Source organism: Saezia sanguinis (assembly GCF_003991585.1).
GTDB lineage: Bacteria > Pseudomonadota > Gammaproteobacteria > Burkholderiales > Burkholderiaceae_C > Saezia > Saezia sanguinis.
The window spans coordinates 1-57,671 of record NZ_PQSP01000013.1; the positions used below are offsets into that span (position 1 = coordinate 1).

The window sequence follows — 57,671 nt, forward strand, 5'->3', positions numbered from 1 at the left end:
GAGTTGCAGGACAACATGCATCTGAGCGTGGGGTATGAGGGAGAGTTCGGCAACAGGAGCCGGGACAATGCACTCAAAGTCCTGTGGAGGCTGAACTTCTGAGCTTAGAGACAAGCACCCTGGTGATGCAGGAATATCTAGAAATACCTGCTGCCAGGGTGATGGAGCCGGCTTCATACTAAACTTGACATTCTCAATAACCGAAAACATCTATTTTTTTAATGACCGAATGGTACAAGAAATATATGGGCAAGCTCTATAGTTATAAACAATTACCGGTGTGGGATGCACAGACAATACCCGCAGCTTTTCAGGAAAAACACAATACCCAAAAAGGAGTCTGGGCCAAACTAACGGTGCTGAAAGGAGAGATTCATTTTGCCTTTTTGACGCCAGCCGGTGAAACAATTTCAACACATACCTTTTCACCAGAAAAACAGCCGCCTTTCATAGAGCCCCAATGCTGGCACAAAATTGTTTCATTTTCTGATGATGTGCAGTGCCAGCTTGTATTTTATTGTGAAGCGCAGGAGTACTACACCAGAAAATATGGATTGACAGCTACCCACTCCGAAGTTCTTGAAGCCGCCCAGACGATCAAGCCCGGACAGGTGCTGGATTTGGGATGTGGTTCTGGCCGCAATGCTTTATATCTGAATTTATTAGGGTTTGATGTTACAGCTTACGATCATAACGAAAGCAGCATTGCCAGGCTTAACCAGATTATGGAGGCAGAGCAGCTTCAACATTTGCAAGCCAGGGTGTATGACATCAACCAGGCAGCGATTGAGCAAAACTATGACTGGATCATCTCAACGGTGGTACTCATGTTTTTGCAGGCACAGCAAATACCATCCATTCTGAAAAACATGCAGGAACACACCAAGCCCGGCGGTTATAACCTGATTGTTTCAGCAATGGATACGCCGGATTATCCATGCACTGTCCCATTTTCATTTACCCTGAAGCCCGGAGAACTCCAGTCGTATTACGCAGACTGGGACCTGATTAAATACAACGAAAATCCGGGTGAATTGCACCGTACAGATGAGCAGGGTAACCGTATTAAACTGCGGTTTGCCACTTTACTCGCACGGAAACAGTCTGCCTGAAAAAGTTTTTCGAAGGCTTTTGGAAGAATGTAGCTAACCAGGCGTTTAGTCCGGTATTTGGCAGTTGCCCATAAGCATGTATTTTTAAGCGGTATCTTTGAATTGCAATTGAAGTTGTGTAACAAACAAACCTGCAAATATGTTTTAGCGGGCAAGCGTAATGATTTTGCCCGTGTAATGCCGATGCAGCAGATTCATAATGAATTGAAGTTGGTCTGCGGAGCAGTTTGATTTTTTGATGAAATGACCGTGAGCGGCGCTTACAAAAAGGATCAGAAACTGTGGCGTATCCATCACCTTGACAATGGCGGGCCACTGGTAATATCCCTTCACATATTCTTTTTCTGTATAAAGCCCTTCGTCGCTGAACGTGATGGTTGCAGGGCTGAAGTACGTACTATTGTCTGGATTTTTCAGGGTCATCCGCGTGACGGATTGAGGATAGGTTTTTATTCTGATGAAAAAAATGACAAGGATTGCCAGAAATATGATCGGCCAAAACATATGTTTCAGAAAATACGGCAACGAGGAATGTGTTGAAAAGTAGGATTCATATGTTTGATGGTATTCAAGCCATGTATAGCTGAACCATGCGGTGGCAAGAATGAACAGGGCAAATATGATCCCAATGGTATTACGGTATTTTTTACCAACGGTGTGATTGATAACGGTGCGGTTAATCGCAAGCCAGTCCTGCTCATTGAGCTGATTGTTGATGGTAACGCTGGATTGGCTGTTGTCCACAAAGATTCCTTGCCTACTGATCAAAATAGAAATTTGAAGCTGTATTTTATATGAATTATTTTTTGATCAATTCTGAAACGCAGTATCCAGTGTTTCGCTACGCTGAATGTGGCTTTTGTTCGGAATGGGGTTGAGCAAGAACATATTGAATTCGTTATGCTTGCCCATCAAATGCAACAAAGAAACGCAACAGAGAGCAACCGTGGCCGGCCCCAAGGTAGCGCATGGACGTATCAAAACATCTTCATGCGCTTTTGGGGCTGTTATGGCTAAGTTAACGAATACAGTTCATGCTGAATTCCCCGTGTAGCCTCAAATCAGGCCGGATTGGGCCCCGGAAGCACGGTTGGTTGCTTAAAGGCTGCCATGTGAGAGGTATCTTCGCACAATCCACTTTTCAGCTTCCACCACACAGAATATGGCAACTCCGATAGCCAGCGTTATGCCCCAGTAATACAGTGAAATGGGGGTTGTGCCAAACACATGGTTGAGTACCGGCACATAGATAATCGCCAGTTGCAGCAGCAGTAAGATGCCTGAAACAATCCACAGCCCTTTGTTTTGCAGCATGCTTTTATCGAGAGAGAAGCTGGTTTGCGTACGGCAGTTGAACATATATGCCCATTGCGCAGTGACCAGTGTTTGCAGCAGCACAGTGCGAATATATTCAACGGAATAGTTTTTATTCACCAGATAGGCTTCTAATAAAAATGCTGCAACCGCTACCAACAAGCCTACAAATGCAATGCGCCATACGGCATACAAGTCGAGCAGCGGCTTTTGTGGATTGCGCGGTGGCCGGTCCATGATGTTTTTTTCAGCCAGTTCCGATGCCAGGCCGAACGACAAGGTGGTCGATGTCGCCATGTTCATCCACAGGATTTGCAGGGGCGTCAGCGGTATGGCCAGCCCAAGCAGAATGGCAATGACAATCAACAGCCCTTGCGCAAGGTTGGTGGGCAGCACAAACAGAATGGTTTTTTTCAGATTGTCGTAGACGCGGCGTCCTTCCCTGACCGCATTGGCAATTGTTGCAAAATTGTCGTCCACCAGCACCATGTCTGCGGCTTCTTTGGTCACCTCGGTGCCTTTGATGCCCATTGCAATGCCTACCTCTGCCTGTTTGAGCGCGGGAGCATCGTTAACACCGTCACCCGTCATTGCCACAATGGCGCCTGTGCTTTGCAGCGCTTTGACCAGACGCAGCTTATGCTCAGGGCTGGTCCGGGCAAAAATATCATATCGCTGTGCAATTGCCGGCAATTCATCATCGCTGACATGCTCCAATTCACTGCCGGTAATGGCGTCTTTACCATTGCCGATATTCAGTCTTGCGCCTATTGCCATGGCGGTTTGCTGGTGGTCTCCGGTAATCATTTTGACCCGGATGCCAGCAGCCTGGCATTGTGCAATGGCTTCAATGGCTTCAGGACGGGGTGGGTCCATAATGCCTGCCAGTCCCAGAAAAACCAGTCCGGATTCCACATCCGTATGGTCCAGCGCTTGCTGGTTGCTGCGCGAATCGGGTTTGTAGGCCGCTGCAAGCATGCGCAACCCCTGGCTGGCGTATGCTTCAATCTGCTGTTCCCAGTAGCTCTGATCGAATGCCTGCGCTCCCTGTGCCGTCAATTGCTGATGGCAGAGTTTAAAAAGCACGTCAGGTGCGCCTGTGACAAATATATAGCGTTGGTCGGCCACCTGGTTTGACGTTGCCATGTACTTGTAGCGGGAGTCAAACGGGATTTTTCCTGTTCTTTGTGCATGTGCGGTCTGTATGCCTGATTTGGTCGCCAGCACTTTCAGTGCACCTTCCGTTGGCCCGCCGGTCACTTGCCAATACCCCATGTCATTTTGGGTCAATTGACTGTCATTACATAACATCACGGCTGTCAGAAACTGGGAGAGTGTGGGCAAAGTGGCCAGGTCCACAGGCTGTCTGTCAGTTTCAGCAATAATTTGCCCTACAGGTGTGTAGCCATCGCCTGTCACATCATAAGCAGTGCCTGCCAGAATGACTTTCTGCGCAACCATTTCGTTCATGGTCAATGTGCCTGTTTTATCAGAGCAGATGACTGTGAGTGCGCCTAACGTTTCCACGGTGGGGAGCTTGCGGATAATCGCCTGTTTACGGGCAATGGTCTGCACGCCCAGAGATAAAATGATGGATATGATTGCGGGCAGGCCTTCGGGCACCGAAGCCACTGCCAGGCTGATGAGGGCAAGGGCCAGCTCGCCCATTGGCATATGCCGGATAAAAAAGCCGATGACAAACAGCACGGCCATCATGACCAGGAGCACGATGAAGATGTTTTTGCCCAGCTTGTCAATCTGTTCCAGCAGGGGTGTTCTGTGCCCCTGTATGTCATTCATCATCTGGTTGATGTGACCCAACTGTGAGTTGGCGCCTGTGGCCACAACTATGCCATAGGCCGTGCCGGCACTGACCGTGGTGCCTGAGAATGCCATGTTGATCTGGTCGCCCAGCAAGGCTTCCTGTTCCAGACGGTGGGTCTGTTTTTCGATGACGGTGGATTCCCCCGTCAGGATGGCTTCTTCAACCTGTAGCGCATGTACTTCAAACAGGCGTATGTCAGCAGGTATTTTGGCGCCCGGCTTTAAGAAGACGATGTCTCCGGGCACAATGGCCGATGCATCAATGTCCTGCTTGCTACCACCCCGGATGACCGTGGCGGTGCTGGACAGCATGCCCTGAATGCCTTTGAGTGATTTCTCTGCGCTGTTTTCCTGAATAAAGCCAATCAGCGCATTGACGACTGTCACGCCGAGAATGACAAAGGTATCGACCCAATGCCCCATGAAGGCGGTTATAAGAGCTGCGGCAAGCAGGATATAAATCAGGACATCATTGAAATGCGCGATGAACCGCAGCCAAGCAGGCTTTTGTTTGGTCTGGGGCAGCGTATTGGGCCCGTACTCTGCCAGCCTTTGTTCACATTGCGCCTGGGTCAGGCCGTCTTTGGTGGAGCTGTCGAGCTGCTTGATAACCTCTTGACTATCCAGCAGGTACCAGTTGTGTTCAGATTTTTTTTCAGTCATTTGGCTCACCGTTTCACCTTTGTAAGGAACTCGGATGGCATCTTGTAAAAACCGGCATCTGTTTGATGCCCAGATGAATATATAGATATAGAGCTACTTAACTGAACAGTGTATGGGAAGCATATTACCCATACTTGCAAAATTCCTTTAATGCGCTTTTGCAGTGAGCTGTCTGCTTAATAAAGAATGACTAAAAGCGATTCATGGCGACACAGGTAATCATTGAGGAATAGGGGAGGTATTCAGATCAATGAAAATAGGGTGTGAATTTATGAATCTGACTCATAAGTTTATGCATTAATCCCCCTCTAATCAGCACATTGTTTATCTGGTACATTCGCAGATGAAGTGCATAATGCCGTGGATATATGTTGTGCCTTTAGGTTTGTACTTGTGTTCCTAAAGTGTTCCTAAAATTGTATCTGTGGTTAATGGCATTGTGGTTCGGGTACAGTGGCCTGGGCCCTGCCGGCAGTTTCTGTTGAGTTTTTTGAGCGAAAAGCCTGTATCGAGAGATATGGCAGAAATTGCGCGAAAAGGGTTGAAGTGCCAACTGAGATACCCATTGATATGAATGGAGAAAAATCAATGACAATGAATGTACTTGGATATGCGGCAAAAAGTGCCAAAGCGCATCTGGAACCATACCGTTTTGAACGGCGTGATGCACGCCCTGATGATGTTGTGATTGAGATCCTTTACTGCGGCGTGTGCCATTCTGACCTGCATCATGTGAATGGCGACTGGAAAACGAATTACCCCGTTGTGCCTGGGCACGAGATTATCGGCCGTGTCATCAGTGTCGGTCAGAATGTCACCCGTTTTAAAGCGGGGGATCGTGTCGGCGTTGGTTGTATGGTGGATTCGTGCCAGCACTGCAAGCCATGCAAACTCGGGCTTGAGCAATACTGCGAAGAGGGCAATACGCTGACTTACAACGATAAGGATCGTCATGACCAGCGGCCCACCTTCGGTGGTTATTCTGAAAAGATTGTGGTGTCAGACAAGTTTGTGCTCAGAATTCCGGACGGGCTGGATTTGAAAGGTGCTGCCCCCCTGCTGTGTGCAGGTATTACCACCTGGTCTCCGCTGAAGCATTGGCAAGTCAAGGAGGGCAGCCATGTGGCGGTTGTCGGGCTTGGCGGGCTTGGTCATATGGCGATCAAGCTGGCCAAAGGGCTTGGTGCCCGTGTGACGCTGTTCACACGCTCCCCAGGGAAAGAGGCCGATGCTCGCCGTTTGGGGGCAGATGAGGTGATCATCTCGACTGACAAAGACCAGATGGCTGCGGTTAAAGGCCGGTTTGACCTGATTGTGGATACAGTGCCTTACGCACATGATCTGAACCCCTACATCCCGACGTTGTCTTTGAGCGGTACTTTGGTGCTGGTCGGTTTTCTGGGGGAATTGCAACCGGCGGTGGATTCATCGGCTTTGGTTACGGGGCGAAAATCTGTAGCAGGCTCGATGATCGGCGGCATTGCCGAAACACAGGAGATGCTCGATTTCTGCGGTAAGCATGGCATCACGTCCGATGTGGAAATGATCAACATGCAGGATATTGATAAAGCCTATGCGCGCATGCTAAAGAGCGATGTGAAATACCGCTTTGTTATTGACATGGCCTCATTGCAGAAAAAATAAACTGTTTCTATAGGTCCCTGTCCTGACTGCTGATGAGTAAGCAGTATCAGGACAGGGGCCGCCCTGTATCAGCAAATTGGATATTTATTTCACCAGATCAATGGTGACATTGATGTTGCCGGGCGCACGCAGCGCTTCCATCTGCCCCTCTATTTTTCCCAGAATGATCAGCCCACTGGCGTATCTGTCGCCTTTGTAAAAGATCGCCAGATTTCCCCACGGGGCGTAGTAAGCGATGTCTCCCGCTGCGGGGGTACTGCCTGATGGAGCGCCTGCCGTGGAGAGTTGATGAGGCAGGTCGCTTATTTTTTCTGTTCCGGCATAGTCCTGCAGTGTCAGTGTCAAAGGCAACAGGGAAATGAAATCCTGGCTTGCTTGGTTGTTGTTGAGCGTGGCTGTCAGCACCGTATTGCCGATGGTCAGGTTGATTTCCATGGTTTCTGTCCTTTCAGGGGTGAATTGTGCGGGTTGCCGGGTGTTTTCGGCATAGCCTGGCGAATATAAAAGCATGCCGGTCAGCATCAAAATGGCAATCCTGTTCATCTGATTCTCCTGTTTGATTCATGCATGCCGTACCATGGCAAAACCGACCATAACCAACCAGAGCTGACCAAAGTTGGTTATGACCGATGGCCCTGATTATTTTCGGCCTGCCAGTACGGTGTCAAGTACACCGGCACCGGCCGCAGCCTCTTGCTGGCCGACTGAGGACTCGATGATCGACAAAACCTGCCTGAGCTGGGGCTCTGTCAGACCAACATGCATACCGATGTTCATGTGGGACTGCATCATTGGTTCAACACCACCCAGGCTGACCAGTGCGGCAATGGTTGCAAGCTCCCTGTCCTGGTAGTTCAGGATATCACGCTCAAAAATATCTGCAAACAGGTGCTCTTTGAGAAAAACATCAATTTCAGGGCTGAATGCACCAAAACCACTTGTCTGGCCTGTGTCTGTGCGGCCGGTCAGGGTTTCCAGTATTTCTTTGCCTCTGGTGTATTTATCGCGTGTGTCGGTAATCGGGGATGCCTGCGGTCCCTGATGGTCATGGATGTTTTGTGCTTTCCGTTCATCCAGTACAGCGATCAGTGTGTTGATGCCCATCAGGCTTCGTGGAAAGCCGCAATAAGCATACATCTGCACCAGCACCTCTTTGGTTTCGCCGACGGTTAACCCGGCATCCAGCCCTTCATTCAGGGCTGTTTTCAGGTTTGGTATATCTCCTTTGGCCGTCAGCGCGGCAATGCGCACAATGTGCTGCTGTCTGGTACTGAGGCCTGATTCTTCATGCTGCATGTTCTGCGCTCCTGAAACGTGGATGAAACCAAACATGAAAATGCTGATGGCTGAAAAAATGGAAATGAATTGTTTTTTCATGCGCCTTACTTTCTGTATTGTTCGTCACTGACTTTTTCCATCCATTCAACATTTTTGCCATCAAGGTCGCCCGTGATGGCCAGGTGCGTCATGGCCGTGGTGGGGCTTGCGCCGTGCCAGTGCTTTACGCCCGGCGGGCATGTAACGACATCGCCCGGGTGAATTTCTTTGATGGGGCCACCCCATTCCTGCGTCCATCCCGTGCCGGCCGTCACAACCAGTGTTTGTCCTGCAGGATGGGTATGCCATGCAGAGCGGGCACCTGGTTCAAATGTGACATAAGCGCCGGATACATTGGTTGCTGGGTTCACTGCAAAAAGAGGGTCGACGCGCACGTTGCCGGTGAAATAGTCTGCCGGCCCTTTGGCCGATGGACGCGAGCCATTCTGGCTGATTGATGTCTGCAAATGATCTCTGGCCGTTGTATCCGAGCCTGAAGCCGGGTCTGCAATGGCATTGGCTGAGGCCAGTAATGAGATGGATGTTGCGGCGGTGATGAAGGGGTTCATTTTTATTCCTTTCGGCAAAGGGTGGATTTAACACAGATCACATGAATCGACGCCTGACGCTCTATCGGATAGGTTTCGGGTAGCCTTTGTTTTAAGATGACGGCCGGGTATGGATTCCAGCTTGTGGTGCTGCCAGATTAAAGTACGGGTTCGCTGCGAACTGCTTTTGACGCTTTCATTTTATCTGCTGCGATACAGATGATTAGATGGTATATTTCGTATAGATATATGAACTAAATTCATGAATGGCACACGAAAACTTCAATGACCTGCTTGCTTTTTTAACGGTGGCAAAGGAGCGGAGTTTTACCAAAGCGGCTTCGCAACTGGGGGTTTCCCAGTCGGCATTGAGCCATACCGTCCGCTCGCTTGAGGAGCGGCTGGGTATCCGGCTGCTGACCCGTACCACACGCAGCGTTGCGCCTACGCAAGCCGGGGAGCGCCTCTTTTTAAACATAGGCCCCCGCTTTGAAGAGATTGAGGCCGAGTTGTCCGCCTTGAGTGAGCTGCGTGAAAAGCCTGCGGGTAACATCCGCATTACGGCAGTGGAATACGCGGTGGACACTATTTTATGGCCGGTGCTGATGGATTTTTTACCGGCTTATCCCGATGTCAAGGTGGAAGTCAATATCGACTATGGAATGACCGATATTGTGGCCGAACGCTATGATGCAGGCATTCGCCTGGGTGAACAGGTGGCCAGCGGCATGATTGCCGTGCGCATTGGCCCGGATACGCGTATGGCCGTTGTGGGGGCGCCATCGTATTTTCGCAGCCAGTCTCCGCCAGTTGTGCCACAGGACCTGACCCGGCATGAATGCATCAATCTGCGCTTGCCGACCTATGGCGGCCTGTATGCATGGGAGTTTGGGAAAAACGGCCATGAACTCCGGGTGCGTGTTGAAGGGCGACTGGTTTTCAATAAAACAGCGCATATGCTGAACGCTGCACTGGCCGGATTCGGGCTGGCCTATGTGCCTGAGGGGTTGGTACAAACCTATGTAGAAAAAGGGCAGCTCAACCGCGTTCTTGAGGATTGGTGCGAGCCATTTTCCGGGTATCATCTTTATTACCCCAACCGCCGCCAGACGTCACCGGCGTTTGCCTTGCTGGTGGATGCACTGCGCTATCAGGGGTGATATAACGGGCGTGCCGCAGGTTCATGCGGATGGCTGCCATGCATATACATGAACCTGCCCAGTTCAGTTGTTTTTAAAAAATGCCAGTAAGTCAGGGTACAACATATCCTGGTTCACAATATAACTGTCGTGCTCATGGCCCTGCATGATTTTCAGTTGCGCATCAGGCAGCGTGTTGACAAGGTCGCGGTACAGGTCAGGGCGGTAGATATCGTTTTCCGCCGCAATCAGCAGTGTCGGGGTGTTGACGTTTCTGACATCATCCAGTTCGATATTGGGTTGCTCCAGCATCAGCCTGAACAGCGGGTCTTTTGTTTTTTCATAAGTGTCTTTAACGTACTGGTAGCTTTCCGGCGTAAAGTCATTCGGTTTCAGGTTCACGCCCAGAAGCGCCATTTTGTGAATGCTCTCGGGGTGTTTCATCGCCAGCATCAGGCTGATGATGGCGCCGTCACTGAACCCGATGATGTTGGCCGGCCCTAAATCAAATACCTGGATAAAGGCGTCAATGTCTTCAGCCATGGTGTCATACGCGTAGGTGTCGGTGCTAGCGCTTTGGCCGTGATTGCGGCTGTCAATGGCGTAAACGGTAAAGTGCTGTTGCAGTTTGGCGGTGATGGCATCAAAGATGTGGTGATCTTCACCATTGCCATGCAGCATGATCAGCGGCGCCCCTGCGCCTGACTTTTCATAAAACAGTTCAATGTGATTGACTTGGGCTTTCATGACGCATACCTTTGCGATGTCTGCGGCGCGTTACAGCACTGGATAAATGAATGGCGCTCAGGTGTTAATACGTTGATCTGGAAAAATCCATGTCTTTGTATTGAACGAATTTGGTTCTCTTCACAATTTTATAACCCAGCATGATGGCAAAAAACAGTGGAATACCGACATAGGTGGCAACCACACCGTACCAGTCGATGTTGTTTTCGGTGAAGGCTTTGTAGTTTTGCCCTAAAGTAATGATCAGGCACAGTATGAAAGCGAACACCGGGCCAAACGGGAAGCAACTGGCTTTATAGGGCAGCATGCTGGTATCCAGGCCTTGTGCGATCATGCCTTTTCTGAACCGGTAGTGGCTGATGGCAATGCCCAGCCAGGCAATGAAGCCGGTCATGCCCGACATGTTGAGCAGCCACAGGTAGACCATCTGGTCTTCAAACAGCGACGTCAAAAAGCACAGCATGGCAATCAGGGTGGTGGCGATCAGGGCATTGCGCGGCACGCCTGACCTGGACAGGCGCGCAAAAATCCGTGGCGCTTTGCCTTCTCTGGCCAGTGCGTACAGCATGCGTGTCGAGGCATACAACCCGGAATTGCCGGCGGAGAGTACCGATGTCAGAATCACGGCATTCATCACGACGGCAGCAGACAGCAGCCCGGCATTTTGAAACACCAGTGTGAACGGGCTGACGCTGATGTCACCTGCCTCACTGCGCAGCAGCCGGGGGTCGGTGTACGGAATGATCAGGCTGATCACAAAGATGGACAGGACATAAAACAGGAGGATGCGCCAGAACACCTGTTTCATGGCTTTGGGGATATTTTTTTCAGGGTCTTTGGATTCTCCGGCCGCAATGCCGATGAGCTCCGTCCCTTGGAATGAGAACCCCACAATCATCGCGACCCCGATCATCGATGAAAAGCCCCCCACGAAAGGAGCATCCCCAATGGTCCAGTTATGCCAGCCGGTATGTTCACTGCCGCGCAGGATGCCTACGATCATCAGCAGGCCAATGCCGATGAAACACACCACGGCAATGACCTTGATCAGCGCAAACCAGAATTCTGCCTCACCAAAGCCTTTGACCGAGATGTAGTTCAGGCAGAAGATAACGCTTAAAAACAATGCGCTCCATAACCAGCTATAGCCCGAGGACAGATCAATCCAGTAGGAAATCACCAACTGCGCAGCAACCAAGTCCACTGCAACGGTGACAGCCCAGTTGTACCAGTAGTTCCAGCCAATCGCAAAACCGAACGCTTCATCGACATAACGGGAGCCATAGGTCGAAAAGGTACCTGAAACCGGCAGGTAGGCGGCAAGCTCACCCAGGCTGGTCATCAGAAAGTAAACCATGACACCGATGATGATGTATGAAAGAAGGGCCCCTGCAGGCCCTGCGTTGGCAACTGTTGCGCCAGAGGCGACAAACAGCCCGGTTCCAATCGATCCGCCAATGGCGATCATGGTCAGGTGGCGTGCTTTAAGATCTCGTTTCAGCATTGTTATTGAATAGAAATGGCTGCTGGGTTAGAGAACCATGGTGCAATGGTGTGCGCAGTGTTGTCTACTTTGTTGGTATACGACATCTGTAACGGCAGCGCTGTTATTGAGTTGCCGCAGTATATTGCACTTTTGGTGTTTTGGCCTGTTGGCCGGTGTATAGCTTCGTAAAACAAGAAAGTAAGATAAGCCTTTAAAGGGTGTACCGACCGGTTTTTTCGGGTGATGCGGGTTGGCGGTTATGAATCCATAAAAAGCTCAATATGTTATAACGTGCCATACCTGATAATTGCCGGGGCATATACTGGAGGGCATTTTGCGTAAATTGGCACTGGTTTTCGGAATACTGGGATGTCTGGTATTTGGCGCATTATTCGCGCTGTCCTATGCGAAACCTACATTTGTGGAGCAGACCACCAAGGATGCCATTCGTTATCGGCTGCAGACGCTGACACAGGGGAAAATCGACTCACTGGATGATCATGTTCTGATCGGCCATGCTCGGAGGCTGCTGGGGAGTCAGGCCGGTGAGCTGGAACGGTTAAAACAACTGCTGGCAGACAAGCTGCCTGAAAAACTGGCGGCTGTGATTGCGCAAATGCGCAACCTGGACTGTGAGTGCCGCCGGATCACCGAGGAGCGAATCAGAGACAGCATGAACTGGCGTATTGCAAGCCTTACGCAGATGCAGCAGCAACTGACCTCTTTTATTCAGGTGAAATATATGGATACGGTAGCGCAGCTGACGCGGGAGTTTCGTATTTTTACCGGTTCTAATGGCATTGTCTTTTTTCTGCTAGTTGTGGCAGCGCTGGTGCAGCGCAGAGCGAAAGTTCAGTTGATATTACCTGTCGCTGTTTTGGTTGTGGCAACAGGCATTGCCGCTTATTTGTATTTATTCCAGCAAAACTGGCTGCATACCATTTTGTTCAGTAGCTATGTAGGTTGGTTTTACCTGGTTTATATCGGGATTGTTTTTGCGCTTTTATGCGATATTATTTTCAACCGCTGCAGAATCATCAATGGAATTCTATCAAGCATTCACATTGAAGTATCTCCATGTTGACCGCGTGTACCGATACCAGAGCACTGTGTTTGAGCCTGCAGGCACAGAATTGACAACATATACAAACTATACAAAAGAAGGGGAAAGTCGATGAAACCGTATTTTGTAAAGCTGGCATTGGTAGCCGGTTGTTTAGGCGCAGCAGTATCTGCCAGCGCAGATGAAAAGGCCTCGTTTGTATTGCCAAGCGGTGCCTCGGTGGAAATTGTGGAGGCTGATTTTGACCGCAGCAGGTTTGAGGTGACTGGCTGCGATGGTCAAAGTGATGTTTGTCTGATTAACGGGCGTATCCCGTTTGGTGTGGATGGAAGTGTGCCCGGTTCTTATGTGAAAAGTATCCGTATCACCCACCAGGGCCAAACGCATGAGCTCGATGTCTCGGATATGTATAACGCATGGGGCGGCCGCCCGTTGCAATATGACGAACATACCCGGTATTTTGGCGGAACCTGTTTTGACTACGCGCCTTATTGCCAGTTTCGCGGGCTGTTTTCAGATGCGGCAGGCTCATTTGTTGCCGAGTGGCTGGTGAGGGGGGACGTATCTGTGCGTACAATACTGACCAATCAGGTGGATGTGGTCAATTTCATCAGCGATAACATTGACCCTCCTGAATTTGAATAAGCGCGGCAAGGCAACATCGCATTGGCTGCTTGAAAAACAACAAAGTAATGGGGCAGCCATGCAATGAACGCGTCATATGATGTCATTATTTTAGGAGCCGGTGCCGCAGGGTTGATGGCTGCGGCAACGGCAGGCCACAGGGGCAGGCGTGTTCTGCTGCTTGACCATGCAACCAAGCTGGCCGAAAAAATCCGCATATCCGGCGGGGGGCGCTGCAACTTTACCAATTTGCATATCCGGCCCGAATGCTATCTTTCTGCCAATCCGCACTTTTGCCGCTCGGCGCTGGCGCAGTATACCCAGCACGACTTTATTGCACTGGTGGCGCGGCACGGCATTGCCTGGCATGAAAAAACACAGGGGCAACTGTTTTGCGACGATTCCAGCCAGCAGATCATTGACATGCTGGATGAGGAGTGCAGGGCTGCCCGCGTGACCCGCATGATGCAAACAGAGATCAAGTCGGTATCTCATGGTGATGGTTTTGAGGTTGAAACTTCGCGCGGGGGTTTTACCAGTGAATCGCTGGTGGTTGCCACAGGGGGGCTGGCGGTGCCTAAAATCGGTGCCACACCCTTAGGTTACCGGCTGGCTGAACAGTTTGGCCTGAACATGCTCGCGCCCGAGCCGGCACTGGTTCCGCTGACATGGCATGTGCAGGACAGCGAACGTTTTGCGCCGCTGGCAGGAACATCTCTGGAAGTGCAGGCCCGTATCGGCAAAACAGCATTTCGTGAGCAGATGCTGTTTACCCATAAAGGTATTTCGGGGCCGGCTATTTTGCAGATATCTTCCTACTGGTCACCCGGACAGAGTATTGTGCTGAACCTGCTGCCGGGGCGGGATGTCAGCGCGTTGCTCTCAGCGCCTGAGCACCACCACCAGAAACTGGCGCGGGTGCTGTCCGAGCAGGGCTGGCCACGGCGGTTTGCCGATGCCTGGCTGGCATTGCAGGGGATGCAGGACGTTTATGTCCGGGATCTATCGGCTAAAAAACAGTTGCAGTTTGCTCAAGCTGTGCAGAACTGGGCCGTGCTGCCTAACGGTACCCAGGGCTATAAACAGGCCGAAGTGACGCGTGGCGGCGTGGATACGCGGATGCTGGATTCCAAAACCATGATGGCTAAAAACATGCCCGGCCTGTTTTTTGTTGGAGAGGTGGTGGATGTGACCGGCTGGCTGGGCGGTTTTAATTTTCAGTGGGCCTGGTCCAGTGGTTACGTGGCCGGCATGAATAGCTGAACTGCCGGAAAACCGTGATATCAAAATGCGCTGGCTTGTGCTGCATATGACACATGCAGCGACAGGGGCTGGTGTGGCTTCCCCATTAAAAAGCACCTTTTCCAGCAGGGGTGAATAACATTTTTTCCGGTAGGGCTATGACATGGTTGCAAGCATGGATAACATTCAAAATATTGAACAACATGCTTTGAGCGTTCTATGATGGGAAAGCAGCCTGATAAATAATTGAAGATGTACAGGCCGCGTATTTGCATTCAACGATGAAGTCTTTGGTGGGCAGCGGTGTCAGGTGAAATGCTGCCATAAGGACACAATAACAAGAAGGAGAATGTCGCAATGGCTGAAAAGCACGATGAATCGCGCAGAAAATTTCTGTCCAGACCTGTCAAAATTATTCCGGCAGTGGCTTTGGCCGGCACCGGCATGGCCCAGGTATCGGGCGCACTGGCGCAAAGCGCACCAGGCGAAAGCCTGGCGGGCTACAAGCCGGTTTATTTCCAGGAGGATGAGTGGCAATTTTTGCTGGCTGCATGTGACCGGCTGATTCCGGCTGAAGAGGCTGGCCCGGGTGCGATTGCGGCCCATGTGCCGGTTTTTATTGATAAGCAGATGTTGACACCCTATGGTGACGGCGGGCTGTGGTACATGCAGGGGCCATTTCATCCGGACGCCGTACCGGAGCTGGGTTACCAACTCAAATATACGCCCAAGGAAATATACCGCACGGGTATCGCAGATACCCAGGCCTACTGTCAGAAGCAATATGCAGGCAAACGTTACCAGGATTTGACCGAGGAGGAGCAGATCAAAGTGCTCTCGGGGCTGGAGAGTGGTGATGTTGTTCTGGAGAATATTCCGGGCAAGACGTTTTTTCAGTACCTGCTGACCAATACCAAAGAAGGTTATTTTTCCGACCCGATGTACGGCGGGAACCAGCAGTTGGCCGGTTGGAAAACGGTTGGTTTTCCGGGCGCACGGGCTGATTACATGGACTGGATTGAGCAGCCGAACAAGGCTTATCCATTAGGGCCGGTGTCTATTGAAGGAAAGAGAGGGTAATCATGGCGATGAAAAAAGATGCTGTGGATGCCGTTATCATCGGCCTGGGCTGGACCGGTTCGATCATGGCGAAGGTGCTGACAGACGAGGGTCTGAAAGTGGTGGCGCTTGAACGCGGCCCGAATAAAGATACAGCCGATGCGGCGGCCTATCCGCAAATTGCAGATGAGCTGGCCTATGCGGTCAGGGGCAAGCTGTTTCAGCCGCTGGCCAAAGAGACGGTGACGATTCGCCACCGCATGTCGGAAACGGCAGTGCCGTACCGCCAGCATGCGTCATTCCTGCTGGGCAATGGGGTGGGTGGTGCCGGTTTTCACTGGAATGGCCAGCACTGGCGCGCATTGCCGGAGGATTTGCGGATCCGCAGCCATTTTGAAGAGCGTTATGGCAAAGATTTTATTCCTGAGGGCATGACGATTCAGGACTATGGCGTGACGTATGAGGAGCTGGAGCCGTACTTCACCCATTTTGAAGAGGTGTGCGGCACCTCGGGCAAGGCAGGCAATATCAACGGGCAGATCATGCCCGGCGGCAATCCGCTGGAAGCACCACGCAGCAAAGAATACCCGTTGCCGCCATCTTCACCGATGTACGTGGCGCAGTTGTTTGCCAAGGCTGCCAAAGAGGCTGGTTATGACCCGTTTCCGCTGCCGGCGTCCAACGCTTCGCAGGCTTATACCAACCCATACGGCGTGCGTTTGGGGCCGTGCAACTTCTGCGGATTTTGCGAGCGCTTTGGCTGTTATATGTATTCCAAGGCATCGCCGCAGACGACGATTCTGCCGGTGATCCGGCATCGGCCAAATCTGGAAATACGCGCCAATTCGTATGTGACCAAAATCAATCTGGATGCTTCGGGCAAAAAAGCGACCGGGGTCACCTACATTGACGGGCAGGGTAATGAGGTGGAGCAGCCGGCCGATTTGGTGATTGTGTCGGCATTCCAGATGCATAACGTGCGGTTGCTGCTGCTTTCGGGCATTGGCAAGCCGTATGACCCGGTCACCGGCGAAGGTGTGGTCGGGAAAAACTATGCTTACCAGTACAACCCCAGCGTGACGGTGATGATGCCTAAAGGCACGCACATGAATCCGTTTATCGGTGCCGGGGCTGCAGGCATGTACGCGTTGGATAATTTCAACGGTGACCAGTTTGACCATGGGCCGCTGGGGTTTGTCGGCGGGGCTTATACCAGTGCCGGCTTTACCGGTGGCCGCCCGATTCTCCAGACGTCGCTTCCCAAAGGTGCTCCAACCTGGGGCAAGGGCTGGCAGGCGGCTGTGGCAGATACTTACGAGCGCAAGATGAGCATTGGCATGGAAGGCTCGGTCATGGCGTATCGCGACGCCTATCTGGACTTGGACCCGACATACAAAGATGCAGCCGGCTTGCCGTTGCTGCGCATGACGTTCAACTGGCATGACAATGAAATCAAAATGGGACAGTATGTGGTGAACCGCGCTGCTGAAATTGCCAAGCATCTGGGGGCCGAATCGTACAGTACCGGCACCCCTGGGGCAACCTACGATACGCGCATTTACCAGTCGACCCATACAACCGGTGGTGCAATCATGGGGGCCGATCCGAAAACCAGCGTGATCAACAAATACCTGCAATGCTGGGATGTGCCCAATGTATTTGTGACTGGTGCATCGGCATTCCCACAGAATCTGGCTTACAACCCGACCGGTCTGGTCGGGGCGCTGGCATACCATGCCGCGCAGGCTTTGAAAGACCAGTACCTGAAAAACCCTGGCCCACTGGTGCAGGCATAAGGAGGCAGCATCATGATGAAAAAACTTAAATTACTGGTGCTTGCTCTGGTCTTGTTGTTGATTCTGGTGATGGTGTTTTTCAGCTACATCTATAAGGGAAACAGGTCTGCGCTGCAACCCACGTCTACGCTATCCCAGGAAGAGCTGATACAGCGTGGTGCCTATCTGGCCCGGGCCGGAGACTGCATTGCCTGCCATGTGGCCAAAGACGGGCAGCCGTTTGCCGGCGGTCTGGGTATTGCATCGCCTGTAGGCATGATTTATACCTCCAACATCACACCCGACAAGGAAACCGGCATCGGCAACTATACATTGCAGGATTTTGATAACGCGCTGCGTTATGGTGTACGCCAAAATGGCGACAGCATGTATCCGGCAATGCCTTTCCCTTCATTTGCCAAAACCAGCGATGAAGATGTGCAGGCGCTGTACGCCTATTTCATGCATGGTGTACAGCCGGTCTCAGCAGCCAACAGGGGTACGGATATTGTCTGGCCTTTATCCATGCGCTGGCCTTTGGCGGCGTGGCGCATGGTGTTTGCTCCAGAGGCCAAGCCTTTCACGCCTGCGCCAGGGCAAGATGCCATGACCGCCAGGGGTGCCTACCTGGTACAGGGGCTGGGCCACTGCGGTACCTGCCATACACCGCGTAACGGGCTGACGCTGGCAGAGCGGGCTTATTCGGATCAAAGCCCGTTGTATCTATCAGGCAGTGCAACGCCGATTGATGGCTGGGTGGCGATCAGCCTGCGCGGTGATCACCGCGATGGCCTGGGCAGCATGACCGAAGAAGAGCTGTTTGAACTGCTGAAAACAGGGCGCAACTCACATTCGGCTGTATTTGGCGGTATGGCCGATGTGGTCAATGACAGCCTGCAACACCTCAGTGACGACGATTTGCGCGCCATAGCGCATTATCTGAAAACACTGCCGGCAGCCAATAGCAGTGACCAGCCGTTTGTGTATGATGACAAGGTTGCGCAGGCATTGTCCAGCGGCGATGTCAGTCAGCGTGGCGCACAGGTATTTGTCGATAACTGTGCCGCATGCCACCGTACCACCGGCAAGGGGTATGAGCAGACATTCCCGGCACTGGCCGGTAACCCGGTGGTGCAGGGGGCAGATCCTTCGTCACTGATCAATATCGTGCTCAAAGGCGCTACGTTGGAAGGCACACAAGGTGCGCCAACCTCTTACACCATGCCTGCATTTGCATGGCGGCTGAGTGATCAGGAAGTGGCCGATGTGCTGACTTTCATTCGCAGCAGTTGGGGTAACCAGGCCGCTGCGGTTGATGCGGCAGAGGTCGGCAAGTACCGCAGTCAGTTACCTCCGGGGTCTGACAAACCTGTTCCTCTGACACCTTAAACTCATACTGTTTTGTTCTGAACAAAAAGGCTGCCACGGCAGCCTTTTTGAATTGTGAGATTGCCCAGGGCGTGTTAACAAGCCCCCATATTTAATACAGTTTGGCCGAGCCGATTTCCGTCAGAATAAATGGCCTGGCGCTGGTATGCTTGTCAATGGCTTCCTGCCAGTTCAACCAGCCACGGTAAGTCTGGCCATTGGCGGCGCGGCATTCCAGTTGGAGGGTCAGGGTTTCGGCATCAAAGTCGATGAGGTTGCAGACCTGGTTTTTAGGCATGGAAAATACCGATTTGGCTTCACTTGCCGGGCTGTCACGCAACGTCAGGCCGGATGTGAGTGCCTTGAACGTGATGGGCTCCAGCGCCCGGCTGGTGAGTTGCTGTTGAATGACTTTGCCCTCAGGAGAAAATGCGGTAAGCATTTGAGTAACTCCCCAGGGCAGATCCGTGTAGGGCAGGAGCGTTTCGGGCAGTTGCCGTTTCAGGCTGGCATACTGGCGGAAAATCCATAACCGGCCCTGGGCGTCAAACTGAAAATCTTCAAAATGGGTGGCATCGGCACCTTTGAGAATACAACTGCTGCGCAGTATTTTGGAGCCGTCTAATTGTTTAAAAATGAGCACGTTCATGAAACCATCACACAGCAGGTGAGTTTGAATGTCCTCCGGGATTTTCAGTAAAGCAAAATGCTTTTCGGCTGGCTGATACAGGTAAATCTGGTCGTATGTGTTAAGCCCCTGGGTGCGGGCAACGTGCAAGTCAGTATGGCCGTCAAAGTTGAAATCGTCTACCTCAAGCTGGTCGATACGGCCCAGTATCAAAATGCTGCCATCGGGCTGCAATAGCTGGTAGTTATTCAGTTCATCGAGTTTTTGCACCTCAGCCGTCACACCATTTTCAGGGGTCAGAGTGGTGGGCTCTGCAGGTTTGGCGTGTGAGGGTTGCAACAGCAGGCAGGCAAAAGCCAGCAGCAGGCTGGTCTGTAACCAGGCTAGGCGTCTGAATGTGCTGTACCGCGAATAAAGTCTGTCTGAACCGGGCATAGATGACATTTGAAAAGTTAACGACAATGTTGTGATCGTACCATGCTTGATTCCAACACCTGTGCAGCCCCGGTTTTAGCCGGTATTGCGCAGGCCTTGTGCAATGCCGTTGATGGTGGCGTGAATTTGGCCCAATATCTCTTCATTTTGGGGCTCTTGTTTCAACCGTTTGAGCAGTTCGACCTGCAGCCAGTTCAGCGTGTTCAGGTAAGGCAGGCGCAATGCCAATGAACGGGAGAGCGTTCTGTTGTCCTGCAAAATATCCTGTGTTTGTATGATGCTCAGCAAGGCATTGCGGCTCAGTTCAAATTCCTGCTTCAGTCTGGCAAAAATGGCTTGTGCCTTGGCCGGGTTGTCGCTCAAACTGACATAAGCCTGCGCGATATGCAGGTCCACCTTGGCAAGCACCTGCTCCATATTGGACAGCATGGCTTGAAAGAAAGGGCTGGACTGGTAGATTTTCTGAAGCTGCGACAGGGCAGATGCATCTGTTTGTTGCAGCGCATGGATTGCGCTGCCAAAACCGTACCATGCCGGCAGCATCAGTCGCGTCTGGGTCCATGAGAAAACCCAGGGTATGGCGCGCAAATCCTGAATGCGTGCCAGTGTTTTGCGGCTGGCCGGGCGTGAACCGATGTTCATGCTGGCAATCTGTTCAATCGGGGTGGTCTGTAAAAAGAAGTCAATGAAGTCTGCATGCGTGATCAATGCCCGGTATTCTGCAAAAGCATGGTCTGATAGCTTTTGCATCAGGCCGTGATCGGGGTCTTTTTCCACATGCGGGAGCAACGTGCTTTCCAGCGTTGCGGCAACCAGGGTTTCCAGATTGCGCTGCGCATTGTTGGGGTCGGCATATTTGAAGGTGATGACTTCGCCTTGTTCTGTGATACGGATCTGCCCGTTAACACTGCCCGCAGGCTGTGCCAGAATGGCTTCGTACGCCGGGCCGCCGCCGCGGCCCACGCTGCCGCCACGCCCGTGAAACAGGCGCAGGCGGACCTGGTGTTTCTGAGCCGACTTGACCAGTGCCTCTTCCGCCATGTACAGGAACCACTGGCTGGTGACGTAGCCGCCGTCTTTGTTGCTGTCGGAATAGCCCAGCATGATTTCCTGCGTTGCGTCCATGCTGTTCAGCAGGGCCAGGTACCAGGGTTCGGCCCATAGCGCATCCATGATGCCAGGGGCGTTTTGCAGGGCCTCGATGGTTTCAAACAGGGGCACAATGTGTATGCGTGACTGGGGCTGGTTTTCATCAGTTTCCAGCAAGCCGGTTTCTTTCAGAATCAGCGCCAGCGCCAGAATGTCGCTGATGTGGTCACAGTTGGAAATGATGCTTTGCTGAATGGCTTTGACGCCATACTGTTGCTGGATTTCCCGTGCTGCCTGGAAGATCATTAGCTCGTTGCGCACTTCTTTGGGGTAATGGGCAAAGTCTGAATACAAAGGGCGTTTGCTTTTGAGTTCGTGCAGCAGAACCTGGCATTTTTCTGCTTCATTGAGGGAAGCATAGTCTTCCAGCCCGGCATAAGCAAAAAGCGCAGCGACCACCTGTGTGTGCATCTGGGCGTGCTGGCGCAGGTCAACAGGCATCAGATAAAAACCAAACAGGTTGGCACAACGGATCAGCTTGGTGAGCCGGCCCTGAATGAGCGGGGCACTGCCGTTGTTGATGAGTGAGGCGCGGATCACTTCGAGGTCGTGCAGAAATTCCTGCACATGGTGGTAAGGGTCTCCCAGGCCGAATTTGGATGTGAGCTGGGCCCCCAGCTTTTCACCGGTGGCAATGATGCGCGAAAGGATCAGCGCAATGGCTTTGCGGTAAGGTTCTTCTTCCCGCGCAATGCTGGTATCCGGCGACCTTTTGGCCAGTGTCAGCAATGCATCATCCACCGTCACTTTACGGATAGAGACGGACAGCTCTTCATATAGGGATTTCAATTGCCCGCGGTAAAAATGGAACAGGGTCTGTGCCTGTTTTTGAAAAGCGGCTTTTAACGTATTGGCCGAAACAAACGGATTGCCATCGCGGTCACCACCAATCCAACTGCCGATGTGGATGATTTCGGGCAGTTTGATGGCCGGATCAATTTCTTTCAGGCCCCGTGCCAGTTTGCGGTAGAGTTTGGGCAGGGCTTCAAAAAAGCTCAAGGGAAAGTAGGCTATGCCATTGCTGATCTCGTTTTCAACCGTCAGCTTGAAGTGGCGGGTTTCATCGCTTTGCCACAGCGTCAGCAGCGCGGAAAGCAGCGTTTCTTCGATGTTATTTTTATCTTCAAGCTTTAATTCAGGCTGGCTGTAAACGCTGAGCAGGTGAGATACCTTGCGCAGTAAAGTCAGGGTTGTCTGCCTTTGTACCTCTGTGGGGTGTGCGGTCAGCACGGCACCAATTTGCGCATGGTCCAATACGTTCTGCAAAAGGGGTGTTGAAATGTGGCTGGTTTTAATTTTCTGCAACAGTTCTTCAATGCTGCCTTTGGAGGCGCTGGCACCTGTTGCTTCATAAGCGCGCCGCCGTCTTGCATGGTGAACATCCTCGGCAATGTTGAAGACCTGCGCATACAGGCCACACGAAGCGACCAGTTCCTGCGTTTCCTGCAGTGAAAGGCTGGATAGCAGCTCTGCTATTTTGGTGTCATGGTGTTCATCGCTGATCAATAACTGGAACGCCTGTAAAGACTGGGGGCTGATTTTTGCCTGCATAATGCGCTGCAAAATGCGGTTGAGCAATTCGATATCGTGCAGAAGCGGCGCATCTTTTTTGGAATCGAGAAGGTGACTCATAAATCCATGTCCCTGTTAGCAATGATCGGCAAACGAAGCGGTTCTTATTATTGAGCAACTGCAAAAACAAAGCACTTCACCGAGATAAACCCCCAGGCATGAGTGAGCCGGCAGTCGTTGAACCCTGGTCTGCCTGCTGGGAAAGGAGAGGAGAATATAGAAGAGGGGGGAGAAAGGCCATTGCCTCCTGTGGTCCAATTGGTTTGTATCAAGATAAAAACCAGGGGCAGGGTTATGATGCTGATATGCAAAAGGGTGGCCTGAACCAGCCCTGTGCGAATGCGGGTAATGCAGAACAGAAGCTGCATTGCACATCGTTGCTATAAGCAGAGATTTCTGAATATGATTATTGACAGTTTACTGGACACCGACCTGTATAAATTCACCATGATGCAGGCGGTATTGCACCAGTTCCCAGGCGCCAAGGTTGAATACCGTTTCAAATGCCGTAACCCCGGGGTGCAGTTAGCCCCTTATGTGGATGAAATCCGTGCCCAGATTCAGCATTTATGCTCTTTGAAGTTCACTGATGATGAATTGAACTACCTGAGTAAACTGCGTTTCATTAAAAGCGACTTCATCGACTTTCTGGGGCTGTTTCACCTGAATGAAAAATACATTCAGGTCAAGCCGCTGGCCAATGGGGAGATCGATATCTCCATCGCTGGGCCCTGGCTGCATACCATTCCGTTTGAGATACCAGTGCTGGCCATTGTCAATGAAACTTATTTTCGCGCCACACAGTCGCAGCCGGATTATGCTGAAGGCATACGGCGCATGGATGCCAAGATACAGATGCTGACCGGCAAGGAGTTTGAGGACTGCCGGATTGCAGATTATGGAACACGGCGGCGGTTTTCGCGTGACTGGCAGAAGCGGGTTTTGGTGCATCTGCAAAATAAGTTGAATGGAAAAGGATGTGCGCACCTGGTGGGTACCAGCAATGTGCTGTATGCCTGGGAGCTGGGGCTCACACCTTTGGGAACCATGGCGCACGAGTACCTGCAGGCCTGTCAGGCGCTGGGGCCGCGCCTGCGTGATTCACAGATTTTTGGTTTTGAGTCGTGGTCGCGCGAGTACCGGGGCGACCTGGGGATTGCACTTTCAGACGTGTATGGCGTGAAGGCTTTTCTGCGTGATTTTGACCTGTATTTCTGTAAACTTTTTGATGGTGCCCGGCACGATTCGGGTGATCCGCTGGAATGGGGCGAGCTGATACTGAACCATTACAAGGCGCACCGGGTTGATCCGCGCACCAAGACGCTGATATTCAGCGATGGGCTGAATATTCCCCGCGTGATAGAGCTGTACCGGCGTTTTAACGGCCGCTGTGGTTTGTCTTTTGGCGTTGGCACCAATCTGACCAACGACCTGGGGTATGAGCCCCTGCAGATCGTCTTGAAGATGGTGCGCTGCAACGGGCAGCCGGTGGCCAAGGTTTCTGATTCGCCCAATAAAAGCATGTGCGATGACAAGGCCTACCTGGCGTATCTGCGGCAGGTTTTTGATCTGCCCGAGCCTGCCTAAAGCACGCCCTAAAATATTGTCGGGTTTGTCGCTGATCAGCGCATAAAGCCTGATAAATCTCTTCGTTACTTGATTGCAATTGATACTTTTTACCTAAAAAAAGATAGGATGCGTATTTAGAGATAAAAAGAGAATCGGCAGGAGATCAAAAGGATGAAGAAATTGAAATTCGGGGCATTCCTTACTGTGGTTTTGTTTTTATGTCCACAGGTCGCTTGGGGGGCTGTTCTGGATGGCAGTGAACTTTCGTTGTGGTGGGGTATTCCGTTTGCCGCAACACTGCTTTCCATCGCGATCGTACCGATTGTTGCACCGATTTTCTGGCATCATCATTACGGCAAAATTGCCATGCTGTGGGCACTGGTGTTTGTCGTGCCGTTTGCATTTATGTTCGGTTTTGAAGCTTTGTGGGTGAATTTTATTCATGCGCTGGTTGCCGAATATATTCCATTTATTCTGCTGCTGCTGGCTTTGTTCGTGGTTGCCGGAGGTATTTATATTCGGACGGATATACGCGCCACGCCTTTGGTCAATGTCGGCATATTGGGGCTGGGAGGCATACTGGCAAGCGTCATGGGCACCACAGGGGCTTCCATGCTGCTGATTCGCCCGTTGATCCGTGCCAACCAGCACCGCAAGCGTTGTGCCCATGCGGTGATATTTTTTATTTTTATTGTCTCCAATATTGGCGGTGCTTTGACACCGCTGGGCGATCCGCCTTTGTTCCTTGGATTTTTAAAAGGGATCAATTTTTTCTGGACGATACAGCACCTGTTGCCGCAAATGTTGTTTTTAATCGGGGCTCTGTTGGTCTTATTTTTCCTGCTAGATAACTGGATGCTTAAAAAAGAAATGGCCGAAGGTTCACTAGCTCCGAAAGCAGAGAGCAGTGTATCGGCAGAGAAGTTCTGCATTCAGGGTTATGCCAATTTTATTTTATTGATTGTTATTGTCTGCCTGGTATTGCTCAGCGGCATCTGGAAGCCTGGTATTGAGTTTGACATTGCCGGTACGGTATTGACCCTGCCCAGTTTGGTACGGGACATCGGGCTGATTGCGGTGGTGATTGTGTCTTTGAGAATCACGGCAAGAAGTGTGCGGCGATCCAACCAGTTCACCTGGGGCCCTATCCTGGAAGTGGCCAAACTGTTTGCCGGTATTTTCATGACCATTATCCCGGTGATTGCCATGCTGCGTGCCGGCCTCAATGGTCCTTTTGCCTCCATTGTGGCTTCTGTAACCAATGCGCAGGGTGAGCCGATTCCATTGATGTATTTCTGGGCAACGGGGTTGCTGAGTTCATTCCTGGATAATGCGCCAACCTATCTGGTCTTTTTCAATACGGCCAGCGGTGATCCGTCTGTACTGATGACCACGATGGCCGGTACTCTGGCTGCCATTTCTGCCGGTGCGGTTTTCATGGGAGCCAATACCTATATCGGCAATGCACCCAATTTGATGGTCAAAGCCATTGCGGAAGACCGGGGCGTGCGTATGCCCAGTTTCTTCGGTTATATGGCCTGGTCATTTGGCATTCTGGTGCCGTTGTTTACCATCATTTCATTTGTCTGGTATTGCGCTTAAAGTATGTCGGAAAATAGCTCTCCCCTGACTGTGCCGCGGCGTATCGTCGTTTCGTGTCGAATTTTTCCCGATCTGTTGCAACAGTTGCAGCAGCGCTATACCGTTGTGGATAACCAGGCCAACGCGCCCTGGTCGCAAGATGTGTTGCGCACGAGGATGAGCGATGCAGAAGGCGCTTTGTTGTCACCTTATGACAGGGTAGATGCCGCATTGCTCGAAAACTGCCCTGCGCTGAAAGCGGTGTGCAATATTGCTGTCGGGTACAACAACATTGATGTGGCCGCCTGTACGCAGCGGGGCATTGTATGTACCAATACCCCTGATGTGCTGACTGAAACCACAGCGGACTTTGGCTTTTTGTTGATGATGGCTGCGGCCAGGCGGCTCAGTGAAACCGAACGGTTTTTGCGTGCAGGGAAATGGCAGTTGCCTTTTCCGCTGGACGCCATGACAGGAGCTGATATTCATGGCGCCACACTGGGGGTCATTGGCATGGGGCGCATCGGGCAGGCGATTGCACGGCGTGGCGTACATGGGTTTGGCATGCAACTGGTTTACCATAACCGTTCCCGGCTGGAGGCAGATATTGAAAAGGGGCTGCAAGCCCGATATGGCACGATGGAAGACGTGCTGCGCCAGGCTGACCATGTGGTGCTGGTATTGCCTTATACAAAAGATGTTTATCATCTGATCGGTGCCAGGGAACTGGCGCTGATGAAGCCAACGGCCACACTGACCAATGTTGCCCGTGGCGGCATCATTGATGAAAACGCACTGGCGGATGCATTAGAGGCACACCGAATTGCGGCGGCGGCCTTGGATGTCTATGAGGGTGAGCCGCAGATCAATCCGCGCTTGCTGGCACTCTCCAACATGGTTATGACGCCGCACATGGGCAGTGCCTCTAATGCAACCAGACGGGCCATGTGCCAATTGGCCTTTCGCAATCTGGACGCTATTTTCAATGGCCACAGGCCTGAAACGCTGATTAACCCCGAAGTGTATGGCAGCAGGTAAAATGGCTGCAGTGATCTTGCTGCCGTATATGCCGCTGGCACAGCACCAAGCAATGCAGGATTTATCCATGCATGCCATTCCGGGTTTTTATCAAAGGTAATCAACAAAGTGGACACACTCTACATTTTATGGGGGCTGATGGCTCTGGCAGGGTTGAGTCTGCTGCTGTTGCTGTGGCTGCTGGTGAAATCTACCAGACAGCCTACGCTGGAACAGTTGATGCAGTTGAGCCAGACGTCACAAGCCGAAAATGACCGGATACGGCAGGATCTGGGGCAACTGATTACAGAGTGCGCGCGCCTGGAGCGTGAGGAACTGGGACAGAATATGCAGCGCTTGATACAACAGATGGTGACGTATCAGGCAGAGGCTGCACGCAATCAGAGCGCCAGTTTTGAATCGGTCATTAACCAGATTGCGGCCGGGCAGAGAGCGTTGAGTGAAACACTCGCGCGGCAGTTTGAGCAAACGGTAGAAATGAATACCAAACGCATGCAGGATGTTCGTACCACACTGGATGAGCAGTTGCAGGAAGTGCGGCAGGTCATGACACAGCACCTGACGCAACTGCAGGCCAGCAACGAAACCAAGCTGGAGGAAATGCGCCGAACCGTTGATGAAAAGCTGCACGACACTTTGGAGAAGCGGGTTTCAGAGAGTTTTAAACAGGTGGCACAGCGGCTGGAGCAGGTCCACCGCGGACTGGGTGAAATGCAGCAACTGGCGCAAGGGGTGGGCGACCTGAAACACCTGCTGACCAATGTCAAAACCCGGGGCGTGTTTGGCGAGGTACAACTGGGCCAGTTGCTGGAACAGGTATTAACGCCGGAGCAGTATAAAGCGCAGGCCATGATCAAGCCCGGACAGCGCGATGCGGTGGATTTTGCCATTGCATTGCCTGGAAAAGGCGATGAAGACCAGCCGTGCTGGCTGCCGATAGATGCCAAGTTCCCGACGGAAGATTATGAGCGTTTGCTCTATGCGCAGCAACAGGCCGATGCTGTTGGCGCGGATGCTGCGGGCAAGGCGCTGGAGCAGCGCATCCGGCAGGAGGCCAAGAGCATTGCCGAAAAATACATTGCCGCGCCTTATACAACAGATTTCGCCATCATGTTTTTACCGACAGAGGGGTTGTATGCTGAGGTGCTGCGCCGTCCGGGGCTGATTGAAATGCTGCAACGCCAGCACCATGTCACCATTGCCGGGCCGACAACGTTGCTGGCGCTGCTCAACAGCCTGCAGATGGGGTTCAGGACGCTGGCGCTGGAGCAGCGCTCAGCCGAGGTCTGGAAAGTGCTGGGCGCTGTGAAGACCGAGTTTGGCAAATTTGGGGGCGTGCTGTCCAAAATGCACGACCAGTTGCAAACGGTTTCCAAAACCATTGATGCAGCCCAGACCCGGACCCGGGTGATGAACCGCGCTTTAAAACACGTGGAGGCATTGCCCGCAGAGCAGCTTCACCAGGTGCTGCCTGCTGGTGCAGATATGGTGGAAGAGGATAACGGCTTGCTGCCGGACGAGCCCCGCTGAGCCGTTAGTGGCAGAGAAAACGCTGAGAAGGATATACCGTATTGCTACCGCTCAGGTTTCCGTCTGCCAGTTTGCAGCGATGGCTGGCTGTTGGCTGAAGCCCTGATACCATTGGGCCAGGTGCGGATAACTCTGGCGCCAGTCAATTTCGGCATAGCGCAGGTCCAGATACCACAAGGCACAGGCTACGGCAATGCTGCCAATATCCGGTTGCTGGCCGAGCGTATCTGCCTGTGTTTCCAGCGCACGCAAGCCTGCGGACACTTTTTTCAGTTGTGAACTTTTCCAGGTGGGCCAGCGCAATTCCTCTGGCCTGACAATGTCTTCATAACGTGCCAGTACGCAGGCATCCATCATGCCGTCAGCCAATGACTGCATGCTCAGCGCCTGCCAGCGGGCTTGGCCGTCAGCGGGAAATAGCGGGCCCTGCACCAGGCTGTTCAGGTACTCGCAAATGACGCGGCTGTCGTATAAAGTGAGGCCGTCATCGGTCAGCAGTGCTGGAATTTTCCCTAACGGATTATGCTGAACCACCTGCACATCGCGTACAACAGGGTGTGCTTTGGCCGATACCAGTTCCAGCCGGTCCTGCAGTTTTAACGCAGCGGCACAGATCAGGCATTTGCGTACAAATGGAGACGTAGGGGCAAAAAACAGTTTCATGAAGAAAACTTTCAAAGGCAGTCTGAATGCAGTTTATGACGGATTTTAGCAGTACGCGTTTGCCTTGCATAAGGGGTGCGGCTGCATACGGTTATTGATATTGTTTGATAATTTGTGAAAAGAGCAGGCCGATTGTGGCCGCTTGTCGCCGATTGTCGCTTGGATTCTGAAGGAGAAAATAATTGGATATTAAAACACTGGCCAGCAGACGCTATACCGCCAAAGCTTATGACGCAACAAAAAAAATACCTCAGGATCAGTTTGAGCAATTGTGCACTTTATTGAGAAACTGCCCTTCTTCGGTGAATTCTCAGCCCTGGCATTTTGTTGTGGCCCACTCAGATGAGGCCAAAGCCAGAATTCTGCCTGGCATTGCTGAATTTAACCATGGGCGGGTGCGGGATGCGTCGCATGTTGTGATTTTTTGTGCCAAAACAGCCATAACAGATCAGTACCTGAAGGCGCTGATTGAACAGGAGCAAAAGGATGGGCGCATTGCAAATGAAGAAATGAAGCAGGGGCAGGACAAGGGGCGCAGGTATTTTGTCGGGCTGAATAATAAAACGCCGCAAGACCTGCTGGCCTGGGAAAGTAAGCAAATCTATATTGCGCTGGGTACTTTGTTGTTTGGGGCAGCCAGCCTCGGGATTGATTCGACACCGATTGAAGGTTTCGATGTGGCGAAGCTGGATGAGATTCTGGGTCTGCCGGCAAAAGGGCTGACCAGCGTTGTGGTGGCAAGCCTCGGCTACCACAGCAAAGAGGATTTTAATGCGGCATTGCCCAAATCGCGTTGGCCTGAAGAACAGATTTTCACGATTCTGTAATAACCATCGGGGTGCTCTGGCGGGCACCTTTGATTGATTACCGGATGCGGGCAAACGTGCCGGATTTAATGGCTGTTAATGCATTGCATTGACTGCCCGGTTGGCAGGCTGCCGGTTTTGCACAGGTGTTTTTTGCAGCCGGTGGCAGGCATTGCGAATCAACTGCATCAGTTTTTCCAACTGCGCCCTTGACGGATCGCCCAGCAGTGAGATCTGCAGCCAATGTCGCTCCCGCAGGTAGGCACTGCGGTAGCTTAACCAGCAGCCATGTAGTTCAAGCTCATATCCAATGGCTGTGGTCAGGCCAGGCTGGTCTGAAACAAGGGTGACGATGGCAGCGCAGGCTTCCTGCGGGGAGACCAGAGCAGACAGTCCGCAGCATTCCAGCTCCTGCCGCAGCCATGCCATGTTGTTTTGAATGCGTTCCATGCGCTCGGGCGTTGCCTGAGAAAGCGCAGTTAAAAATGCATTCATGAGGTTGGATGAGTGGGTATAAGGAACGCTGTGCTGGCATGCCCAGTTCCCCAGGTCGAGGTAGCCTGGCAGGGTTTGGGGCTGGGGGACTGGCGTATAGTCATGAAACACCACAGACAGGCCGGGGTAGCTGCCAAATCCTTTGCCACTGACGGCTGTAGCCAGGTAAACCGCGCTGAGGTCGACCGGTATGGCACCGACTGAACTGATGCAGTCCAGACACAGGTGCAGGCCATGCAGTGTGCATAAGGTTTTCAGTTCTGCAAAAGGGTTGAGCATGCCGGTAGAGGTTTCATGGTGCACCATCCAGACCCAGCCATCCTCCGGGAGCTGTGACAGCGCATACTTGATTTCATCCAGATTCATGCGTGTTCCCCACGCATATTGCAATGTATTGAACTTGAGCTGCGCACGGCGTGCATGGCCGATCAGGCGTTCGCCGAACTCGCCGTTTGAAACGATCAGGCCGGGAGTTTTTAAAAGAGAAAGCTGGGCAGCTACAACTTCATTACCCAGTGTCCCTGAGCCTAACAAAATCTGGGCATGGCGTGCGCCGGTGATCTGGCACAGCTTGTTACTGGCCTGTTTCAGCATGGACAGGAAGGTATCTGCCCGATGAGAAATGCAGGGGGCGGAAAATGCGTTCCTGACTTCGGAGGTCATCTGGACCGGCCCCGGTAAAAAATTCAGCCCATTGTGTGTTTCGGGCAGTTCACGTAATGTTTTGCGTAATGCCGCGCTTTTATCCATGATCTGCTGGTATGTTTCCAGGGTCAGGTACATGGGTTGGTATTGAGCGGCAGATGTGCCGATCAGCGGGCCAAACGGCAGAAAACCTAAGTGACGATACAGCTTTTGCTGGCGTGTTGTACCGGAGATCACGGCCAGGTCATAGCCTTGCTGCTGGCAGTGTTTGACAGCAAAGTCCAGCAGCGAGAGGAACACCGTTGTTTTGCGCATGTGAGGCTCTACTGCCAGCAGCCTGATTTCAACCGGCGCTCTGCCCGAAGGCAGGTACTGATCCAGGCTGGGCAATTTGGCATCCAGCGAGAACGGGCGTGTGCCGCGTACGGCAATCATGCCGATGAGCTGCTGTTTGTGCAAGGCAATAATATAGGTGTTTTCCGGATGAAACCGGTCAACCAGACGTTTTTCTGAATTGGGCGGATGCTGCGGTATTTCTTCTACAAATGTGCGGTAGTTCAAACGATGAATCTGTTCAAATTCCCATGTTTCACTGGCCAGCTTGATATGCAGTTCCATATTTCTACCTTATGACGCAAATCATTCCTTTGAGATGATAAATCACTGAGCGAGCACGATTATTTGGAACTACAGGTGCACTGTCTGCAATTTTCCAAAATGTATCATGATACGATACTTCAGGTACTGCAAATTGATACTTCAAAGCTGAATTACAAAAATGGCTGATTTTGATCAATAAAACAATGGCTTGCCAGGACAAACCGGGTCGGATTGTGAAGGGAAAACGACGTTGAAATGCGAGCAGGTAAGAGGGGGTTGAAAAAACAATCGTTGAACGGCTGCAACAGATTGTTTTTGGCAATGGGTAAAACATTAAAATAAAGGCCTTTTGAGCGATAATGGAAAACCTTGGGATTGGGTTGGCCCTGATATAAATAAAAAATATGAATACAGCGAAAGTCAAGGTAGCAGCGACATTGCTGTTGTGTGTCCTATTGTGTGCGTGTGATCAGCGCGCACCTTCCGTGCAGGAGAGCACACCTGTGGCGTCTCATACCACGTATGGCATGGAGGGTGTGGGCAGTTCTGGGCGCATGCTGCGAATAGATACTTCAGGTGCAGAAGCCTTGCCATATGCCGAGCAGAGCCAAGCATGGCAAAGCAGTGTCGACCAGTTGGTGCGAATCAGCAATAAAGTGATGGAAGCGCCCAATGCCAACTACAAGTTTGATGCCTGTTTTCTGCAGGATGACGACTGTGTGGCCCACAGCAGTGCATACCGTGATGTTTTCAGGGGCGTAACGTATTATTATGCGCCCAGCAGGCAAAGTATTGCCAAAAACAATGTGCTGTTTTATTTGAGCCTGAAAGACGGACAGCAGCCCCAGATTGTTATGCGTGTGATCTATTTTGGCGAGGACTGGCTGTATTTAAAGCACATTTCCTTGCTGGCAGATGGCAAGGTTGTTTACCAGCAGGATATATCTCCAGACCAATCCCAGCGGCAGGCGGTAACAGGCTCACAGTTGTATGAGTTTGGCGATATTTTGATGATTGATAACCGGGATGTGATCGAGCAGATTGCGAACGCGGGCGCGGTTGCTTTGAAGATGAGCGGCAAAGGCGGCGAGGCTTATCTGGATGAACGCATGCTGGTCAATATGCAGTTGCAGGCTGGAGAGATTCTGTTGATGTATGACCTGCTTGAAAACGCCATCGGCCAGCCAGCCAGCGACCTGACAATCTGACAACAGATGCTTGTGCAGAGGTGATGGTGATGGGGTGGGCCGCAAATTATTGCAGCCGGTAAAAAGAGCGTTCGATGACAGAGACAATGTCTGCAATGCTGATGAGAAAAACGCCCGCCTTGTTCTGGTCAAATTCGGCTTTCCATGTCTGATACCCTTGCTCGCCCGCCGGGCAGGGGTCTGTTGTTTCCACCAGATCGGTCAGGCTGGTAAGCAGCGTGGGCAAAGACACCGGCGCATGGTCTATCTGGGTGATACTTTCTCCCGTTTCAGGCGTGGGAATGTTGAGCCCCTGAATGGTGATGTGAAATATCTGGTCGTAGTTGGGGGCAGACTCTATGCGGTTAATGATGACGGTTGAGCTTTCTTCCCCCGCACGCGTGCGGTAATGCCAGACCTGACCGGGAGCCAGCATGCTGGAGATGTCTTCAATGTTTGGTTGGGTGTCCATAATCAGTGTGATCGTGTGAGTTTTCAGGGCTGCAAGTGGGGGAACGGTGCATTTTACTGAGTAATCGGTCAATTCCCCAATAAATATAGCCCAGTATCAACATGCCTGTTGCCATGAATACCACATTGATAGCAACAGCTCTTGCGCCCAAAGCATTGAAATCAATAAACGGATAGGGATATACCAGGCCAAATTCGGCATTTACGGGGCCGGTGAAGTGCACTTTCAGACAGATGAATGCAAAGTAAGCCAGCGGGATCAACAGCCACCACCAGGGGGTTGTGATGTGAAGGGTGCCCTTGCGGTCAAACAGCAGCCAGTCCAGAAACACCAGCAGCGGTGACCAGGTATGCAGCAGTGAAAAACTCAACAGGATGGATGGAGAAATAGAAGGAGAAAAAAAGACCTGCTCAGGAAGCTGCTCGATATAAGGAACCAGCAAAAGATGCCAGACGATACCGGTAATGGAAATGGCCCAGGTAAGGGCCACTTTGATCTGGTGTATTGAAAAACCAGCTCTTTCATGTGCCTGTGGCGGTACATGCGAAGGGCTGATGAGCAGCCGGAGATCGTTAACTGCCAACCCGATAAACAGCAACAGAACCAGTGCATTGGACTGCACGGTGTAAAAGGAGAGCTGCCATGACTGAAATGCGCCAAACGCACCATACAGTACCAGATAAAGGCCGTAACAGATCACCAGAATCACCGCACAGCGCAAGCCCAGTTGCAGCAGCTTTGTGCGCGTGCAGTTCATTTTCAGCGGCAGATGTTTTGAGGGCGCTCTGATGAGAGGCCGACAACACTGCTGTTTTGTGCCTTGTCAAGTGTCTCGAAGAGGTAGAAGTCTTCAAACTGGTAAGCCGCAGTGCAGTTTCTGGCACTTTGTGCCAACTGGTCCAGATAAGTAATTTGGTCCCTGACTTCGCTTATATCCATGTCGTCAGTCAGCACGCTTTTGAATGCGGCGGCGGCAACATTGTTCATCAGCCTGGGCTGTGCCTTGACATTGTTATTGTAAATATATACGGCCAGGATCTGGCTGCCGCGTGAATCCAGCTTGATTTCAAGGGTTGCCTGCTTGTTGATCTGGTGTACAAAAGTCTGCGAGCCCTGATCAAACTGAGGGTCTGCTGGCAGGTGCGTAATGGTACTGGACAGTGACATTTGCTCAAATGACTGATTGACTCTTTCGGCGTAGCGCGTCAGTGCCGTAGATGTGGTATCGCCCTGGTTGGGCTGGGGCATACTGACAGCAACGGAGGAGACGCTGTCTGTTGCTGAAGTGACCGTAGAATGTCCGGCCCGGTCGGGGTTAGAGGCATTCTGTTGCGTTTGCCAGAAAGTGATCAGGGAAGGAATGGCAAATGTGACGGCAACCACCACAACGATGATGGCGATGACAAATACCCCCTTCAGTCTGGTATGAGGTGGGGTCAGGTTGCCGCAGTAAGGGCAGGTCGATGTGTGATTATCGTATTCGTTTTGACAGCGCTTGCAGAAAACCAATGCCATAGTGATTTATCCTGTGAAGAATCATTGCGTCTATTGTATAAAGAGATTCAATGACAGTGTGATCAATTCTGGTGTGCGGTGAGGACTATGTCACAGAAATTCAGCAGAATCTGCCTGGAGAAAGGCGTTTGTGCAGCAATAGGCGTATGCTCTGCGCCATGGCCCGGTGCGCGTGCCAGGTCTTCGATGGATGCTCGCATGACGGCTTCGGAAAATTCCGGGTGGAACTGCACCGAGTAGGTGTTGGGGGCATAACGCAGAATCTGGTGCCGGTCCAGATCAGATGTTGCCAGACTGACAGCCCCTGCAGGCGGTTCCAATACACTTTGCTGATGCAGCAGGTACGCATCAAATGTTTGGGCGTGCTGGCTGAGCAAGGGGTCTGTTTGGGCAGTGGTATCCAGCGTGATGGTGCGGGTTCCAATTTCCAGTCCTTTGGGGTTATCGCCTATGGTCCCACCTAATGCATGTGCCATCAACTGGTGCCCATAACATACGCCAAATACCGGCAGTTGCGCCTGCATGGCGGTTCTGAACCACTGGGCCGTGTATTCGCTCCATCCTTCCTGGTCTGTCACCATGCTCCAGGACCCTGTGATGATGGCTCCGCCCAGGCTGGCAGGTTCTTGCAGCGTTTCCCCGAGATAGGGGCGGCAAACCGGGGTTGACATTTTGCCTGCCAAAGGTTGCAGCGCGCTGGTAAACCAGTCGGCATGGGAGCCGCATTTCTGGTGGACGGAAAGAGGCGGAACGCCCATTTCAATGATGAGAAGCGTTTTCATGATTTCTGCTGATTTTGAGTGCAGTTAAAACAACATGGCTATTCTTCTGAAACATGAGATTGTTTTTCGGCCAGGGCATAGAGGATTATTGGGTATAAAGGTTACCTGCATACAGCATAAAACAAACGCATGCCGTTTTCATCGCTGTCAATCGGGGTGAATTCTTCTTCGGCGCCTGCTGTGTCTATGATCTTGCCCTGATGCCAGGGTTTTTCATAAAGGCGCATTTCGTTGATGCGTGCGGTTTTTGCCTGGCAGTCCAGTGTCATGTCAAGCCATGATGATGTTCCCCTGACGCCTGGTGTCTGCGGGCTGACATCGCTTGCCAATATGACGCGTCTCCAGTGGGAGTTGGATAAGTCGATCTGAATGGAGTTGGTGTCCAGATAAAAATCAAATCCTTTAGGGTCCTGAAAAACAGGCACCCAGTTTGCTTCTGTTTTGTCTGTGGAAGAACATGCAGCCAGAGCGGTCAGCAGGATGGCTAAGAGGAGATGAATGTATTTTTTCATGGTTCGGATTTCAAGCTGGAAAGATAGGTGGTTTTATTGTTAAAAATGGGCCAAGTCTTTTTTCAAGGTAAATACTACACGGTTTTACGTGTGATGCAAAGTTGTTAAGGCAAAGGTGTTGTCATATTTCTGTCATAAATGCTTGTCATAATCTGCAGCATGTTCATTAAATGACACGAAAGGACGATGATGAGAATAACAGTTAAAAAAATCATATTGAAGGCGGCATTGGCAGGGACGGTAGCCCTGGGGATGCTGACAGGAGCCATGGCGCAGAACGTAACAGGCGCCGGAGCCTCTTTTCCGGCACCGGTGTATGCGCAATGGGCTGACGCTTATTACAAAGCAACTGGTGTGCGGATCAATTACCAGTCAGTCGGTTCCAGTGCCGGCGTGAACCAGATCAAAGCCAGAACCGTCGATTTTGGTGCATCTGATGCACCATTAACGGATGCACAGTTGAAAGAAGCCGGATTGATCCAGTTCCCGACAGTGATCGGTGGCGTGGTTCCGGTGGTGAATATTCAGGGGATCAAGCCTGGAGAGCTCAAGCTCAACGGTGGGCTGCTGGCAGATATTTATCTGGGCAAAATCACCCGCTGGAATGACCCGGCCATTGCCAAACTCAACCCTGATCTGAAGCTGCCCGATGCAGCCATTGCGGTGGTGCGCAGATCTGAAGGTTCCGGGACTTCTTTTGCTTTTACCCAGTATCTTTCCAAAGTCAGTCCTGAATGGGAGCAGAAGGTGGGTACGGGTACCGCTGTCAACTGGCCTGTGGGTGCCGGTGGTAAAGGCAACGAGGGCGTTTCCGCTTTTGTGATGCAGTTGGCCAATTCAATTGGTTATGTTGAATATGCGTATGCCAAACAGAACAACATGTCACATGTGCAACTGGAAAATGCCGATGGCAAATTTGTTTCTCCCAGTGACGATACATTCAAAGCGGCAGCCGCCGGGATTGACTGGTCAAAATCGTTTGACCAAAGCCTGACCTATGCCCCTGGTGAGAAGGCATGGCCGATTTCAACGGCAACATTCATCCTGATTTACCAGCAGACCGACAAGCCCGAGCAAATGCGTGCCGTGTTGAAGTTCTTTGACTGGGCTTACACCCATGGTGATGAGGCCGCTTCCAAGCTGGACTATGTGCCATTCCCGGCAGAGGTCAAGGATATTGTTCGCAAAGAGTGGGCAAGTGTGGTTGATACCAAAGGCAATGTCATCAGCTACAAATAACAACATGGTTTTGTTGGAAAATCTGTATCAAGGCAATTTTCTTGGCGAAAGTTGCCTTGTATACTCTAAAACGATAATAACAACCGTGATGGCATAAAAAGGAAGTTTTTTGCATGTCCGTGCCTTCAGACCAAATATTAGAACCATCCGACTCCGCAGGTGCTTCGCTTTCTCAGCCGTTGCGTACGGTGCGAGGTGCATCCGGGGATTTTCTGTTTGCCTTTCTGGTCAGGGTTGCCGCAGTGATCAGTTTGCTGATGCTGGTGGGCATCATGATTTCTCTGATGATCGGTGCCGCGCCGGCGATCAAAGAATTTGGCCTGTCTTTTTTATGGACCAGTGAGTGGGACCCGGTCGCGCAGCGTTACGGCGGGTTGACCATGATCTACGGCACGCTGGCCACATCGGCCATTGCATTGCTGATTGCGGTGCCGGTGAGTTTTGGCATTGCCATTTTTCTGACAGAACTTTCCCCGAACTGGCTCAAAAAGCCGCTGGGTACTGCAATTGAATTGCTGGCGGCGGTGCCTTCCATTGTGTATGGCATGTGGGGGCTGCTGGTTTTCGGGCCGTTTCTGGCCCGTTTTGTACAACAACCATTGCAGGCCTGGTTTGGAGACGTGCCGTTTTTGAGCACGCTGGTTTCAGGGCCACCAGTCGGGATTGGTATTTTGTCTGCCGGGATTATTCTGGCGATCATGATCACGCCGTTTATTGCGTCGGTAATGCGCGACGTGTTTGAAATCACCCCTCCCATGCTCAAGGAGTCGGCCTACGGGCTGGGTGCGACGACCTGGGAGGTTGTCAGCAAGGTTGTGCTGCCTTATACCAAAACCGGTGTCATTGGCGGCATCATGCTGGGGCTTGGGCGTGCTTTGGGCGAAACGATGGCGGTGACGTTTGTCATTGGCAACATGAATCAGCTGAATTCGCTTTCACTGTTTGAGCCGGCCAACAGCATTACCTCCACACTGGCCAATGAGTTTGCCGAAGCAGCCAGCGGGTTGCACCAGGCTTCCTTGTTCTATCTGGGGCTGGTGCTGTTTGCCATTACATTTGTGGTGCTGGCTTTTTCAAAGCTGTTGCTGTTACGGCTCAAACGCCATGAGGGGAAATAACAGATGAGCAGCATGGCACCTTTGACCAAAGAGCAGCAGCAAAGCCGTCTGGCACACCACCGCGCGCGCCGGCGTAAAAATATAGTGGCACTTGTGCTGTCCATGGTGGCGATGGCATTTGGCGTGTTCTGGCTGTTATGGATTTTATGGGATGCGCTGCGCCTGGGTATTGACGGCCTGACATGGTCCGTTTTTACCGAGATGACGCCTCCGCCCATGGGCTCTGAAGGTGGGCTGGCCAATGCCATTGTCGGCTCGCTGATGATGGTTTTCCTGGCGACCCTGATTGCCACCCCGATTGGCATTCTGGTTGGCATTTACCTGTGTGAATATGGCAGGCGTGGTGTGTTTGCCGCTACGGTGCGGTTCATGAATGATATTTTGCTTTCTGCGCCTTCCATTGTCATTGGTCTGTTTATTTACGCTTTGTTGGTCAGGCCTTTTCAGGGATTTTCCGGCTGGGCCGGGGTGGCTGCGCTGGGGCTGATTGTTGTGCCGGTGGTGGTGCGCACCACGGAAAATATGTTGCAACTGGTTCCCGATGCATTGCGTGAGGCTGCTTATGCACTGGGGGCGCCTAAATGGAAAGTTGTTCTGATGGTTTCATTGCGTGCCGCCAGAGCCGGGGTGCTCACCGGCGTATTGCTGGCACTGGCGCGTATTTCCGGGGAGACGGCACCACTGCTCTTTACGGCGCTTTCCAACCAGTTCTGGAGTCTGGAGATGTCCGGACCATTGGCAAGTTTGCCGGTAACGATTTTCAAATTTGCGATGAGCCCGTTTGCCAACTGGCAAAAACTGGCCTGGGCTGGTGTGTTTATCATGCTGGTGGCGGTATTGGTGCTCAATATGCTGGCCCGTGCGCTGGTCAGAAATAAAGAATGATAAAAGTTGATACATATATGAATATGACGGAAGTAAAACAGATGGGGCTCAATACAATGCAGCAGGCAGGCAAACCAAAAATTGAAGTACAAGGCCTGAATTTTTATTACGGGCAGTTTCATGCACTGAAAGATATTACGCTATCGGTTCCTGAGCACAAGGTGACGGCGTTTATCGGCCCTTCCGGTTGTGGCAAATCGACACTGTTGCGGGTGTTTAACCGGATGTATGCACTGTATCCAGACCAGCGTGCAGAGGGCAAAATTCTGATGGATGGGCAGGATATTCTGGCATCCACCGAAGACCCGGCGCTGCTGCGGGCACGTGTGGGCATGGTGTTTCAAAAGCCCACACCTTTTCCAATGTCTATTTACGATAACATTGCGTTTGGTATCAAGCTGTTTGAAAAACTTTCCAGTGCAGATATGGACGACCGGGTGGAAAATGCCCTGCGCCAGGCTGCTTTGTGGGATGAGGTGAAGGATAAACTGCATAAAAGCGGCTCATCACTTTCAGGCGGGCAGCAGCAGCGTTTGTGCATTGCCCGGGGCGTGGCGGTCAAGCCGGAAGTGCTGCTGCTGGATGAGCCCTGTTCAGCGCTGGACCCGATTTCGACTGCGAAAATTGAAGAGTTGATTCATGAGCTGAAAAAGGATTACACGGTCATGATTGTGACGCACAACATGCAGCAGGCTGCACGTTGTTCAGACTACACAGCGTACATGTATTTGGGCGAGCTGATTGAATTCGGTGCCACTGATCAGGTGTTCTTTAAACCGCATCGCACGGAAACGGAAGATTACATTACCGGCCGGTTTGGTTGATGTGTGGTTGTAACAGTATATATGGAGTCTTCACAAAGACAGGATGAATATGGCGGATAAACATTTATCTTCACAGTTTGATGCGGATCTCAATGCGGTATCTTCGCGCATCATGGAGTTGGGCGGCCTGATTGAGTCTCAGATTGCCGCGGCAATACAGGCATTGGAACAATTCAATACCGAGATATCTGACCAGGTGATTGAACGTGAGGTGCTGGTCAACCAGATGGAAGTCGAGATTGATCGCGAACTGACCACGGTGATTGCCAAACGCCAGCCTACTGCGCGCGATTTGCGTTTGCTGATTGCCATTTCAAAAACCACCACCAATCTGGAGCGGGTTGGAGATGAGGCGGTCAAAATTGCCCGTATGGTGAAGTCCATCATTGATATGGGCATGCCTAAAACCCTGCCTTCTTCCGAATTACATATTGCAGCAGACCTGGCGGCCAAGCTGATACGCCAGGCGCTGGATGCGCTGGCACGCCTGGATGTGGATGCTGCAATAGCGATCATGCATGAAGATGACCAGATTGATAATGAGTTTGATGGTTTTGTCAGGAAACTGGTCACGTACATGATGGAAGATCCACGCACCATTTCTGCCAGCCTTGATCTGCTGTTCATTGCCAAGGCATTGGAGCGCATTGGTGATCATGCCAAAAATATTGCCGAATTCATTATTTATATCGTTAAGGGCGCGGATGTGCGCCACACGTCGCGGGAAAAGATTGATTCAGCCATTCATTAATTGATGATGCAAGCACGGATATTGATTGTTGAAGATGAACCAGCCATTGCAGAGCTGGTGGCCATTAACCTGAAGCATGCAGGCTTTGGCAGTGAGACTGCGGTTGATGCCAGGGCCGCGCGGGTTGCGGTGGACCGGGAGCTGCCCGACCTGATACTGCTGGACTGGATGCTGCCTGGTGAAAATGGCCTGTCTTTGGCAAAATACTGGCGCCAGCAGACACGTACCAGCATGTTGCCTATCATCATGCTGACGGCCCGTGGAGATGATGCCGACATTGTCATGGGGCTGGATGCCGGTGCTGATGACTATATGATCAAACCGTTTTCAACCCAGGAAATGCTGGCCCGGATTCGTGCGCTGCTCAGGCGTCGGGCACCCGAAGCTGCAGCAGAGGTGCTGGAGGTCGGGGCGCTCAAGCTGGATCAGGCCACACTGAGCCTGACCTGGAACGACGAGACGGTGCGCATGGGGCCAACGGAGTTGCGGTTGCTGAATTATTTGATGAGCCATCCGGATCGGGTCCACAGCCGTGGCCAGCTTCTTGATAAAGTATGGGGTGACCATGTTTTCATTGAAGAGCGTACAGTGGATGTGCATGTGAAAAGACTGCGTTCTGTTCTGGCCCAGGCCGGCTGCACCGATTTGATTGAAACGGTACGCGGTGCAGGCTACCGTTTAAAGGGTTGATGTGAGGCGCTGGCATAGCAGACGCATTTTTTATTTTCTGCTGGCATTGTTTGCCGGTGGCCTGCTGGGTGGCTTGGCAACCTCTTTTCTTCGGTTTTCTGCCGGAGTCGGTGTGCTGGGGGGCGCGCTGTTAGGGCTGGTTGCGATCTGGTTGATTGATTTGCAGCGGGCGACCAAAGTCATGAATTGGCTGGAAAATGACGATGCGCAGGCCCAGTTGCCGCAGACGTTAAAAGGCCCGGTAGACATCTGGTCTGAACTGGCCCGGCGTGCAGTACGCCTGATGCGTTTGCGTGATCGCCAGATTCAGTCTGAACAGCAGCAATTGCAACAGTTTTTGTCTGCCATGCAGGTGGCGCCAACCGGCGTGTTATTGCTCGACGAGAATGACCAGGTGACCTGGGGCAACGCCAATGCAGCCTACTATCTGGGGCTGGAATTCCCGCGCGATTACCGGCAGCATATTACCAATCTGGTGCGGCGGCCTGTGTTTGTCAATTATCTGATGCAGCATGCCTATGAAAACACGCTGCGCATGGAGTGGGGGCATGGGCAGCAGGGCACACTGATTTTGCAGGTGGTCAACTACGATGAGCAGCGCAAGCTGGTTTTGATTCAGGATATTACGGAGCAGGAGCGTATTGACCAGATGCGGCGCGATTTTGTTGCGAATGTGTCGCATGAAATGCGCACACCGCTGACAGTGCTTGCCGGGTTCATTGAAACCATGCAGAACCTGCCATTGGACAAGGGGGAGCAGGCTCATTACCTGGCGTTGATGGCCGAGCAGTCCAACCGCATGCAGGGTCTTATCAGTGATCTGCTGGCGCTGGCCAAGCTCGAAGGCAGCCCTGCACCAGGGGTAGACTCATGGGTTCCTGTTGTTTTGTTGCTTGAGCAGGCAGAGCATACAGCCAGACAGCTTTCCGGCGGACAACATGAAATAAGTTTTTCAAAAGCGGGGTCAGACCAGATCGCAGGAGAGCAGACGGAGCTGCTCAGTGCATTGAGTAATCTGGTAAGCAATGCTGTGCGTTATACGCCGCATGGCAGCAAAATTGCCGTGACCTGGCAGATTGAACCGGATGGCAGCGGGCTGTTGGTTGTCAAGGACAATGGGGCCGGCATTGCCAAAGAGCATATTCCGCGTTTGACAGAGCGTTTTTACCGGGTGGACCGTAGCCGTTCACGCCAGACCGGCGGTACCGGGCTGGGACTTTCCATTGTCAAGCATGTGATGCAGCGCCACGAAGGTGCACTGGAAATTGACAGCATACTGGGCAAAGGCTCATCATTTATCTTGAAGTTTCCGGCCAGCCGTGTCCGGCACGCTCAGGTTCCGGCTGAACTGTAGGTATTGATCAATATGACCCGTTGTCCTTGTGGTCCTGTTGTTGCAGGTGCTGCGAAATGCCTTGCGCAAATAATCCAAGCTGATACAGCCTGATGCCGTCACGGCCCAACCACTGAAAATGTTTCAGCCAGCGCAGGCGGGCCAGTTGCCGGAACAGGCGTTTGGCCTCCTGTTGTACATCAGCAGACTCCTGTTGCAGGTAATTCAATAAGAATTGCTGGCAGGCGGCCATGTCCTGGGTGACCAGGCTGGCAGTGGAGTGCAGAAACAAAGCCCAGTCGCGAATCTGTGCCTGTGCCAGTGTCATGACGGCGCTGGGGTCTTCTTCCAGGTCAAGAAAATAGATCTGATATGGGGGCTGGCCGGGCAGCGGGGCTGGTATTTTGTGCAACAGCATATTGCGGGCAAAACACTGGCTGAGAAAACAGCCGCGGGCGTGCACATCGGCAATGCTTTGTACTGCCTGCCGCCAGAGTTGCTGGCGCTCAAGCCATGCATCTGCATTTAACTGCTCATCCAGATTTTTGTCACCCACCGTACTCAGCGCGATCCATTGGGATGTGCTTGCCACAACATCGGGCACCGGAACGCCAGCTTCTTTCAGGTGCAGCAGCATTTGTTTTTCAATCTGTAATGAGGCAATGCCGCCAGGGCCGCCAGCATGAGGTGGCGCCTGAAAATAAGGCATTCCCATCCAGATCATCAACTGATTGGTGAAGGTGTACAACCAGCGCAGCCGGGGCGCGCTGGGCGTTTTGATCCACAGCGCCTGCCCCTGTGTGGTGGTGAGCTGAAATGTGCGGTCCTGCGGACGTGTCTGCCTGTGGGCTGTGATAGCCTGTTCGAGCGCATCAACCGGCGGGGTGTTCAATTCTTTTACCCTTCTACAGGCAGGTCATACCAGAAGCGGACCGCATTCCAGGCTTCTACCGGACTGTCTACAAACTGGAACAGGTCAACGTCTTCAGGGGAGATCATTTCCATGTCCAGCAGCATTTCAAAATTGATAAGTTGTTTCCAAAATGATGTGCCATAAAGCACCACCGGTACGGGGCGGCTTTTATGCGTTTGAATCAGCGTGAGCATTTCGAAAAGCTCATCCAGCGTGCCAAAGCCACCGGGGAAAGCAATGAGCGCTCTGGCGCGCATCATGAAGTGCATTTTACGGGTGGCAAAATAGTGAAAGCGCAGGCACAGTTCCGGTGTGATGTACGGGTTGAATTTCTGTTCATGCGGCAGGACGATGTTGAGCCCGATGTTGGGGCTGCCGCTTTCGCTGGCACCACGGTTGGCCGCTTCCATGATGCCGGGACCGCCGCCGGTGCAGACAAACACCTTGCGATCCTGTGGTGCTGCCTGCTCATAGGCGCCGATCATCTGCCCGATGATGCGGGCATCTTCATAGTAGCAGGAGTCTGCCAGCAGTTTCTGGGCGCGTTTAAGCTGAAGCTGAGATGCCGAATCCTGCGGGGCCAGGCTGAGCTGATGCTCTGCATCCCGCAGCAGTTGTGTGGCGGCTTCGCGCGAACGCAGGCGGGCGCTGCCAAAAATCACAATGGTGGAGTTGACGTTGTGCTCTTTAAGGATCAGGTCTGCTTTGAGCAATTCCAGTTGAAAACGCACGCCGCGGGTTTCATCACGCAGCAGAAAATCACCATCACTGAAGGCCAGGCGAAATGCGGGCGGATCTTCCAGTTCTTTACGCGGGTCTACGATGTCACGTGCCGCGATGGTTGATTTTGTATTGAGAAGATGAAGGTTTGCGTTCATAACTTGAATTCTGAAAAGCTAAAGGGCGTGATAGCGTGCCCGAGAAGCTTGCATTATAAAGCAAGGCATTTTTCCTAAAAATGTAAAGTACGGATCATGAAATAGAAAAGAGCCTGTAAAAGGCTCTTTCTGCATGCTTAATATTAGGCAATCAGGCAGTTAACCTGTTATACACCGTGCATTTACACGCGGCGGCGGTATTCGCCGGTACGGGTATCGATTTCCACTTTATCGCCCTGGTTGACGAAAATAGGAACCTGTACTTCATACCCGGTGGTCAGTTTGGCTGGTTTGAGCACTTTGCCGGAGGTATCGCCTTTGACAGCGGGCTCGGTCCAGGTGATTTCACGCACCACGGAGGTTGGCAGTTCTACGGAAATGGCTTTGCCTTCATAAAAGACCACTTCAACTTCCATGCCGTCTTCCAGGAAGTTCAGTGCGTCACCCATGTTTTCGGCTTCAACTTCATACTGGTTGTATTCGGCATCCATGAACACGTACATGGGGTCAGCAAAATAGGAGTAGGTGCAGTCTTTATGGTCCAGAATGACCTGGTCCATTTTGTCGTCGGCACGGAAAACGACTTCGGTGCCCATGTTGTTGAGCAGGCCTTTGAGTTTCATGCGCACGGTTGCAGCGCCGCGGCCTCCGCGGCTGTATTCGGTCTTCAGGACAATCATTGGATCTTTGCCCTGCATGATCACATTGCCGGCACGGATTTCTTGAGCAATTTTCATAACGAATGGTGTAACTTGAGTTGGTAAAAATAGAAGCCGCTCACGATCAAAGCAGGATATGTCAATCTCACAAATTTTAAATGGTCGTGTCGTGGCTTAAGCCATCAAGCATGCTCAGAAAAAGTATCTGCTGCCTAATGGCAAATTGGATAAACAACACATTTTAGCAGATCGGGCCGCGCTCTGGAGGGAACAAGCGCAAATGGATAGGGTATGCGGCCGGAATATGGAATCTCTTCCATGGTTTTTATTCAGATATACAGTGGTTTCAGGCTCATGCTGCAGATGTGGCAGTGCTTTTTTGCTGCACAAACCGAATCAGCGATGTGACCAGATCGGGCTGCGCCATCAGTTGGTGCTTCAGCTTTTCGAGCGCCAGTGCAGTTTCATCAAGTGACGAAAGCAAACAGGCCCAGTCTGGCGCTGATTGTGCGCTCCATTGGCGTTCAAAATCAACCCAGGACGAAGGGGCATCAGGAACCAGGGCAAGAAAGGCGTCCAGTTTATGCTGGTGTTCGCCGTCATCTTGAATGTAAGGTTGCCAGATAAAGGGTTTGCCAGCCCAGATGGCACGGATCCAGGAGTCTTCTCCGCGTACCATGTTCAAATCGCTGCTCCATAGCAGGCAGTCAAAATCCTGCTGCGACAGAAAAGGCAGCCAGGTGATGGTGATGTGACCATATTGCAAGGTGACGGGCGACTGAGGTGCCGTGCCAGGGAGATCTGTTACCGGAATGGACAGCAACGGGTTCAGCGCCTGTGCGGTGGCTCCCGGCGTGACCAGCAGGTGCACGGGTTTTGCGCTGTTTTGCCACTGGGCTATTAAGTCGGGCAGGCCGCGGTTGGCATAACAGAAGAGGCTGACGCGCAGATGGTCTGGCATCACAGGAATGCCATGCCGCAACAGCCAGGTGTCGGGATCAAAGTTCTGCTGCATTTGCGGTAATTCCGGCTCACGCAACAGCCCCCCGGTTTCTGGCGTGAAGCCGGGGTAATAGAACCATCGGGTTAAACCTTTGGCTGGCCCTGCCTGCTGCGGGGAGGGAAGGCCATGACACTGTGCCGCGTAAGGCTGGGCGCTGAGGTATTCCAGGTTAATCCAAATGGGAGGGGGGGATAGCACGGCTGCCTGTTGGAGATAACTGTCTGGGGCGTGGCAGCCAAAGGCTTCAATCAGAACTTCTCCAGGGGCAATATGATTGGCTGCCTCGTGCCAAGGTACAATCTGCACCTGGGGGCATGTGGCTGATGGTGTGTTCATCCATGACAGTGGCTGCGGGTCATCGATCCACAGCCGTGCAGATATCCCGCGTTGTCCCAGTTGTGTTGCCAGCCGCCAGCAGATCCCGGCATCGCCCCAGTTGTCTATAACCTGGCAAAAAATGTCCCAAACAGGTTTTTTCATCATGCTGTATTGTCGCAAATTGGCAGAATCATTTATGCTGTAGGGTAACCAAAGGCCGGTTGAATTTCCCATGAATCGAAAATCTCAGAAATCCAAAGATAAAAGCAGTCAGAACGGTTCAGCGCCATCCTCCCGTGTACAGAGTGAAGGCGCTGAAGAGCTTGAGCCTGCAACTGATGCACAGCAGGTCACCGATCAGGATAAACCCGCGATCAGCCCTACCGAAGCACAGCGCCAGTTATTACTGGAGACGGTTGCCGCATTGCCTGCGCTGCCTGGAGTGTATCGCTATTTTGATGCGGCAGACCAGGTACTGTATGTGGGGAAAGCGCGGAATCTGAAAAACCGTGTATCCAGCTATTTTCACCAGAACCATGAAGGCACCCGCATTGGCCTGATGGTTTCGCGCATTGCCCGCCTTGAAACCACGACGGTTCGCACAGAAGCCGAAGCACTGCTGCTGGAAAATAACCTGATCAAAACGCTGAATCCGCGCTACAACATTGTGTTTCGCGATGATAAGAGTTATCCCTACCTGCGCATCAGCGTGCACGACTATCCGCGCATCAGCTACTACCGTGGCGCAGTGAACAAACAGCATCATTACTATGGCCCTTATCCGAATGCCTGGGCGGTCAAGGAGTCGATCCAGTTATTGCAAAAACTGTTCAAGCTGCGTACCTGTGAAGACACCGTGTTTAACCACCGTGACAGGCCGTGCCTGCTATATCAGATTAAACGCTGTTCGGGGCCGTGCGTCAAGCTGGTCAGCCAGACGGATTACCGGGCCGATGTATTGAGTGCTGAGGAGTTTTTGGAAGGGGATACAGATGCCGTGATGGGGCAGTTGCAAAGCAGGATGAATGCACATGCGCAACAACTGGAATTTGAGCAGGCGGCGCTGGTCAGAGACCAGCTCAGTGCGCTGGCCGGGGTGTTGCAACAGCAAGCCGTAGAAGCCAACAGTGCCACGCAGATGGACAAAGAGGTGGACATCATTGCGGTTAAGGTACAGGGCGGAAAAGCCTGTGTGAACCTGGCGATGGTGCGCGGTGGCAGGCATTTGGGAGACCGGGCTTATTTTCCGGCGCATGTGGAGGATGGTACGCAGGTTCGTCTGGTAGACCAGCAACTGTTGCAACCGGATGAGCAGCAGGCATCGGGCCAGAAAAAAACAGGGGCTGCCTTGCCGAGCCATACGGCGGAAAACGCGGTGCTGGAAGCATTTATTGCCCAGCACTATATTGATTTGTCTTTGCCGGCGGTATTGGTGATGAGCCAGCCGATTTCTGCAGAACTGGTTGCCACATTGCAGGAGCAGGCCGGCCGAAAAGTCCATGTGGTGACGCATCCGCGCGGGCAACGCCGGGTCTGGCTGGATATGGCAGAACAAGGGGCGTCGCTGGCACTGGCGCGGTTGCTGTCACAAGAAGGAACGCAGCGCGAGCGTACGCGGGCATTGGTGGCTGCTTTGGGGCTGGATGTGGAACGAATCGATGAGCTGCGCATTGAGTGCTTTGATATCAGCCACACATCCGGCGAGGCAACCATGGCCTCCTGCGTGGTCTACCAGGACCACAAGATGCAAAATGCCCAGTACCGGCGTTATAACATCCGCGGCATTACGGCGGGGGATGATTACGCCGCGATGAAACAGGTTTTGCTGCGGCGATACAGCAAAGTGGTAGAAGCCATGCAGGGCGCTGCGGCAACTGGCGAGTCGGTGGATGCTGCTGCCGACAGTGACGTGCAAGACAAAGATAAGATTGCCAGTATGGTCACGGCCCGGATGCCGGACCTGGTGCTGATTGACGGCGGAAAAGGCCAGGTAGCTGTTGCACGTGAGGTGTTTGAGCAGTTGGGGCTGGATCTTTCCTGCATTGTCGGAGTGGAAAAAGGGGAAGGGCGCAAAGTGGGGCTAGAGGAACTGGTGTTTGCCGATGGGCGCCCCAAAGTGTATCTGGGACACGATTCTGCTGCCTTGATGCTGGTGGCTGAGATTCGTGATGAGGCGCACCGCTTTGCCATTACCGGGATGCGTTCACAGCGGGCCAAGGTGCGCACCGGCGCAAGCCGGCTCGAAGATATTGCCGGCATTGGCCCCAAGCGCAGGGCAAAACTGCTGCAGCGGTTTGGCGGTGTTCGCGGTGTGGCAAATGCCAGCGAAGAGGACCTGGCAACGGTAGAGGGGATTTCCCGTGAACTGGCGCATGAAATTTACCGGGCGCTCAGATAGTATCGTACTGGTGAAGCATGCTTTTTTGAGTGTGCTGCAAAGCAGCGTGTATTCGTCTTATACTTGCTGCTAATGCAGCTTTGAAAAGCTGGACAATGGCTGGATAATGATCCAGATGCTGTGATGGGCTTTCGGAGACGTCCTTATCAGTAGCGGCTTATCAGTTATGCTTGCGACGTTTGAAGTGGCCGGGTTCACAAAAAAATATGGACTTCGTTCGTTATCTGATTTGATGCTGATGTATTGATTGGATTTTGGATTTTTATATAAAACCTGCGGCGAAATATGCCATTGATCAAAAACTGAGCCTGCGATGTTTTTTACAATTCCTACCTTATTGACCTGGACGCGCATCATTGCCATTCCGCTGATCATCGCGGTTTATTATGTGTTCCCGCAAGCCGCGTCATACCGTGATTTCATCGCCGCCGGGTTGTTTGCCGCAGTTGCCGTGACTGACTGGTTTGATGGTTATCTGGCGCGCAAGCTGAACCAGACATCGGCTTTTGGTGCGTTTTTAGACCCGGTTGCAGATAAATTCCTGGTTTGTGCTTCCTTGCTTATTTTGCTGGAGCTGGGTCGGATCAACTCGTTTATTGCTCTGATCATTATCGGACGTGAGATTGCCATTACGGCGCTGCGCGAGTGGATGGCGCAGATTGGCGCTTCTGCCAGCGTGGCGGTGCACATGGTTGGCAAAGCCAAGACCATGGTTCAGATGCTGGCGATTCCGTTTCTGTTGTTGTACCGTAAGATTTGGGTGATTGATACCGCATGGTGGGGTAGCTGCCTGATTTATATTGCAGCGATTCTGACCATCTGGTCCATGGTTTATTATTTGCGCAAAGCGATACCAGAAATTCGAAGACAGGCCAACAGGAGTTGATGTAAATAAGTTGAATAATGTCTGTTTATTCGATGAAACGTGTGAGAATGCGTTTAAGTTCATGTATCATTGCGGATGTCAGATCTTGCCTGAAGGCCTTATCCAGGCGGCAGGCGGGTTACGGAGGATATGATCAAGTCTTGCAGTTTGTGGCTGAATGCCAGTGCAGGTTTGCTGTCATACAACGGTGGATAGTAGTTATATATAGGAGGTTTTTGTGAATAAGACAGAACTGATTGAATACATTGCCAAGAATGCTGATATGCCTAAAGCCGCTGCTGGTCGCGCTTTGGATGCCATGATTGCTGGTGTAAAAACCACGCTGAAGAAAAAAGGTACCGTGACTTTGGTTGGTTTTGGTACATTTTCTGTGGCTCAGCGCAAGGCCCGTACCGGGATGAATCCGCGTACCAAAGAAAAAATCAAAATCAAAGCTGCCAAAGTGCCACGTTTTCGCCCTGGCAAAGCTTTGAAAGATGCTGTAAAATAAGCAGCTCTTTTCACAGATCAGAACATAGGTTCTGACTGTGGGTGCTTAGCTCAGTTGGTAGAGCGGCGCCCTTACAAGGCGTAGGTCGGCGGTTCGAACCCGTCAGCACCCACCACAATACGGTGAAATTTGTGCAATGTCAGCTATAATGGCATGGCGCCAGTTTTATAGAAGCATGGCAAACCGTATTGCAGATAGATGCTTCTACATGAACAAGGCGGACTTCGGTTCGCCTTTTTTGTTGTTTTATTTAATTACCATAAAGAAGAGTTTGTGACATGCTGGATATGATTCGGACACATAAGCGGTTGATGCTGCTGATCCTTGTTTTACTGGTTTTCCCTTCCTTCGTATTCTGGGGGATACAGTCGAGTCATATGTCTTCCGGTTCTGCCGGAGAAGTGGCCAAGATTGCCGGCATGCCGATCACGAAGGTGCAACTGGATGCTTATCTGAAAGCCCGTGTGAGCCAGATCATGGACGAAAACCCCGGCATTGACCCGCAGGTGTTTGAGACAGCGGAGTTCAAGCAGGTTATGCTTAACCGCATGATTTTGGGGCAGTTGCAGAGCATTGCCGCGCAGGACAGCAGGTTGTTCATTTCAGACTATGCATTGCGGGGTGCTTTGCTGCAAGATCCCAATATCCGCTCCCTCCTCAAGCCAGACGGCTCTTTGGATGTCAAAGAGTATGAGGCATTGTTACAGCGAAATGGTTTGCAGCCACAGCGGTATGAGGAAAATGTACGCGCACGCGTTATGGAGCAGCGTTTGATGAGTGCTGTTTCTGGCGGTTTTGTTTCTCAGACAGAAATCGATCAGTTTCTTCAGATACTGGGTGAAAAATATGTGATCCGGCAACAGCTTTTTGTGCCGGCAGACTTTACCTCTCAGGTGAAGCTGTCTGACGAAGACCTGAAGCAGTATTATGAACAACATCAGAATGCTTTCAAAACGGATGAGTTTGCCAGCATTGAATATGTGGTGTTTGATGCAGAAAAATACATGGCCGGCAAGGAAATGCCCGAAAGTACGCTGCGCGAATATTATGAACAGAATCTGAGTTATTTCACCAACCCGGAACAGCGCCGGGCTAGCCACATTCTGATTGAAGTCGACCCTGATGCACCTTTGGAGCAACAGGAGCAGGGGCGTGCCAGAGCGCAGCAACTGCTGGATACGGTACGCCAGGATCCAACCAAGTTTGCCGAAATTGCCAAAGCCAGTTCGGATGATAAGAGCAGTGCGACAGCAGGCGGTGACCTGGGCTTCTTCGGGCGTAAAGCCATGGTGCAGTCTTTTGAGGATGCCGTTTTTACGCTGCAAAAAGAGGGCGATATCAGCGACCTGGTTATAACGCCTTATGGCTACCATATTATCATGCTGACCGGTATCAAGGCTGCCGAGCCCATGCCTTTTGAACAGGTGAAAGCAGATATTGAAAAGCAGTTGCATGCACAATGGGTGGAGCAGCAGTTTGCCCAGGTGGCCAGAGAATTCCGCAACGATGTCAACGCGGGTGAAAATACGCTGACAACGCTGGCAGATAAATATGGGCTGACAGTCGAAAAGGCTGAGCGTGTCACACCCACACCGCCAGCCGGTGCCAGCGGTGTTTTTGCCAGCCCGGCATTTTTAACGGCTGCTTTTGCACCGCAGGCACGTGAAGGTCAGCAAAATACGGCGGCAGTGGAAATTACACCAACTCAACTGGCAACGGCCCGGGTTGTGGCTTATACGCCGGCGCAGTTGAAGCCGTATGAAGAGGTTCAGGCCCAGGTGAAGGCAATGGCGACTCAGGAAAAAGCGGTTGATCTGGCCCGTGCCGCTGGTGAAGGAGCGCTGAAAACATGGCAGCAATCGCCGGAACAGGCCAACAGTGCGCCTGAACTGACCATTACCCGTCAGCTTGTGACGGGAGTGGCCCCGCAGACAGCTTCAGAAGTGTTCCGCCTGTCTTCGGCAGCACAGTTGCCACAGTCTCTGGGTGTTAATTTGAATGAAGGGGGCTATGCACTGGTGCAGTTGCAAAGGGTAGACCCAGCAGACCCGGTGGATGCAAGCACGCGCGCCATGATTCAGTCTGCACTGATGCAACAGTCGGTCAATGCTCAGGAGCAGGCATACATGAATTACCTGCAAACAAAATATGATGTGAAAGTTTTTGCTGAGGCATTAAGAGCAAGCGGGCAGTAAGCACTGTTGGCCGTTGTTAACGGTTGGATGCCCTGACATCCTCACCATATCGGCTCAGCCTGGATATGGTGGGGATTTTTATTTGCAGAAGGGCTGCTATTTTTACAACGTTGTATAGGTATTTCACTGCCTGTGCGTAGCCCTGGCGGGTATATTTACAGGGTGTCGGGGGCCAGATCTGACAGCATATGGACACCGTGGTAACGCGGTATCAGGTAAAACTCAATCAGTTCGGTCAGGTCTTTTTCATCACTGGCCGCCGGCAGCCAGTCGGGTTTTTTGTCTTTGTCTATGACAAGTGCTCGAATGCCTTCTACCAGGTCGCCGCGCGCACAGCAGCCCATGGCCGCATTGAACTCCATTTTATAAACATCGGCAAGCGACATGGTCCGGGCCATGTCCTGCAATATCCAGGAGAGGTACAGTGAGCTTGGCGCACCGTTTCGGGCTGCCAGCATATAAGGTTCAAACCATGTGTTTTGCTGCCCAAGTTGCATCAGTTGCATGAGAAAGGTGCGGCAATCCGGTGCGTTGCACAAGGCTGCCAATTCTGCCGCATGTTCTATCAGTGTGCTGTTTTGACAGTATTGCCAACTGGCAAAGCTTTGCAGGATATTGTGCAACGTGTGCTCGTTGTGTACCGGGTCTGTTTGCCAGTTAGCCCAGGTCAGCGCACCGATGACGTCCTGTTTGCGCTGGTGTTCAATGATCATATCGGCCAGGCCGCTGAACAAGGCGTCGGCGGCATTCAGGCGTGCCGCCGTGAGTGCGATAAAACGGCCGATACGTGCAGGAATCTGTCCCAGGAACCATGAGCCGGCGACATCGGGGAACAGGCCGATGGAAATCTCCGGCATTGAAAAGGTGGCATTTTCTGTGGCGATGCGGTAGCGTGCCCCGTGCGATAAGCCGATACCACCGCCCATGACAAAACCGTGCAGCCACGCAATGATGGGCTTGGGGTAATGGTGGATGAAATAGTCAAGCTGGTATTCCTTGGCAAAAAATTCCTGTGCATAAGATGGAATGTCATGCTCAGCCAACGGGTCTTGCGGGGCAGTCAGTGCCTGGTAAAGCTGTCTGAGGTCGGCACCGGCACAAAAGGCCTTGTCGCCTTCACCTTCCAGCCAGACGGCAACCATGTTGGGGTCGTAGCGCCATGCCTGTAGCTGTTGGCCGATGAGCCGGACCATCTCATACGTCAGCCCGTTGAGCGTTTTGGGGCTGTTCAGAGTGATTCTGCCAATGGTGTGAGACCCTTTGGTCGGGATAATGGCGAAGGAAACAGGTGTATTCACAGGCATTTTTTCTTTGGCTCTGGGTTGTGTCCTATCATAACGACAGTATAGGGAATATACCTGATATGGGTATCGCCTGTTTTTAAGGAAACGGGAATAGCTGATGGAAAGGATACGATATGCAACTCAGGGCATTGGGCCGATCAGGCCTGAAAACGGCACCGCTGGTTTTTGGCGGCAATGTGTTTGGCTGGACAGCAGATGAAGCCACATCTTTTTCATTGCTGGATGCGTGGCTGGACGCCGGTTTTAATATGGTGGATACGGCAGACGTCTATTCAAGCTGGGTGAGCGGGCATGTGGGGGGCGAGTCGGAAACCGTCATTGGCAAATGGCTGAAAGCAACCGGCAAACGTGACAGGGTGATACTGGCGACCAAGTTGGGAAAACCGATGGGAGCGCGGTTAAAAGGCCTTTCCCGTACGTATATGAAGCCGGCTGTGGAGGCGTCTTTACGGCGGCTGCAAACTGATTACATTGATTTGTACCAGGCGCATGAAGACGATGCGTCAACACCTCTGGAAGAAACCCTGGGCGCGTTTGCCGACTTGATCAAAGAAGGCAAAGTCCGGGCGATTGGCGCATCCAATTACACGGCTGAGCGTTTTGAGGCGGCATTGCATGTGAGCGAAAAACTGGGGCTGCCGCGTTATGAAAGTCTGCAGCCGGAATACAACCTGTATGACCGGCAGGGGTTTGAAGCCAGGATGCAGACACTTTGCGTGCAGAAACAAGTCGGCGTGATCAATTACTATGGACTGGCAGCCGGGTTTCTGAGCGGCAAATACCGCAGTGAAAAAGATTTGCAGGGGCGTGCCCGGGGTGTGCGCATCATAGAGAAGGGGTATATGGAGCCCCGTGGCATGCGGATACTGGCGGCGCTGGACAGCGTAGCGCAAAAGCTCAATACCACGCCGGCAGCAGTCACCCTGGCCTGGGAACTGGCGCAGCCAGGTATTACTGCACCGATTGTCAGTGCAACTTCTTTAACGCAGTTGCATGAACTGGCTCAGGCCGCTGCGCTGAAGCTGGGGCAGGATGACATGGATCTGTTGACCCAGGCTAGTCATTTGCCGTAAGGGCTATTTGCGCTGTTGCCGCTTTGCCAGATAGTCGCGCTGAAGAATGCACATGCGAATGGCATCGCGATAGGCGCCATTGACGAAAAACTCTTCACGCAAAGTGCCTTCAGGCTCATACCCGAGTTGGGTATAAATATGAATGGCCTTGGTATTTTCTTTATCGACATACAGCGATAGTTTGTGCAGGTTCAACACCTGGAAGGCGTAGTCAATGGCCATTTGGGTGGCTTGTTTGGCATAGCCGCGGCCCTGTTGCCCTGGGGCGATGATGATCTGAAACTCTGCGTGGCGGTGAATCAGGTTGATTTCAACCAGCTCGACCAGGCCGACAGGAATGCTCTCGGCATTGGCAACGATAAAGCGCCGCTCACTCTGGTCGTGCGTATGGCGTTGGTAAATTTCAACCAGTTCGTCAAAAGATACAAAAGGTTCTTCAAACCAGTAACGCATGACAACGGCGTTGTTGTCCAGCGTATGAACAAATCTGAGGTCTTCCCGCTCCAAGGGGCGCAGGGTAATTAGGTTATTGATATCTGTCATAAAAGCACTCACAATGGGAGTTTTGAGGTATCTCCCTGGGCTCTATTTTAGCTTTGTTGTGTGCCGTGCTCAGCGCATGGGGTTATGTGCGGGAAAGCTTGCGTGTGGCCAGCCAGCATAACAGTGCGCCGCAAATTAAAAGTATCAGGCCAAACCAGAAAAAAGGTGTTGGCAGTGTTTTCAGCCACATGCAGGCAATAATGGCAGATAAGGCTGGCGTGAAGTAAGACGCAAAAGTCAGCGTCATGAGGTTACCCTGCTTTATGCCGATGTTCCATACGGTGTATGCGGTTGCTGTTGAAATGCCCAGAAAGATCAGCTCCATGATGATGCGTGTACTCCATACGATGGGCTGGTATGGCTGGAACAGCAGGTTGATCCACAGCAGCAGTGCAGTCACCAGCAGAAAGGGTGCAACGCTTCTGTTGCCGCGGCCGTATTTTTTGACCAGATTGTTGTACAAAGCCCAGATAATGGCTGCGGCCAGTGCCATGGTGTAAGGAATGGGGTTGCCGGTAATGTTGGTCCAGAGCGCCTGTGGCGACCATGAGCCATTGCCGCTCATGATCAGGATAATACCGCCCAGGGCAAGCAACATGCCCAGCCAGACAGCGCCATTGGTTTTTTGTTTGTGGATCGGAATGGCCAGCAGAATCGTCAGGCAGGGCCACAGATAATTGATCATGCCCAGCTCGATCGATTGCAGATGGGTGTGCGCCATGCCAATTGCCCCGATCAGGCATATTTCATAGGCAACAAACAGGCTGCCGCACAGCAACAGGTACGGGCGTGAGTAAGTGCTCCATGCTGATTTCCCCTGCAGCACCAGTACAAACAGAAAAGCGCTGGTAAAAATGAATGCGGCACCGGCAGCTGGCCCCAGCGCACTGGTGATGCTGCGCATCAGGCCCAAAGACATGCTCCACAGCACAATGGCCAGCAGTCCGCATAATGTTGCACGATAAGATGTCATGATTTTTCTGTTGTTTTCAATGCCGCAGTGTCCACAGCCGGGCAATGTCTGCGGCCCGCTGTTGCAGCAGTTCACGCACATGCTGGTACGCGTAATCGAGTGTGACAGGGCCAGGCGCAATGCTGAATGCTGCTGTAATGCCGTGCTGGTAAAGTTGTTGGTAACCGTCCTGAAGGCTGCCGGCCAGTGCAATGACAGGTATATGCTGAGCTTGCGCCAGCCGGGCAACGCCTATCGGCGTTTTGCCGTGCAGGGTTTGTGCATCGAGCTGCCCTTCGCCGGTGATGACCAGATCAGCACCCCGCAGCGATTGTTCCAGCCCGGTCAGTTCAGCAACCAGCTCAACACCAGGGCGCAGCCTGGCATTCAGAAACGTGAGGGCGGCAAAACCCAGTCCGCCAGCCGCACCTGCGCCGGGAGTGTTGCGGTGCTCTACAGCCAGTGTGTTATGGCATACATCGGCAAAGTGCGCCAGTGCGTGGTCCAGTACGGCAACATCTGAAGCCGATGCGCCTTTTTGCGGGCCAAATACGGCTGAAGCGCCTTGCGGCCCGCACAGCGGGTTGCTGACATCGCAGGCTGCAATGAAGCGCACATGTTTTAAACGCGAGTCGAATGTATCCAGCCCGATGGTGGCAAGCTGCGCCAATGCGGCGCCACCGGCAGGCAGGGGGTGGTGGTTCCGGTCGAGCAATTGCAGTCCCAGGGCACTGAGCATGCCGCAACCGCCATCATTGGTGGCACTGCCTCCCAGTGTGAGGATGATGGTCTGTGCGCCAGCATCCAATGCTGCCAGAATCAACTGGCCTGTGCCGTAGGAGCTGGTGTGCAATGGGTTGCGTTGATTTGGCGGAACCAGATGCAGCCCGCTGGCACAAGCCATTTCAATGACGGCCGTATGCGAGTCAGGCAGCCAGCACCAGGGGGCATGGACCGGGTTTCCCAACGGGTCTGATGCGTTGTACGTTCTTTTTTCACCGTTCAGGGCATTGAGAATGGTATCGGCGGTTCCTTCCCCGCCATCTGCCATCGGGTGCAAAATAAGCAGATCCTGCGGCCGCACGTGGTGCCAGCCTTGTGCAATAGCCTGTGCC

The 57,671-nt window shown here is 52.2% G+C and carries 52 protein-coding genes and 1 tRNA gene (1 of these 53 running past the window's edge); 29 read left to right on the forward strand and 24 right to left on the reverse strand.

The features are described from left to right. Positions 1-245: 245 nt before the first annotated feature. Positions 246-1,112 (forward strand): SAM-dependent methyltransferase TehB, encoded by an 867-nt coding sequence (gene tehB / locus CUZ56_RS14470; RefSeq protein WP_126981131.1) that lies wholly within the window; start codon positions 246-248, stop codon positions 1,110-1,112. 144 nt (positions 1,113-1,256) lie between these two features. Here tehB and CUZ56_RS15830 read toward each other — a convergent pair whose 3' ends face one another. Beyond that, the gene (locus CUZ56_RS15830; protein WP_162615372.1) at positions 1,257-1,535 is read right to left on the reverse strand and encodes a YcxB family protein; all 279 of its coding nucleotides are present in this window, start codon (positions 1,533-1,535) and stop codon (positions 1,257-1,259) included. Between the two features lie 135 nt (positions 1,536-1,670). Here CUZ56_RS15830 and CUZ56_RS15835 point away from each other — a divergent pair, with 135 nt between their 5' ends. Further along, the gene (locus CUZ56_RS15835) at positions 1,671-1,910 is read left to right on the forward strand and encodes a hypothetical protein (protein ID WP_162615373.1); all 240 of its coding nucleotides are present in this window, start codon (positions 1,671-1,673) and stop codon (positions 1,908-1,910) included. Positions 1,911-2,210: 300 nt separating this feature from the next. On the opposite strand, the gene CUZ56_RS14480 is transcribed toward CUZ56_RS15835, so the two are convergent. After that, a complete protein-coding gene (locus tag CUZ56_RS14480; protein WP_126981133.1) occupies positions 2,211-4,913 on the reverse strand; it encodes a cation-transporting P-type ATPase in 2,703 nt (900 codons plus the stop codon). Positions 4,914-5,507: 594 nt separating this feature from the next. On the opposite strand from CUZ56_RS14480, the gene CUZ56_RS14485 reads away from it, so the two are divergent. Next, positions 5,508-6,557: an NAD(P)-dependent alcohol dehydrogenase gene (locus CUZ56_RS14485; RefSeq protein ID WP_204250930.1), complete on the forward strand. Its 1,050-nt coding sequence runs from the start codon at positions 5,508-5,510 to the stop codon at positions 6,555-6,557. A gap of 84 nt (positions 6,558-6,641) precedes the next feature. Here CUZ56_RS14485 and CUZ56_RS14490 read toward each other — a convergent pair whose 3' ends face one another. The 3 genes from CUZ56_RS14490 to CUZ56_RS14500 form a co-directional block, all read right to left on the reverse strand. Then, on the reverse strand, positions 6,642-7,100 hold the full coding sequence (locus tag CUZ56_RS14490) for a cyclophilin-like fold protein (RefSeq protein ID WP_239442592.1): 459 nt from the start codon (positions 7,098-7,100) through the stop codon (positions 6,642-6,644). A 96-nt stretch (positions 7,101-7,196) separates the two neighbouring features. After that, positions 7,197-7,934, reverse strand: coding sequence for a carboxymuconolactone decarboxylase family protein (locus tag CUZ56_RS14495; RefSeq protein WP_126981135.1), 738 nt, complete (start codon positions 7,932-7,934; stop codon positions 7,197-7,199). Between the two features lie 5 nt (positions 7,935-7,939). Further along, positions 7,940-8,443, reverse strand: a complete 504-nt coding sequence (locus CUZ56_RS14500; protein ID WP_204250924.1) for a (R)-mandelonitrile lyase — start codon at positions 8,441-8,443, stop codon at positions 7,940-7,942. 245 nt (positions 8,444-8,688) lie between these two features. On the opposite strand from CUZ56_RS14500, the gene CUZ56_RS14505 reads away from it, so the two are divergent. Beyond that, positions 8,689-9,582 carry a LysR family transcriptional regulator gene (locus CUZ56_RS14505; RefSeq protein WP_126981136.1) on the forward strand — a complete coding sequence of 298 codons (894 nt, stop codon included), beginning with the start codon at positions 8,689-8,691 and terminating at the stop codon, positions 9,580-9,582. Between the two features lie 63 nt (positions 9,583-9,645). Here CUZ56_RS14505 and CUZ56_RS14510 read toward each other — a convergent pair whose 3' ends face one another. Together CUZ56_RS14510 and CUZ56_RS14515 are read right to left on the reverse strand one after the other, a co-directional pair. Further along, positions 9,646-10,308: an alpha/beta fold hydrolase gene (locus CUZ56_RS14510; protein ID WP_126981137.1), complete on the reverse strand. Its 663-nt coding sequence runs from the start codon at positions 10,306-10,308 to the stop codon at positions 9,646-9,648. Positions 10,309-10,372: 64 nt separating this feature from the next. Continuing rightward, entirely contained in the window at positions 10,373-11,812 is a 1,440-nt protein-coding gene (locus CUZ56_RS14515) for an amino acid permease (protein WP_126981138.1), read from the reverse strand. A 316-nt stretch (positions 11,813-12,128) separates the two neighbouring features. Between CUZ56_RS14515 and CUZ56_RS14520 the strand changes: the two genes are divergently transcribed. The 6 genes from CUZ56_RS14520 (at position 12,129) to CUZ56_RS14545 (ending at position 18,946) form a co-directional block, all read left to right on the forward strand. Then, complete coding sequence (locus CUZ56_RS14520) at positions 12,129-12,878, forward strand: hypothetical protein (RefSeq protein WP_126981139.1); 750 nt, start codon at positions 12,129-12,131, stop codon at positions 12,876-12,878. A 90-nt stretch (positions 12,879-12,968) separates the two neighbouring features. Beyond that, positions 12,969-13,502, forward strand: a complete 534-nt coding sequence (locus CUZ56_RS14525) for a hypothetical protein (RefSeq protein ID WP_126981140.1) — start codon at positions 12,969-12,971, stop codon at positions 13,500-13,502. 63 nt (positions 13,503-13,565) lie between these two features. Next, positions 13,566-14,744: a BaiN/RdsA family NAD(P)/FAD-dependent oxidoreductase gene (locus CUZ56_RS14530; protein ID WP_126981141.1), complete on the forward strand. Its 1,179-nt coding sequence runs from the start codon at positions 13,566-13,568 to the stop codon at positions 14,742-14,744. A gap of 336 nt (positions 14,745-15,080) precedes the next feature. Continuing rightward, complete coding sequence (locus CUZ56_RS14535; protein WP_126981142.1) at positions 15,081-15,803, forward strand: gluconate 2-dehydrogenase subunit 3 family protein; 723 nt, start codon at positions 15,081-15,083, stop codon at positions 15,801-15,803. A gap of 2 nt (positions 15,804-15,805) precedes the next feature. Beyond that, complete coding sequence (locus CUZ56_RS14540) at positions 15,806-17,578, forward strand: GMC family oxidoreductase (RefSeq protein ID WP_126981143.1); 1,773 nt, start codon at positions 15,806-15,808, stop codon at positions 17,576-17,578. 12 nt (positions 17,579-17,590) lie between these two features. Further along, positions 17,591-18,946 carry a cytochrome c gene (locus CUZ56_RS14545; protein ID WP_204250925.1) on the forward strand — a complete coding sequence of 452 codons (1,356 nt, stop codon included), beginning with the start codon at positions 17,591-17,593 and terminating at the stop codon, positions 18,944-18,946. Between the two features lie 91 nt (positions 18,947-19,037). Here CUZ56_RS14545 and CUZ56_RS14550 read toward each other — a convergent pair whose 3' ends face one another. Together CUZ56_RS14550 and ppc are read right to left on the reverse strand one after the other, a co-directional pair. After that, complete coding sequence (locus CUZ56_RS14550) at positions 19,038-19,988, reverse strand: hypothetical protein (RefSeq protein WP_126981144.1); 951 nt, start codon at positions 19,986-19,988, stop codon at positions 19,038-19,040. A gap of 75 nt (positions 19,989-20,063) precedes the next feature. Beyond that, a complete protein-coding gene (gene ppc / locus CUZ56_RS14555; protein ID WP_126981145.1) occupies positions 20,064-22,769 on the reverse strand; it encodes a phosphoenolpyruvate carboxylase in 2,706 nt (901 codons plus the stop codon). A gap of 342 nt (positions 22,770-23,111) precedes the next feature. Between ppc and pncB the strand changes: the two genes are divergently transcribed. From pncB to rmuC, 4 genes are all read left to right on the forward strand, one after another. Beyond that, a complete protein-coding gene (gene pncB / locus CUZ56_RS14560) occupies positions 23,112-24,296 on the forward strand; it encodes a nicotinate phosphoribosyltransferase (protein ID WP_126981146.1) in 1,185 nt (394 codons plus the stop codon). Positions 24,297-24,449: 153 nt separating this feature from the next. After that, positions 24,450-25,880: a sodium:proton antiporter gene (locus CUZ56_RS14565; protein ID WP_126981147.1), complete on the forward strand. Its 1,431-nt coding sequence runs from the start codon at positions 24,450-24,452 to the stop codon at positions 25,878-25,880. Between the two features lie 3 nt (positions 25,881-25,883). After that, positions 25,884-26,897 carry a 2-hydroxyacid dehydrogenase gene (locus tag CUZ56_RS14570; protein WP_239442594.1) on the forward strand — a complete coding sequence of 338 codons (1,014 nt, stop codon included), beginning with the start codon at positions 25,884-25,886 and terminating at the stop codon, positions 26,895-26,897. A 108-nt stretch (positions 26,898-27,005) separates the two neighbouring features. Then, on the forward strand, positions 27,006-28,427 hold the full coding sequence (gene rmuC, locus CUZ56_RS14575) for a DNA recombination protein RmuC (protein WP_239442606.1): 1,422 nt from the start codon (positions 27,006-27,008) through the stop codon (positions 28,425-28,427). A 51-nt stretch (positions 28,428-28,478) separates the two neighbouring features. Here the strand turns inward: rmuC and CUZ56_RS14580 are convergent, their stop codons facing one another. After that, on the reverse strand, positions 28,479-29,090 hold the full coding sequence (locus tag CUZ56_RS14580) for a glutathione S-transferase (RefSeq protein WP_126981148.1): 612 nt from the start codon (positions 29,088-29,090) through the stop codon (positions 28,479-28,481). A gap of 182 nt (positions 29,091-29,272) precedes the next feature. Between CUZ56_RS14580 and nfsB the strand changes: the two genes are divergently transcribed. Further along, positions 29,273-29,917, forward strand: coding sequence for an oxygen-insensitive NAD(P)H nitroreductase (gene nfsB, locus CUZ56_RS14585; protein WP_126981149.1), 645 nt, complete (start codon positions 29,273-29,275; stop codon positions 29,915-29,917). A gap of 75 nt (positions 29,918-29,992) precedes the next feature. Here nfsB and CUZ56_RS14590 read toward each other — a convergent pair whose 3' ends face one another. After that, complete coding sequence (locus CUZ56_RS14590) at positions 29,993-31,654, reverse strand: GNAT family N-acetyltransferase (RefSeq protein ID WP_126981150.1); 1,662 nt, start codon at positions 31,652-31,654, stop codon at positions 29,993-29,995. Positions 31,655-32,040: 386 nt separating this feature from the next. Here CUZ56_RS14590 and CUZ56_RS14595 point away from each other — a divergent pair, with 386 nt between their 5' ends. After that, positions 32,041-32,844, forward strand: coding sequence for a hypothetical protein (locus CUZ56_RS14595; RefSeq protein WP_126981151.1), 804 nt, complete (start codon positions 32,041-32,043; stop codon positions 32,842-32,844). A 46-nt stretch (positions 32,845-32,890) separates the two neighbouring features. Here CUZ56_RS14595 and CUZ56_RS14600 read toward each other — a convergent pair whose 3' ends face one another. The 5 genes from CUZ56_RS14600 to CUZ56_RS14620 form a co-directional block, all read right to left on the reverse strand. Continuing rightward, positions 32,891-33,295: a hypothetical protein gene (locus tag CUZ56_RS14600; RefSeq protein WP_126981152.1), complete on the reverse strand. Its 405-nt coding sequence runs from the start codon at positions 33,293-33,295 to the stop codon at positions 32,891-32,893. Continuing rightward, on the reverse strand, positions 33,273-34,052 hold the full coding sequence (locus tag CUZ56_RS14605; RefSeq protein WP_126981153.1) for a Pr6Pr family membrane protein: 780 nt from the start codon (positions 34,050-34,052) through the stop codon (positions 33,273-33,275). Before CUZ56_RS14605 ends, CUZ56_RS14600 begins: the two co-directional genes overlap by 23 nt. A gap of 2 nt (positions 34,053-34,054) precedes the next feature. Next, the gene (locus CUZ56_RS14610; RefSeq protein ID WP_126981154.1) at positions 34,055-34,810 is read right to left on the reverse strand and encodes a hypothetical protein; all 756 of its coding nucleotides are present in this window, start codon (positions 34,808-34,810) and stop codon (positions 34,055-34,057) included. 62 nt (positions 34,811-34,872) lie between these two features. Next, positions 34,873-35,592: a glutamine amidotransferase gene (locus tag CUZ56_RS14615; RefSeq protein WP_126981155.1), complete on the reverse strand. Its 720-nt coding sequence runs from the start codon at positions 35,590-35,592 to the stop codon at positions 34,873-34,875. Between the two features lie 101 nt (positions 35,593-35,693). Beyond that, a complete protein-coding gene (locus CUZ56_RS14620) occupies positions 35,694-36,104 on the reverse strand; it encodes a surface-adhesin E family protein (RefSeq protein WP_126981156.1) in 411 nt (136 codons plus the stop codon). A 186-nt stretch (positions 36,105-36,290) separates the two neighbouring features. Between CUZ56_RS14620 and pstS the strand changes: the two genes are divergently transcribed. From pstS to phoR, 7 genes are all read left to right on the forward strand, one after another. Further along, positions 36,291-37,343 (forward strand): phosphate ABC transporter substrate-binding protein PstS, encoded by a 1,053-nt coding sequence (pstS, locus tag CUZ56_RS14625; protein WP_404948048.1) that lies wholly within the window; start codon positions 36,291-36,293, stop codon positions 37,341-37,343. Between the two features lie 113 nt (positions 37,344-37,456). Next, positions 37,457-38,461 (forward strand): phosphate ABC transporter permease PstC, encoded by a 1,005-nt coding sequence (gene pstC, locus CUZ56_RS14630; RefSeq protein ID WP_126981157.1) that lies wholly within the window; start codon positions 37,457-37,459, stop codon positions 38,459-38,461. Positions 38,462-38,473: 12 nt separating this feature from the next. Then, entirely contained in the window at positions 38,474-39,346 is an 873-nt protein-coding gene (gene pstA, locus CUZ56_RS14635; protein WP_239442608.1) for a phosphate ABC transporter permease PstA, read from the forward strand. 41 nt (positions 39,347-39,387) lie between these two features. Then, positions 39,388-40,170, forward strand: a complete 783-nt coding sequence (gene pstB, locus CUZ56_RS14640; protein ID WP_204250926.1) for a phosphate ABC transporter ATP-binding protein PstB — start codon at positions 39,388-39,390, stop codon at positions 40,168-40,170. 49 nt (positions 40,171-40,219) lie between these two features. Then, a complete protein-coding gene (gene phoU / locus CUZ56_RS14645) occupies positions 40,220-40,921 on the forward strand; it encodes a phosphate signaling complex protein PhoU (RefSeq protein WP_126981160.1) in 702 nt (233 codons plus the stop codon). Continuing rightward, positions 40,922-41,611, forward strand: a complete 690-nt coding sequence (phoB, locus tag CUZ56_RS14650; RefSeq protein WP_404948049.1) for a phosphate regulon transcriptional regulator PhoB — start codon at positions 40,922-40,924, stop codon at positions 41,609-41,611. It abuts the gene before it with no gap. A 1-nt stretch (position 41,612) separates the two neighbouring features. Then, positions 41,613-42,965, forward strand: coding sequence for a phosphate regulon sensor histidine kinase PhoR (gene phoR, locus CUZ56_RS14655; protein WP_204250927.1), 1,353 nt, complete (start codon positions 41,613-41,615; stop codon positions 42,963-42,965). A gap of 7 nt (positions 42,966-42,972) precedes the next feature. On the opposite strand, the gene CUZ56_RS14660 is transcribed toward phoR, so the two are convergent. The 4 genes from CUZ56_RS14660 to earP all read right to left on the reverse strand — a co-directional run bounded on the left by CUZ56_RS14660 (position 42,973) and on the right by earP (position 46,880). Next, positions 42,973-43,836: a BUD32 family EKC/KEOPS complex subunit gene (locus CUZ56_RS14660; RefSeq protein WP_126981162.1), complete on the reverse strand. Its 864-nt coding sequence runs from the start codon at positions 43,834-43,836 to the stop codon at positions 42,973-42,975. A 5-nt stretch (positions 43,837-43,841) separates the two neighbouring features. Beyond that, the gene (locus CUZ56_RS14665) at positions 43,842-44,735 is read right to left on the reverse strand and encodes an LOG family protein (protein ID WP_126981163.1); all 894 of its coding nucleotides are present in this window, start codon (positions 44,733-44,735) and stop codon (positions 43,842-43,844) included. 182 nt (positions 44,736-44,917) lie between these two features. Further along, the gene (gene efp / locus CUZ56_RS14670; protein ID WP_126981164.1) at positions 44,918-45,472 is read right to left on the reverse strand and encodes an elongation factor P; all 555 of its coding nucleotides are present in this window, start codon (positions 45,470-45,472) and stop codon (positions 44,918-44,920) included. Positions 45,473-45,746: 274 nt separating this feature from the next. After that, on the reverse strand, positions 45,747-46,880 hold the full coding sequence (gene earP / locus CUZ56_RS14675; RefSeq protein WP_126981165.1) for an elongation factor P maturation arginine rhamnosyltransferase EarP: 1,134 nt from the start codon (positions 46,878-46,880) through the stop codon (positions 45,747-45,749). 67 nt (positions 46,881-46,947) lie between these two features. Here earP and uvrC point away from each other — a divergent pair, with 67 nt between their 5' ends. The 5 genes from uvrC (at position 46,948) to CUZ56_RS14700 (ending at position 52,684) form a co-directional block, all read left to right on the forward strand. Continuing rightward, positions 46,948-49,113: an excinuclease ABC subunit UvrC gene (gene uvrC, locus CUZ56_RS14680; protein ID WP_126981166.1), complete on the forward strand. Its 2,166-nt coding sequence runs from the start codon at positions 46,948-46,950 to the stop codon at positions 49,111-49,113. Between the two features lie 313 nt (positions 49,114-49,426). Continuing rightward, positions 49,427-49,999, forward strand: coding sequence for a CDP-diacylglycerol--glycerol-3-phosphate 3-phosphatidyltransferase (pgsA, locus tag CUZ56_RS14685; RefSeq protein ID WP_126981167.1), 573 nt, complete (start codon positions 49,427-49,429; stop codon positions 49,997-49,999). Positions 50,000-50,216: 217 nt separating this feature from the next. Then, on the forward strand, positions 50,217-50,489 hold the full coding sequence (locus tag CUZ56_RS14690) for an HU family DNA-binding protein (protein WP_126981168.1): 273 nt from the start codon (positions 50,217-50,219) through the stop codon (positions 50,487-50,489). Between the two features lie 39 nt (positions 50,490-50,528). Beyond that, positions 50,529-50,604 (forward strand) — tRNA-Val (locus CUZ56_RS14695). A gap of 163 nt (positions 50,605-50,767) precedes the next feature. Then, a complete protein-coding gene (locus CUZ56_RS14700; protein WP_126981169.1) occupies positions 50,768-52,684 on the forward strand; it encodes a SurA N-terminal domain-containing protein in 1,917 nt (638 codons plus the stop codon). 155 nt (positions 52,685-52,839) lie between these two features. On the opposite strand, the gene CUZ56_RS14705 is transcribed toward CUZ56_RS14700, so the two are convergent. After that, a complete protein-coding gene (locus CUZ56_RS14705; protein ID WP_162615374.1) occupies positions 52,840-53,982 on the reverse strand; it encodes an enoyl-CoA hydratase/isomerase family protein in 1,143 nt (380 codons plus the stop codon). A 119-nt stretch (positions 53,983-54,101) separates the two neighbouring features. On the opposite strand from CUZ56_RS14705, the gene CUZ56_RS14710 reads away from it, so the two are divergent. Further along, positions 54,102-55,061, forward strand: a complete 960-nt coding sequence (locus CUZ56_RS14710) for an aldo/keto reductase (protein WP_126981171.1) — start codon at positions 54,102-54,104, stop codon at positions 55,059-55,061. A 3-nt stretch (positions 55,062-55,064) separates the two neighbouring features. Here the strand turns inward: CUZ56_RS14710 and speG are convergent, their stop codons facing one another. From speG to CUZ56_RS14725, 3 genes are all read right to left on the reverse strand, one after another. Next, positions 55,065-55,604: a spermidine N1-acetyltransferase gene (gene speG / locus CUZ56_RS14715; RefSeq protein ID WP_126981172.1), complete on the reverse strand. Its 540-nt coding sequence runs from the start codon at positions 55,602-55,604 to the stop codon at positions 55,065-55,067. 82 nt (positions 55,605-55,686) lie between these two features. Next, positions 55,687-56,577: an aromatic amino acid DMT transporter YddG gene (gene yddG, locus CUZ56_RS14720; RefSeq protein WP_162615375.1), complete on the reverse strand. Its 891-nt coding sequence runs from the start codon at positions 56,575-56,577 to the stop codon at positions 55,687-55,689. Positions 56,578-56,593: 16 nt separating this feature from the next. Next, positions 56,594-57,671: the 3' portion of a glycerate kinase gene (locus tag CUZ56_RS14725; protein ID WP_126981174.1), read on the reverse strand. 59 nt of this gene lie beyond the right edge of the window; 1,078 of the gene's 1,137 nt are visible here — the last part of the coding sequence; the start codon falls outside the window, past its right edge; it ends in the stop codon at positions 56,594-56,596.

Bases quoted from the DNA above. Each gene is read 5' to 3' on its own strand.
- tehB (WP_126981131.1), top strand. From the start codon at position 246: ATGGGCAAGCTCTATAGTTATAAACAATTACCGGTGTGGGATGCACAG.
- CUZ56_RS15830 (WP_162615372.1), bottom strand. From the start codon at position 1,535: ATGACCCTGAAAAATCCAGACAATAGTACGTACTTCAGCCCTGCAACC.
- CUZ56_RS14480 (WP_126981133.1), bottom strand. From the start codon at position 4,913: ATGACTGAAAAAAAATCTGAACACAACTGGTACCTGCTGGATAGTCAA.
- CUZ56_RS14485 (WP_204250930.1), top strand. From the start codon at position 5,508: ATGAATGTACTTGGATATGCGGCAAAAAGTGCCAAAGCGCATCTGGAA.
- CUZ56_RS14490 (WP_239442592.1), bottom strand. From the start codon at position 7,100: ATGAACAGGATTGCCATTTTGATGCTGACCGGCATGCTTTTATATTCG.
- CUZ56_RS14495 (WP_126981135.1), bottom strand. From the start codon at position 7,934: ATGAAAAAACAATTCATTTCCATTTTTTCAGCCATCAGCATTTTCATG.
- CUZ56_RS14500 (WP_204250924.1), bottom strand. From the start codon at position 8,443: ATGAACCCCTTCATCACCGCCGCAACATCCATCTCATTACTGGCCTCA.
- CUZ56_RS14505 (WP_126981136.1), top strand. From the start codon at position 8,689: ATGGCACACGAAAACTTCAATGACCTGCTTGCTTTTTTAACGGTGGCA.
- CUZ56_RS14510 (WP_126981137.1), bottom strand. From the start codon at position 10,308: ATGAAAGCCCAAGTCAATCACATTGAACTGTTTTATGAAAAGTCAGGC.
- CUZ56_RS14515 (WP_126981138.1), bottom strand. From the start codon at position 11,812: ATGCTGAAACGAGATCTTAAAGCACGCCACCTGACCATGATCGCCATT.
- CUZ56_RS14525 (WP_126981140.1), top strand. From the start codon at position 12,969: ATGAAACCGTATTTTGTAAAGCTGGCATTGGTAGCCGGTTGTTTAGGC.
- CUZ56_RS14530 (WP_126981141.1), top strand. From the start codon at position 13,566: ATGAACGCGTCATATGATGTCATTATTTTAGGAGCCGGTGCCGCAGGG.
- CUZ56_RS14535 (WP_126981142.1), top strand. From the start codon at position 15,081: ATGGCTGAAAAGCACGATGAATCGCGCAGAAAATTTCTGTCCAGACCT.
- CUZ56_RS14540 (WP_126981143.1), top strand. From the start codon at position 15,806: ATGGCGATGAAAAAAGATGCTGTGGATGCCGTTATCATCGGCCTGGGC.
- CUZ56_RS14545 (WP_204250925.1), top strand. From the start codon at position 17,591: ATGATGAAAAAACTTAAATTACTGGTGCTTGCTCTGGTCTTGTTGTTG.
- CUZ56_RS14550 (WP_126981144.1), bottom strand. From the start codon at position 19,988: ATGCCCGGTTCAGACAGACTTTATTCGCGGTACAGCACATTCAGACGC.
- ppc (WP_126981145.1), bottom strand. From the start codon at position 22,769: ATGAGTCACCTTCTCGATTCCAAAAAAGATGCGCCGCTTCTGCACGAT.
- pncB (WP_126981146.1), top strand. From the start codon at position 23,112: ATGATTATTGACAGTTTACTGGACACCGACCTGTATAAATTCACCATG.
- CUZ56_RS14565 (WP_126981147.1), top strand. From the start codon at position 24,450: ATGAAGAAATTGAAATTCGGGGCATTCCTTACTGTGGTTTTGTTTTTA.
- CUZ56_RS14570 (WP_239442594.1), top strand. From the start codon at position 25,884: ATGTCGGAAAATAGCTCTCCCCTGACTGTGCCGCGGCGTATCGTCGTT.
- CUZ56_RS14580 (WP_126981148.1), bottom strand. From the start codon at position 29,090: ATGAAACTGTTTTTTGCCCCTACGTCTCCATTTGTACGCAAATGCCTG.
- CUZ56_RS14590 (WP_126981150.1), bottom strand. From the start codon at position 31,654: ATGGAACTGCATATCAAGCTGGCCAGTGAAACATGGGAATTTGAACAG.
- CUZ56_RS14595 (WP_126981151.1), top strand. From the start codon at position 32,041: ATGAATACAGCGAAAGTCAAGGTAGCAGCGACATTGCTGTTGTGTGTC.
- CUZ56_RS14600 (WP_126981152.1), bottom strand. From the start codon at position 33,295: ATGGACACCCAACCAAACATTGAAGACATCTCCAGCATGCTGGCTCCC.
- CUZ56_RS14605 (WP_126981153.1), bottom strand. From the start codon at position 34,052: ATGAACTGCACGCGCACAAAGCTGCTGCAACTGGGCTTGCGCTGTGCG.
- CUZ56_RS14610 (WP_126981154.1), bottom strand. From the start codon at position 34,810: ATGGCATTGGTTTTCTGCAAGCGCTGTCAAAACGAATACGATAATCAC.
- CUZ56_RS14615 (WP_126981155.1), bottom strand. From the start codon at position 35,592: ATGAAAACGCTTCTCATCATTGAAATGGGCGTTCCGCCTCTTTCCGTC.
- CUZ56_RS14620 (WP_126981156.1), bottom strand. From the start codon at position 36,104: ATGAAAAAATACATTCATCTCCTCTTAGCCATCCTGCTGACCGCTCTG.
- pstS (WP_404948048.1), top strand. From the start codon at position 36,291: ATGATGAGAATAACAGTTAAAAAAATCATATTGAAGGCGGCATTGGCA.
- pstC (WP_126981157.1), top strand. From the start codon at position 37,457: ATGTCCGTGCCTTCAGACCAAATATTAGAACCATCCGACTCCGCAGGT.
- pstA (WP_239442608.1), top strand. From the start codon at position 38,474: ATGGCACCTTTGACCAAAGAGCAGCAGCAAAGCCGTCTGGCACACCAC.
- pstB (WP_204250926.1), top strand. From the start codon at position 39,388: ATGGGGCTCAATACAATGCAGCAGGCAGGCAAACCAAAAATTGAAGTA.
- phoU (WP_126981160.1), top strand. From the start codon at position 40,220: ATGGCGGATAAACATTTATCTTCACAGTTTGATGCGGATCTCAATGCG.
- CUZ56_RS14665 (WP_126981163.1), bottom strand. From the start codon at position 44,735: ATGAACGCAAACCTTCATCTTCTCAATACAAAATCAACCATCGCGGCA.
- efp (WP_126981164.1), bottom strand. From the start codon at position 45,472: ATGAAAATTGCTCAAGAAATCCGTGCCGGCAATGTGATCATGCAGGGC.
- earP (WP_126981165.1), bottom strand. From the start codon at position 46,880: ATGATGAAAAAACCTGTTTGGGACATTTTTTGCCAGGTTATAGACAAC.
- uvrC (WP_126981166.1), top strand. From the start codon at position 46,948: ATGAATCGAAAATCTCAGAAATCCAAAGATAAAAGCAGTCAGAACGGT.
- pgsA (WP_126981167.1), top strand. From the start codon at position 49,427: ATGTTTTTTACAATTCCTACCTTATTGACCTGGACGCGCATCATTGCC.
- CUZ56_RS14700 (WP_126981169.1), top strand. From the start codon at position 50,768: ATGCTGGATATGATTCGGACACATAAGCGGTTGATGCTGCTGATCCTT.
- CUZ56_RS14710 (WP_126981171.1), top strand. From the start codon at position 54,102: ATGCAACTCAGGGCATTGGGCCGATCAGGCCTGAAAACGGCACCGCTG.
- speG (WP_126981172.1), bottom strand. From the start codon at position 55,604: ATGACAGATATCAATAACCTAATTACCCTGCGCCCCTTGGAGCGGGAA.
- yddG (WP_162615375.1), bottom strand. From the start codon at position 56,577: ATGACATCTTATCGTGCAACATTATGCGGACTGCTGGCCATTGTGCTG.